Origin of the sequence: Brevibacterium sp. CCUG 69071, assembly GCF_021023135.1 — a bacterium.
Lineage (GTDB): Bacteria > Actinomycetota > Actinomycetes > Actinomycetales > Brevibacteriaceae > Brevibacterium.
In genome coordinates this window covers 112,086-164,098 of sequence record NZ_PGFV01000006.1, presented here as the reverse complement: position 1 = coordinate 164,098, position 52,013 = coordinate 112,086, and the positions used below count along the sequence as shown (strand labels likewise).

73 protein-coding genes and 1 tRNA gene (2 of these 74 cut by a window edge) are annotated in these 52,013 nt (G+C 64.3%); 10 read left to right on the top strand and 64 right to left on the bottom strand.

The features are described 5' to 3' along the window. Positions 1–371: the 5' portion of an HK97-gp10 family putative phage morphogenesis protein gene (locus tag CV023_RS16115; RefSeq protein ID WP_230747695.1), read on the bottom strand. The gene continues 1 nt to the left of window position 1, outside the view; the window shows 371 of its 372 coding nt (coding positions 1–371); its start codon is at positions 369–371; the stop codon is cut by the window's left edge — 2 of its three bases fall inside, at positions 1–2. After that, on the bottom strand, positions 371–823 hold the full coding sequence (locus CV023_RS16110) for a DUF6093 family protein (protein ID WP_230747693.1): 453 nt from the start codon (positions 821–823) through the stop codon (positions 371–373). The genes CV023_RS16115 and CV023_RS16110 overlap by 1 nt, the downstream gene beginning before the upstream one ends. A gap of 69 nt (positions 824–892) precedes the next feature. On the opposite strand from CV023_RS16110, the gene CV023_RS16105 reads away from it, so the two are divergent. Further along, entirely contained in the window at positions 893–1,699 is an 807-nt protein-coding gene (locus tag CV023_RS16105; protein WP_230747691.1) for an HNH endonuclease signature motif containing protein, read from the top strand. On the opposite strand, the gene CV023_RS16100 is transcribed toward CV023_RS16105, so the two are convergent. The 48 genes from CV023_RS16100 to CV023_RS15875 form a co-directional block, all read right to left on the bottom strand. Continuing rightward, entirely contained in the window at positions 1,681–2,061 is a 381-nt protein-coding gene (locus CV023_RS16100; protein ID WP_230747689.1) for a hypothetical protein, read from the bottom strand. The two genes, CV023_RS16105 and CV023_RS16100, sit on opposite strands and share 19 nt — an antisense overlap. A gap of 78 nt (positions 2,062–2,139) precedes the next feature. Then, complete coding sequence (locus CV023_RS16095; protein ID WP_230747687.1) at positions 2,140–3,213, bottom strand: phage major capsid protein; 1,074 nt, start codon at positions 3,211–3,213, stop codon at positions 2,140–2,142. Positions 3,214–3,228: 15 nt separating this feature from the next. Next, positions 3,229–3,564 (bottom strand): DUF2190 family protein, encoded by a 336-nt coding sequence (locus CV023_RS16090; protein WP_230747685.1) that lies wholly within the window; start codon positions 3,562–3,564, stop codon positions 3,229–3,231. Next, the gene (locus tag CV023_RS16085; protein WP_230747683.1) at positions 3,564–4,811 is read right to left on the bottom strand and encodes a hypothetical protein; all 1,248 of its coding nucleotides are present in this window, start codon (positions 4,809–4,811) and stop codon (positions 3,564–3,566) included. The genes CV023_RS16090 and CV023_RS16085 overlap by 1 nt, the downstream gene beginning before the upstream one ends. Beyond that, positions 4,808–5,818: a phage minor head protein gene (locus CV023_RS16080; RefSeq protein ID WP_230747682.1), complete on the bottom strand. Its 1,011-nt coding sequence runs from the start codon at positions 5,816–5,818 to the stop codon at positions 4,808–4,810. Before CV023_RS16080 ends, CV023_RS16085 begins: the two co-directional genes overlap by 4 nt. 63 nt (positions 5,819–5,881) lie before the next feature. Continuing rightward, positions 5,882–7,432, bottom strand: a complete 1,551-nt coding sequence (locus CV023_RS16075) for a hypothetical protein (RefSeq protein WP_230747680.1) — start codon at positions 7,430–7,432, stop codon at positions 5,882–5,884. Positions 7,433–7,447: 15 nt separating this feature from the next. Further along, positions 7,448–8,938: a phage terminase large subunit gene (gene terL, locus CV023_RS16070; protein WP_230747678.1), complete on the bottom strand. Its 1,491-nt coding sequence runs from the start codon at positions 8,936–8,938 to the stop codon at positions 7,448–7,450. A gap of 246 nt (positions 8,939–9,184) precedes the next feature. Beyond that, entirely contained in the window at positions 9,185–9,868 is a 684-nt protein-coding gene (locus CV023_RS16065; protein ID WP_230747672.1) for a hypothetical protein, read from the bottom strand. Next, on the bottom strand, positions 9,861–10,103 hold the full coding sequence (locus tag CV023_RS16060; protein ID WP_230747669.1) for a hypothetical protein: 243 nt from the start codon (positions 10,101–10,103) through the stop codon (positions 9,861–9,863). The genes CV023_RS16065 and CV023_RS16060 overlap by 8 nt, the downstream gene beginning before the upstream one ends. A 204-nt stretch (positions 10,104–10,307) precedes the next feature. Further along, complete coding sequence (locus CV023_RS16055; RefSeq protein WP_230747667.1) at positions 10,308–10,562, bottom strand: hypothetical protein; 255 nt, start codon at positions 10,560–10,562, stop codon at positions 10,308–10,310. Between the two features lie 159 nt (positions 10,563–10,721). After that, a complete protein-coding gene (locus CV023_RS16050) occupies positions 10,722–11,282 on the bottom strand; it encodes an HNH endonuclease signature motif containing protein (RefSeq protein WP_230747665.1) in 561 nt (186 codons plus the stop codon). Beyond that, a complete protein-coding gene (locus CV023_RS16045) occupies positions 11,279–11,539 on the bottom strand; it encodes a hypothetical protein (protein ID WP_230747662.1) in 261 nt (86 codons plus the stop codon). The genes CV023_RS16050 and CV023_RS16045 overlap by 4 nt, the downstream gene beginning before the upstream one ends. Continuing rightward, a complete protein-coding gene (locus CV023_RS16040; RefSeq protein ID WP_230747660.1) occupies positions 11,536–12,060 on the bottom strand; it encodes a hypothetical protein in 525 nt (174 codons plus the stop codon). Before CV023_RS16040 ends, CV023_RS16045 begins: the two co-directional genes overlap by 4 nt. A gap of 128 nt (positions 12,061–12,188) precedes the next feature. Beyond that, complete coding sequence (locus tag CV023_RS16035) at positions 12,189–12,398, bottom strand: hypothetical protein (RefSeq protein WP_230747658.1); 210 nt, start codon at positions 12,396–12,398, stop codon at positions 12,189–12,191. Between the two features lie 97 nt (positions 12,399–12,495). Then, positions 12,496–12,819 (bottom strand): hypothetical protein, encoded by a 324-nt coding sequence (locus CV023_RS16030; RefSeq protein WP_230747656.1) that lies wholly within the window; start codon positions 12,817–12,819, stop codon positions 12,496–12,498. Beyond that, positions 12,816–13,166: a hypothetical protein gene (locus CV023_RS16025; RefSeq protein WP_230747655.1), complete on the bottom strand. Its 351-nt coding sequence runs from the start codon at positions 13,164–13,166 to the stop codon at positions 12,816–12,818. The genes CV023_RS16030 and CV023_RS16025 overlap by 4 nt, the downstream gene beginning before the upstream one ends. Further along, complete coding sequence (locus tag CV023_RS16020; RefSeq protein WP_230747653.1) at positions 13,163–13,456, bottom strand: hypothetical protein; 294 nt, start codon at positions 13,454–13,456, stop codon at positions 13,163–13,165. Before CV023_RS16020 ends, CV023_RS16025 begins: the two co-directional genes overlap by 4 nt. Continuing rightward, a complete protein-coding gene (locus tag CV023_RS16015; RefSeq protein WP_230747652.1) occupies positions 13,453–13,665 on the bottom strand; it encodes a hypothetical protein in 213 nt (70 codons plus the stop codon). The genes CV023_RS16020 and CV023_RS16015 overlap by 4 nt, the downstream gene beginning before the upstream one ends. 119 nt (positions 13,666–13,784) lie before the next feature. Beyond that, a complete protein-coding gene (locus CV023_RS18875; RefSeq protein WP_269067462.1) occupies positions 13,785–13,913 on the bottom strand; it encodes a hypothetical protein in 129 nt (42 codons plus the stop codon). Between the two features lie 224 nt (positions 13,914–14,137). Continuing rightward, a complete protein-coding gene (locus CV023_RS16010) occupies positions 14,138–14,518 on the bottom strand; it encodes a hypothetical protein (protein ID WP_230747651.1) in 381 nt (126 codons plus the stop codon). A gap of 127 nt (positions 14,519–14,645) precedes the next feature. After that, on the bottom strand, positions 14,646–14,915 hold the full coding sequence (locus CV023_RS16005) for a hypothetical protein (protein WP_230747650.1): 270 nt from the start codon (positions 14,913–14,915) through the stop codon (positions 14,646–14,648). A gap of 194 nt (positions 14,916–15,109) precedes the next feature. After that, positions 15,110–15,322, bottom strand: a complete 213-nt coding sequence (locus tag CV023_RS16000) for a hypothetical protein (RefSeq protein ID WP_230747649.1) — start codon at positions 15,320–15,322, stop codon at positions 15,110–15,112. Then, positions 15,319–15,663, bottom strand: coding sequence for a hypothetical protein (locus CV023_RS15995; protein WP_230747647.1), 345 nt, complete (start codon positions 15,661–15,663; stop codon positions 15,319–15,321). The genes CV023_RS16000 and CV023_RS15995 overlap by 4 nt, the downstream gene beginning before the upstream one ends. Next, entirely contained in the window at positions 15,660–16,073 is a 414-nt protein-coding gene (locus tag CV023_RS15990) for a hypothetical protein (protein WP_230747645.1), read from the bottom strand. The genes CV023_RS15995 and CV023_RS15990 overlap by 4 nt, the downstream gene beginning before the upstream one ends. Further along, a complete protein-coding gene (locus CV023_RS15985) occupies positions 16,070–17,116 on the bottom strand; it encodes a hypothetical protein (protein ID WP_230747643.1) in 1,047 nt (348 codons plus the stop codon). The genes CV023_RS15990 and CV023_RS15985 overlap by 4 nt, the downstream gene beginning before the upstream one ends. 3 nt (positions 17,117–17,119) lie before the next feature. After that, the gene (locus tag CV023_RS15980; protein ID WP_230747641.1) at positions 17,120–17,332 is read right to left on the bottom strand and encodes a hypothetical protein; all 213 of its coding nucleotides are present in this window, start codon (positions 17,330–17,332) and stop codon (positions 17,120–17,122) included. Beyond that, complete coding sequence (locus CV023_RS15975; protein ID WP_269067461.1) at positions 17,329–17,595, bottom strand: glutaredoxin family protein; 267 nt, start codon at positions 17,593–17,595, stop codon at positions 17,329–17,331. Before CV023_RS15975 ends, CV023_RS15980 begins: the two co-directional genes overlap by 4 nt. Beyond that, the gene (locus tag CV023_RS19180; RefSeq protein ID WP_442859946.1) at positions 17,595–17,969 is read right to left on the bottom strand and encodes an HNH endonuclease; all 375 of its coding nucleotides are present in this window, start codon (positions 17,967–17,969) and stop codon (positions 17,595–17,597) included. The genes CV023_RS15975 and CV023_RS19180 overlap by 1 nt, the downstream gene beginning before the upstream one ends. A gap of 321 nt (positions 17,970–18,290) precedes the next feature. Further along, on the bottom strand, positions 18,291–18,671 hold the full coding sequence (locus tag CV023_RS15970; protein WP_230747638.1) for a hypothetical protein: 381 nt from the start codon (positions 18,669–18,671) through the stop codon (positions 18,291–18,293). Continuing rightward, positions 18,668–19,192 carry an NUMOD4 motif-containing HNH endonuclease gene (locus CV023_RS15965; protein ID WP_230747635.1) on the bottom strand — a complete coding sequence of 175 codons (525 nt, stop codon included), beginning with the start codon at positions 19,190–19,192 and terminating at the stop codon, positions 18,668–18,670. The genes CV023_RS15970 and CV023_RS15965 overlap by 4 nt, the downstream gene beginning before the upstream one ends. Beyond that, on the bottom strand, positions 19,189–19,512 hold the full coding sequence (locus CV023_RS15960; protein ID WP_230747633.1) for a hypothetical protein: 324 nt from the start codon (positions 19,510–19,512) through the stop codon (positions 19,189–19,191). The genes CV023_RS15965 and CV023_RS15960 overlap by 4 nt, the downstream gene beginning before the upstream one ends. A gap of 370 nt (positions 19,513–19,882) precedes the next feature. After that, entirely contained in the window at positions 19,883–20,065 is a 183-nt protein-coding gene (locus tag CV023_RS15955; protein WP_230747631.1) for a hypothetical protein, read from the bottom strand. After that, on the bottom strand, positions 20,062–20,436 hold the full coding sequence (locus tag CV023_RS15950; protein ID WP_230747629.1) for a WhiB family transcriptional regulator: 375 nt from the start codon (positions 20,434–20,436) through the stop codon (positions 20,062–20,064). The genes CV023_RS15955 and CV023_RS15950 overlap by 4 nt, the downstream gene beginning before the upstream one ends. Further along, entirely contained in the window at positions 20,433–21,014 is a 582-nt protein-coding gene (locus tag CV023_RS15945; protein WP_230747627.1) for an HNH endonuclease signature motif containing protein, read from the bottom strand. The genes CV023_RS15950 and CV023_RS15945 overlap by 4 nt, the downstream gene beginning before the upstream one ends. Continuing rightward, complete coding sequence (locus CV023_RS15940; RefSeq protein WP_230747625.1) at positions 20,992–21,489, bottom strand: single-stranded DNA-binding protein; 498 nt, start codon at positions 21,487–21,489, stop codon at positions 20,992–20,994. Before CV023_RS15940 ends, CV023_RS15945 begins: the two co-directional genes overlap by 23 nt. Continuing rightward, positions 21,489–22,364 (bottom strand): RecT family recombinase, encoded by an 876-nt coding sequence (locus CV023_RS15935; protein ID WP_230747623.1) that lies wholly within the window; start codon positions 22,362–22,364, stop codon positions 21,489–21,491. Before CV023_RS15935 ends, CV023_RS15940 begins: the two co-directional genes overlap by 1 nt. A gap of 2 nt (positions 22,365–22,366) precedes the next feature. Next, on the bottom strand, positions 22,367–23,395 hold the full coding sequence (locus CV023_RS15930) for a YqaJ viral recombinase family nuclease (protein WP_230747621.1): 1,029 nt from the start codon (positions 23,393–23,395) through the stop codon (positions 22,367–22,369). Then, entirely contained in the window at positions 23,392–23,559 is a 168-nt protein-coding gene (locus tag CV023_RS15925; RefSeq protein ID WP_230747612.1) for a hypothetical protein, read from the bottom strand. Before CV023_RS15925 ends, CV023_RS15930 begins: the two co-directional genes overlap by 4 nt. Then, positions 23,556–23,924 carry a hypothetical protein gene (locus tag CV023_RS15920; protein ID WP_230747611.1) on the bottom strand — a complete coding sequence of 123 codons (369 nt, stop codon included), beginning with the start codon at positions 23,922–23,924 and terminating at the stop codon, positions 23,556–23,558. Before CV023_RS15920 ends, CV023_RS15925 begins: the two co-directional genes overlap by 4 nt. Further along, positions 23,921–24,136, bottom strand: coding sequence for a hypothetical protein (locus CV023_RS15915; RefSeq protein WP_230747609.1), 216 nt, complete (start codon positions 24,134–24,136; stop codon positions 23,921–23,923). Before CV023_RS15915 ends, CV023_RS15920 begins: the two co-directional genes overlap by 4 nt. Next, complete coding sequence (locus CV023_RS15910; RefSeq protein WP_230747607.1) at positions 24,133–24,324, bottom strand: helix-turn-helix domain-containing protein; 192 nt, start codon at positions 24,322–24,324, stop codon at positions 24,133–24,135. The genes CV023_RS15915 and CV023_RS15910 overlap by 4 nt, the downstream gene beginning before the upstream one ends. Continuing rightward, positions 24,321–24,506: a hypothetical protein gene (locus tag CV023_RS15905; protein ID WP_230747606.1), complete on the bottom strand. Its 186-nt coding sequence runs from the start codon at positions 24,504–24,506 to the stop codon at positions 24,321–24,323. The genes CV023_RS15910 and CV023_RS15905 overlap by 4 nt, the downstream gene beginning before the upstream one ends. Continuing rightward, on the bottom strand, positions 24,503–24,790 hold the full coding sequence (locus tag CV023_RS15900) for a hypothetical protein (RefSeq protein ID WP_230747604.1): 288 nt from the start codon (positions 24,788–24,790) through the stop codon (positions 24,503–24,505). The genes CV023_RS15905 and CV023_RS15900 overlap by 4 nt, the downstream gene beginning before the upstream one ends. Next, positions 24,777–25,163: a hypothetical protein gene (locus CV023_RS15895; RefSeq protein ID WP_230747603.1), complete on the bottom strand. Its 387-nt coding sequence runs from the start codon at positions 25,161–25,163 to the stop codon at positions 24,777–24,779. Before CV023_RS15895 ends, CV023_RS15900 begins: the two co-directional genes overlap by 14 nt. Beyond that, complete coding sequence (locus tag CV023_RS15890) at positions 25,160–25,444, bottom strand: hypothetical protein (RefSeq protein ID WP_230747601.1); 285 nt, start codon at positions 25,442–25,444, stop codon at positions 25,160–25,162. The genes CV023_RS15895 and CV023_RS15890 overlap by 4 nt, the downstream gene beginning before the upstream one ends. Beyond that, positions 25,441–25,827 (bottom strand): hypothetical protein, encoded by a 387-nt coding sequence (locus CV023_RS15885; RefSeq protein WP_230747599.1) that lies wholly within the window; start codon positions 25,825–25,827, stop codon positions 25,441–25,443. Before CV023_RS15885 ends, CV023_RS15890 begins: the two co-directional genes overlap by 4 nt. After that, on the bottom strand, positions 25,824–26,618 hold the full coding sequence (locus tag CV023_RS15880) for a Rha family transcriptional regulator (protein WP_230747594.1): 795 nt from the start codon (positions 26,616–26,618) through the stop codon (positions 25,824–25,826). Before CV023_RS15880 ends, CV023_RS15885 begins: the two co-directional genes overlap by 4 nt. A gap of 78 nt (positions 26,619–26,696) precedes the next feature. Continuing rightward, positions 26,697–26,999: a helix-turn-helix transcriptional regulator gene (locus CV023_RS15875; RefSeq protein WP_230747591.1), complete on the bottom strand. Its 303-nt coding sequence runs from the start codon at positions 26,997–26,999 to the stop codon at positions 26,697–26,699. A 116-nt stretch (positions 27,000–27,115) separates the two neighbouring features. Between CV023_RS15875 and CV023_RS15870 the strand changes: the two genes are divergently transcribed. From CV023_RS15870 to CV023_RS15850, 5 genes are all read left to right on the top strand, one after another. Then, positions 27,116–27,721: a hypothetical protein gene (locus CV023_RS15870; RefSeq protein ID WP_230747589.1), complete on the top strand. Its 606-nt coding sequence runs from the start codon at positions 27,116–27,118 to the stop codon at positions 27,719–27,721. 20 nt (positions 27,722–27,741) lie between these two features. Next, entirely contained in the window at positions 27,742–28,050 is a 309-nt protein-coding gene (locus tag CV023_RS15865) for a hypothetical protein (protein ID WP_230747586.1), read from the top strand. 148 nt (positions 28,051–28,198) lie between these two features. After that, positions 28,199–28,495 carry an ImmA/IrrE family metallo-endopeptidase gene (locus CV023_RS15860; RefSeq protein ID WP_230747585.1) on the top strand — a complete coding sequence of 99 codons (297 nt, stop codon included), beginning with the start codon at positions 28,199–28,201 and terminating at the stop codon, positions 28,493–28,495. Next, on the top strand, positions 28,488–28,700 hold the full coding sequence (locus CV023_RS15855) for a DUF3263 domain-containing protein (protein ID WP_230747583.1): 213 nt from the start codon (positions 28,488–28,490) through the stop codon (positions 28,698–28,700). The genes CV023_RS15860 and CV023_RS15855 overlap by 8 nt, the downstream gene beginning before the upstream one ends. Before the next feature lie 6 nt (positions 28,701–28,706). Further along, positions 28,707–29,891, top strand: a complete 1,185-nt coding sequence (locus CV023_RS15850) for a site-specific integrase (RefSeq protein WP_230747582.1) — start codon at positions 28,707–28,709, stop codon at positions 29,889–29,891. A gap of 77 nt (positions 29,892–29,968) precedes the next feature. Here CV023_RS15850 and CV023_RS15845 read toward each other — a convergent pair. Next, positions 29,969–30,041: transfer RNA gene (locus CV023_RS15845), tRNA-Thr, on the bottom strand. A 180-nt stretch (positions 30,042–30,221) separates the two neighbouring features. On the opposite strand from CV023_RS15845, the gene CV023_RS15840 reads away from it, so the two are divergent. Beyond that, positions 30,222–31,328 (top strand): M20/M25/M40 family metallo-hydrolase, encoded by a 1,107-nt coding sequence (locus CV023_RS15840; RefSeq protein ID WP_230747578.1) that lies wholly within the window; start codon positions 30,222–30,224, stop codon positions 31,326–31,328. An 18-nt stretch (positions 31,329–31,346) separates the two neighbouring features. Here CV023_RS15840 and CV023_RS15835 read toward each other — a convergent pair whose 3' ends face one another. Beyond that, a complete protein-coding gene (locus tag CV023_RS15835) occupies positions 31,347–32,504 on the bottom strand; it encodes a DNA polymerase III subunit delta' (RefSeq protein ID WP_230747576.1) in 1,158 nt (385 codons plus the stop codon). Between the two features lies 1 nt (position 32,505). After that, a complete protein-coding gene (gene tmk, locus CV023_RS15830; protein WP_230747574.1) occupies positions 32,506–35,316 on the bottom strand; it encodes a dTMP kinase in 2,811 nt (936 codons plus the stop codon). A 115-nt stretch (positions 35,317–35,431) separates the two neighbouring features. Between tmk and CV023_RS15825 the strand changes: the two genes are divergently transcribed. Further along, positions 35,432–36,166 (top strand): lipoate--protein ligase family protein, encoded by a 735-nt coding sequence (locus CV023_RS15825; protein ID WP_230747573.1) that lies wholly within the window; start codon positions 35,432–35,434, stop codon positions 36,164–36,166. 30 nt (positions 36,167–36,196) lie between these two features. Further along, positions 36,197–36,718, top strand: coding sequence for a GNAT family N-acetyltransferase (locus CV023_RS15820; RefSeq protein WP_230747571.1), 522 nt, complete (start codon positions 36,197–36,199; stop codon positions 36,716–36,718). 214 nt (positions 36,719–36,932) lie between these two features. Here CV023_RS15820 and topA read toward each other — a convergent pair whose 3' ends face one another. Together topA and CV023_RS15810 are read right to left on the bottom strand one after the other, a co-directional pair. Then, positions 36,933–39,755 carry a type I DNA topoisomerase gene (gene topA, locus CV023_RS15815; protein WP_230747570.1) on the bottom strand — a complete coding sequence of 941 codons (2,823 nt, stop codon included), beginning with the start codon at positions 39,753–39,755 and terminating at the stop codon, positions 36,933–36,935. Positions 39,756–39,984: 229 nt separating this feature from the next. Continuing rightward, a complete protein-coding gene (locus CV023_RS15810; protein WP_230747561.1) occupies positions 39,985–41,640 on the bottom strand; it encodes a methyltransferase in 1,656 nt (551 codons plus the stop codon). A 35-nt stretch (positions 41,641–41,675) separates the two neighbouring features. Here CV023_RS15810 and CV023_RS15805 point away from each other — a divergent pair, with 35 nt between their 5' ends. Next, entirely contained in the window at positions 41,676–43,952 is a 2,277-nt protein-coding gene (locus tag CV023_RS15805; protein ID WP_230747559.1) for a DEAD/DEAH box helicase, read from the top strand. Positions 43,953–44,029: 77 nt separating this feature from the next. Here CV023_RS15805 and CV023_RS15800 read toward each other — a convergent pair whose 3' ends face one another. The 9 genes from CV023_RS15800 to CV023_RS15760 form a co-directional block, all read right to left on the bottom strand. Beyond that, complete coding sequence (locus CV023_RS15800) at positions 44,030–44,347, bottom strand: Rv3654c family TadE-like protein (RefSeq protein WP_230747556.1); 318 nt, start codon at positions 44,345–44,347, stop codon at positions 44,030–44,032. After that, the gene (locus tag CV023_RS15795; protein ID WP_230747551.1) at positions 44,344–44,772 is read right to left on the bottom strand and encodes a TadE family protein; all 429 of its coding nucleotides are present in this window, start codon (positions 44,770–44,772) and stop codon (positions 44,344–44,346) included. Before CV023_RS15795 ends, CV023_RS15800 begins: the two co-directional genes overlap by 4 nt. Beyond that, the gene (locus CV023_RS15790) at positions 44,732–44,998 is read right to left on the bottom strand and encodes a DUF4244 domain-containing protein (protein ID WP_230747550.1); all 267 of its coding nucleotides are present in this window, start codon (positions 44,996–44,998) and stop codon (positions 44,732–44,734) included. The genes CV023_RS15795 and CV023_RS15790 overlap by 41 nt, the downstream gene beginning before the upstream one ends. A 221-nt stretch (positions 44,999–45,219) precedes the next feature. Continuing rightward, on the bottom strand, positions 45,220–45,822 hold the full coding sequence (locus CV023_RS15785; RefSeq protein WP_230747549.1) for a GNAT family N-acetyltransferase: 603 nt from the start codon (positions 45,820–45,822) through the stop codon (positions 45,220–45,222). A 136-nt stretch (positions 45,823–45,958) separates the two neighbouring features. Then, on the bottom strand, positions 45,959–46,633 hold the full coding sequence (locus CV023_RS15780) for a type II secretion system F family protein (RefSeq protein WP_230747548.1): 675 nt from the start codon (positions 46,631–46,633) through the stop codon (positions 45,959–45,961). Next, on the bottom strand, positions 46,597–47,289 hold the full coding sequence (locus tag CV023_RS15775) for a type II secretion system F family protein (RefSeq protein ID WP_230747543.1): 693 nt from the start codon (positions 47,287–47,289) through the stop codon (positions 46,597–46,599). Before CV023_RS15775 ends, CV023_RS15780 begins: the two co-directional genes overlap by 37 nt. Continuing rightward, on the bottom strand, positions 47,289–48,458 hold the full coding sequence (locus CV023_RS15770) for a TadA family conjugal transfer-associated ATPase (RefSeq protein ID WP_230747539.1): 1,170 nt from the start codon (positions 48,456–48,458) through the stop codon (positions 47,289–47,291). The genes CV023_RS15775 and CV023_RS15770 overlap by 1 nt, the downstream gene beginning before the upstream one ends. Continuing rightward, positions 48,455–49,462 (bottom strand): septum site-determining protein Ssd, encoded by a 1,008-nt coding sequence (gene ssd / locus CV023_RS15765; RefSeq protein WP_230747531.1) that lies wholly within the window; start codon positions 49,460–49,462, stop codon positions 48,455–48,457. Before ssd ends, CV023_RS15770 begins: the two co-directional genes overlap by 4 nt. 238 nt (positions 49,463–49,700) lie before the next feature. Next, positions 49,701–52,013, bottom strand: partial view of a hypothetical protein gene (locus CV023_RS15760; protein WP_230747746.1) — the 3' portion only. The gene runs 291 nt beyond the window's last position; 2,313 of the gene's 2,604 nt are visible here — the last part of the coding sequence; its start codon lies off the right edge, out of view; the stop codon is at positions 49,701–49,703.

Sequence of the window (52,013 nt, the reverse complement as noted above, 5' to 3'; positions counted from 1 at the left end):
CACCCCTTCCACGTGCCATCGACAATGTCACCGAGGGCCTTCTCGAAGGCTGGAATCCTGCGATCGAACGCGGGCCCAAGGAACGGGCGGGGCGGCATTTTCGATGTGCCCCACTCGTTGTAGCCGGCGTATTCGACCGTGGGTCCGATCTCCGCTGAGGATTCTCCGGGCCGATGGTTGACGTCGTAGCCGATGGAGTTGATGAGGTTGCCGGTGTCGATCACGCCCTTGTCGAATGCGATCTTCTTGGCATCTCCGGAAATGTCGGCCGCCGTCTTCTCGACGACGACCCGTCCACCTCGGTTGGCGTTCGCGCCCATCTTCGTGAGGTCGTTGCCGAACTTGCGGAGCTCGCTGGCGTCGAGTCCCATCAGGCGGCCCTCGATTCCCGTGCGTTCACGTCCTGGCACAGGTAGTCACGCGTCCAGTTCGTCGTCCCGGTTTCGATGGTGATGACCTGGAATTCGCGACCGTTCAGTGCCGGGTCGTCGGGGTTGTCGAGAACCTCGATCGTGTCCCCGTAGTGCAACCACGTGGAAGCGATCGGCACTGAGATCCGGTGCGTGGCCAGCACCTCGACCCCGTCAGCGACCGTGACCGGTCTGGTTGATTGGGTGAGGAACTGTGCCGAACACGGCGCGTGCTCCCACTTCGTGTCCTCGCCCCCTGCACTCTGACCACCGCCGGGAGTCCAGTCGCCGGGCTGTCCGGCCGTGTACGCGGCACAGTCACCGGTGAGGAATCCGTATGCGGTAGGGCGATGGTGAGCTGACCAGCCCTTCGGGAGGACTTTCAGCTTGCCGCGGGCGGGGAGGGGGCTCATATCAGAAACACCTCCAACACCGCATGTCGGCCCTTACAACTCTTTGACGGATTTTGTGAAGCTTCAGGCATGACTGACAACCTCTGTTCTTTTGACGGGTGCGAAAAGAAAACGATCGCTCGCGGATACTGCACGAAGCACTATCAACGCTGGAGCAAGTACGGAGACCCGAGCATCACGAAACCTCGCGTCCGAGATGCCTGCTCCATAGACGACTGCGACGGCCCGGCGGTCGGGCACGGTTACTGCACAAAGCACTACCAGCGGTTCAAGAAGTTCGGTGACCCACACAAGGTCATTGACCGATCCGCCGGCACTTGCTCATTCGAAGACTGCGACCGCAAGCACTACGCGAAGGGCTTCTGCGCAAGCCATTGGAAACAAATCAACCGCGGTGAAGAAGTCCATAAGTTCAGCGATCAGGCGATCCCGTTCGAGGAGCTGCTGTGGAGTCGAGTCGATAGGACCGACACCTGCTGGCTCTGGACCGGACCGCTCAGTGATCAGAACTACGGGCTCTTCAACAAGGACCGCAAGACCTGGTATGCGCACCGATACTTCTATACGAGGTTCAAGGGCGAGATCCCCGAAGGACTCGAAATTGACCACATCTGCTGGGTCACTAACTGCGTCAACCCAGATCACCTGCGGCTGGCTGACAGGACTCAGCAGAATGAGTATCGGCAGGGGCCGCAGAAAGCCTCTCGAACCGGAGTGAGAAACGTTCACATTCGGAAAGGCAATCGCTTCAAGAAGTACCACGTCGAAGTCGGCCACGGAGGACGATCGTATAGCGGTGGAACCTACTACACGATCGAAGTCGCGGCTATCGCCGCAGCTTCTCTGCGGAAGAGACTTCACAGCCGCCCATCGTAGCGACGCTCTTCCCCCTCGGCGAGAGGGTTTGCGTCCAGAGAGAACGCCATAAAGTATGGCTCCTCGTCCAACAGATCCTCCTCCTCCTTGGCGCGTTGCCGTAATGATGCTGCATGCTTTCGGAGGGCGTCGGCAGTTTTACTGCCGTCAACACTTCTATCTTGAGTAGTGATGACCTTGGAGATCAGAGCCTCGGATGAGGCGATGACGTCGATCGCGTCGGCCGCTGCCCGCTTGATCGACCCGTCGGCGATCGTTAGGAACCCGTTGAGCTGGTCACCATCGAAGATCTGGTTTTCGCCAGTATCGAGATCGCCGATCAATAGGCGCACTTTTTGCGCCGGTTCGTTGTAATCGACCATCACAACTCCCTTGGTTGTGCCGTTCCCCGCCCCGCACGATGGTGGTCAGTGCGGAGCGGGGACCGTGCCCGGGATGGGTCAGGAACCGTTCGAGGCGTAGACGCCTTCGGTGAAGCCGGCGTCGATACCGACAACGGAACGACCGCGGTACCAAATGGTGTCGTCGTTGAACGAACCGTCCTCGATGGAGACTTCGCCACCGCCGACGGACTGGCCCTGGTCGCGCTTCACGCGGATGTCGACGTCCGGGTGGCCGGCGAGCTTCGTGCGAATGATCGACGGCAGGTCCGAGGACTTGCCCTGCACGAGCGCCCATCCGTCTGCGTGGGCGGCGCCGAGGCGGTTGGCGACGGTGCGGGACTCGAGCGGGGTGACGATCGACCGGTAGGGGTTGTCGACCTCCGTCTCGGTGACCTTGGACCCGTTGGTGACCTTGGTGACGATCCGCGCCGCGGTGAGGATGCGAGCAACCTCAGCGCGAAGCGCCGGACCGTGCACGAGGACAAGGTCCGAGGTTTCCACGAGCTCTCCGCGGTGGTTCTCGCGCAGGGCGAGAGCCTTGATTGCGGCGTCGAGGTTCTCCGGGGTGAACGGCTTGTCATCGACGGTCCCGAAGAATCCGGGAGCCCAACCAGTGGTGTCGACGAGGGTGTCGGCGACAACATTGTTCTGGGTCTTGCGCGCACCGTTTCCGAGGGAGCGAGGGAAGTCGGCCATGTCGGAGAACCGACGGGCCAGACGCAGCTCCCAGGTGAGACCATACGAGCGGCCCCACTTGCCGGCGCCGTGCTCGATTTCGGTCTCGCTGAGGGTCGCGCCCTTGTACTCTTCACCCTCGTTGACACGCTCGAAAGCGTCCGCACCCCACAGGTCGACGAGCTTGCGTCGCACGAAGCTGTCGACAGTGGTGTCGGTGACGATCGACTCGAACTCGAGCGGCGTGTCCTTGTAGGCCTTCAGTGCCTGCTTCTCGAACGCATCACCGAGCAGGATCGGGAAGTCCGACGTGGAGAATGCCTCGACGAGGACAGCCTGGGCGAGCGGGGATGCTCCGGTGCGGCCGCGAGCGAAAAGCTGCGCGGATTCGAAGACCTTCTCGTCACGGCTGGGTGCCCGACGGAAGCCTTCCTTCATGAGGTCAATGGTTTCCATAGTGGTGTGCTCCTATCAGGCGGTAGCGCCGGGGATCATGCCCAGCGGTGCGACTTCGGCGGGTCCGGTGCCGGTCGCCTTGGCGACGTTGGCCGCACCCCAGGGGGTGGCTCCGGCGGTGGCGGTGAGGGTGCCGTTTCCGGCGAGGTACACGGCCTGTCCGACGGTGAGTGCTCCGGTGACGGGGATGTCGTAGGAGCCGTCGAGCCAGATGGTGACCTTCTCGCCTTCGGCCGCGTCGGCGACGACTACGCCTCGGTAGACTCCGATGGCTGCGGGGTCACCGGACTTGTAGTCCTTGTCCGCGGGGAGGGCGATGTGCTTGTTCTCGGTGTAGCGCTGGTTCTTCATCAGGCGGCTCCTTCCAGGGCGTTGATGATGTCCTCGGCGGTGCGCTTGGGGGCGCCCGACTCGTTGACGTTGGTGGTGGTGTCCACCGGTGCGGATTCGCCGAGGCCGCGCACTTGGCCGTTGCCGTGGCCGAGCTGGTGGAGTTCGTCGGCGGCTTCCTTGGCGTCCTTGATGAGCTGGTCCTGGTCCTTGTCGGACTCGGCGAGCTGGTCGATGAGGCGGTTCTTCATGCCGGGGGCGTTGAGGTTCTCGAACGCTTCCTCGACGATGCCGGCGACTTCGGTGCGGCGGGCTTCCTTCGCCTTGGCCTTCTTGAGCTCAGCGATCTCAGCCTTAGCGGCCGCGAGTTCGCGCTTGAGGCGTTCGACTTCGGTCTCGCCCGAGTTGCCGCCACCTCCGCCGCTGCCGTTCTTGTTCTTCGAGTCGGCTTCGTCGACCCGGTTGGTGTTCTCGGTGTCAGCCATGGTGGCTGCCTCCTTCGGATTGGTTTCCTGGTTTCCATTCCCAACCGGGGCTGGGGTGGTCTTGGGGACGTACACGGTGGTCGGCACGACTTCAGTGGGTTCGCCTTCGAGGGCGATAGTGATGCCGTTGCGCGTGTACTTCTGCTCGAACGTGGTGAGCACGTCGGATGGGCCTTCGGTGCTGAACCAGACGGTGCTGTCATCGTGGTCGCGCACGTACATCCACATGTCGCGGTTGCCGATTGTGTCGCGCACCGCCTTCTGGAGGAGGTCGCGTGTCTCGTCGTTGATGCCTTCGCGCAGGCGGGCAGATTCGAGGACTTCCATCACCCTCCCGCCCCGCCCGGCGCGAGTAACGAAATCGACGCTGCGGGCTTCGGTGAGCTTGGTGACGACGCGCTGGCCATTGGCCTCGCTGACTTCACCCGATGCGCGGATGCTCACGCCGATGTCCTCGGCCATGTCGGCAACGATCGACTTCCAGTGCGAGTAGATCTTCGCCTCGGCGATCAGTCCGCCCGATTCGTCGTCCCAGTGGGCGTCTTCGGCGAGTACGCCGACGAGGTTGTGGAGGTCGCCCTCGGGTCGGTTCCAGTCCTCGGCTTCGGTGGCGTGATTCCAGAACATCTGCGTGCCCTTCGCGAACACGCGATCACGACCGGCAGCTTCGATGGTCTCTTTCGGGTAGACCCCACTTGACCCAGCTCCGGGTGTAATGATGCCGATCTTGGCGCGCCCTCCCGCCTTGGGGGTGAGGGTTGCGGTCTCCTTGAGGATTGTCATGGATTCTTCGCCGCCTTTCGGAGGTCTGCGAGTGGGGTTGCCTGGTAGCTGGGCCGCCAGTCGGGGTTGTCGACGCGGCGGGCCATGTCGGCGATGCTGATTTGCCCGTCCTGGAGCATCCGGTACCGGTCGGGGCCGAGGGCTGCGACAGCGTCGTGGGGGTTCTGATCGATCCAGTCCTCTGTGGTCTGGAACAGGTCAGGTGGTTCCTCGACGTCGGGGAAGCCGAGTTCGGCCCACGTCTTTGTCTTCGGCGTGAACGTGCACCTTCCGCAAACGTGATCCTCGGGGCCGACAGCATCTTTCGGGTACTCGGTGCCATGGCGCGCTAGGCAACTGGGGCACGTGCGTGACGACAGTTGCGCAGTCCAGATCTGGGCCACCACAGCCGGGTTCGCCGCGTTCTGGGCGGCATTCGCGGCGCGATGGCTGTCGAGGATCTCGGTCCTGGCGATACGGAGAGCGCGGGTGAGACCGCCAGTGAACGCCCCGCGGGACCGCCTCAGCATCTCCCTGGCGGCCCTGTCTGGGTGCCAACCACTCGGCACGGCCCTGATGAGCGAGGACCGCACAGCATCCAACGCCTCCGGCGCAAGTGGTGCGGATGAGGCCACAATGCCGGTCATCGTGCGCTCGATGATCTGCTCGAGTGCCGGCTGGTCGACACGCGTGAACGACGGGAGCAGCTTCGAGTCGACGGGCGGCATCTGGGACGCCGCGACACCGGTGGTGAGATCCGCGGTCCGTTCGACGACTTCCCGCACACTGTCCTCGAGCAACGGGCCCAGTTCGGCGGCGAGCTCACGGAGTTTCACCGCGGTCATCGCCAAAGCCCGTTGCGTGCGGGCCAGGTTGGTGATCTGGGCGGGCGTGAGGGGTTCGCCTGCGGCTTTCCGGGCGAGGATGACGGCGATCGTGTCCTGCCACTCCTGAGCGACTTCCTGCCACGCTTGCGCCCAACGTGCGGTGAGTGCGCGCGTGGAAGCGTCGACGTAGTCGTCGACCATGGCCCGCAGTTCGGAGGCCCGACGTAGCGTCAACTCTGTGATTGCCACGCCGGACCACCTCCGTTACTGGTTGAGAACCGCTGCGGGATCCTCGCCACGGTTGTACGCATCCACGGCCGCATCCCCGGCGGTGACGTTCGGGTCGATGAAGTTGCCGTTGTCGTCCGTGAACTGTTCGAGGATTTCGTCCACGTCCCTGACCCCCAGTGCACGGAGCAGGAGACGCATGGTCTCGAGCGGCGGGAGCTTCTGGGTGGCGTCGGCGTCAACGATGGCCTTGACCATGACGTCGATGGGTGTGTCGTCGAGTTCCGGCCAGGTGAACGTAATCGTTCGGTCATCGGGGTTACCGAGCGACACTTCCTGGCGGCCCGTGTACGGGTCAGCCTTCACACCACCCTTGAGCGGCCCTCGCGGTGCCAGGACGGCCTGGTCGATGACGTGGTTGAGGATCGCCCGGTATGTTTCCGTCCACACGTCCCGGCGGCCCTGCATCACCAGCCGCGTCGGTTGGTTCAGGGTCTCAGCGACGGCACGCGCACCCGTCTGCCCGGGATCGGAGGTCAGAGTCGTGACCGGGATACCGAATGCGGTCGCGACCATGGTGGCCAGGGGGCGTCCGGACTCGGCGTCGATCGTGGCCCCGGTCTTCGGGACCGCTTCGAGTTGCGTGTTCGGGTCGAAGGCGACAACTCCCCCAGCCTCGTTGAGGCTGTTGAGCTGGGATCGCATCTGCTGGGCGCCGGATTTCTTGCCCGACATCTTCCACGCGATACGTGAGAGTGCTTTCGTCAGCTTCGCCCAGTCGTCAAGGAACCCGGTGTACCCGCGAGCCCAGGGAAGGGCGGCGTATGCGTCACCGATGCCGTACTTGCCGATAGTGTTCACGGACGTGTGCTGGACGGCGGCGGACCAGTCGACGGGGTTGCCGTCGATGACGGGGAACTTCCGGGTCGGGTTGTAGCCGAGAGCCGGATACCAGGTGGTTTTCTGCCGGGTCGTGACCTTCGCGGTGCGTTCACCGATCGTGGTCTCGACGTAGTCGCGGCGGTAGAACCACGGTTCCGAGGCATCCTCAGGGTTGGTGAAGATGTCCGTGACCTCGAGGGGGTCGAGTGTGCGAACGCGAACGAACCCGGTGTCGGGTGCGGTGAACAGGATTGCGTACATGTTGCCGTCGGTGGACAGCTGCCGTTCGAGGATTTCGTGCGCCTGGTGGCCTGTGAACGCGGCACGGTTCCCCGGATCATCGAGGAACGCCTGGACGACGGTGTTGACGTCCTGGGTGCCGGTCTCTTTGCCGTCCGCGGCTACGACTCCGATACCGCCATTCCCGTGCACGTATCCGGTGCGAACAGCGATACCGCGGGCGATGAGCGGGTTGCCGATCGCCATGACTCGGCATGCTTGCGCGGCTTGCTTGCGCCCCTCTGGGCTGAGGTCGCGTGCTGTTTGGTCGCTGAGGTTCTGCCAGCCAGCGTCTTCGGAGAACATGCGGGACAGTTGCTCGTAGGATTCTTCGAGGCGGAACGACAGTGTGTCGACTTCGCCCTTAAGCCGGTTCACTTCCGGGTCAGCGGACTCTTGGAGGCCGAGCCAGTTGCGAATACCCATGGAGCCTCCGTTCGGTTAGAAGTAGCTGATCGGGATTGCGTCGTCAGCGAATTCCTCGGCGACGAGTTCTGATTCGTCGATGAGGTCATGCAGCAGCAGGTAGGAGACGGCCTGGGAGAGACCGTCGATCGTGTCATCGTTCGCGGAGTTCGGGAACGCTTTCGCCTCCCCCAGGAGCTCTGCCACGTTCGGTTGCAGGGCCGCGTCGGGGAGGATCACATTCTTGGCGAACGTGAAGGGGCTGATCGCGTTGGCGCGGGCCAGCTTCGACCCCTCTGGTTCGATGGGAATCATGCCGGGCACAGACTTCGATAGGTGCGAGATGACCGCAGATCCGTTGGCCTTGTCCTCGATGAGTTTCGCGGCTGCCTGGGGCCATTTTGCGGTCATGGCTTTCACGGCTTCGACGGTGGCGTTGAAGTTCAACCGGTCGCGGATCTGATCGAGGAGGTAGGCGTTGATACCCACGCGCAACCACACTTGACCGACGACGAAGTCCGAGCTCTTCGTGTCCTTGAACGCCATGTCCCAGGACTGGATGAGCTCGTATCCGTTCTCACGTAGGCCGGGGATAATCCGGGAACCGTCTGGGCGTTCGACCCACATGGGTTGCGAGTAGCGTGCCCAGTCTTCCTCTGGTGGGAACACTCCCCCGCTGTCCGGTGTGGGCCGGCCTTGGTAGAGGGCGGCGAAGGTGCGTGGCCCGGACTCGCGTTCACGCTTCGCCCACTGGGCTTGCGTCCGCCCTCGGGCGGAGATCATGTACTCCCCGGGTTCGCGGCCGAGAATGTCGGCCTCGCCCTTCTCAGGGCGGTGGTCGGCGCGGGCGGGAATGTTGAGGAAGTGCCAGTCGGAGTCTTCTTGGGCGATGAGTCTGCCGGCGAGGTCGTCGTCGTGCCAGCGTGTGAGGATGACGACTACGGAGGTGCCGGGGGCGAGACGGGCGACGACGACGTCGGTGTACCAGTCCCAGACGTTGTCTCTGTAGGTCTGTGAGTCGGCTTCTTTACGGTCTTTGATGGGGTCGTCGATGATGACGAGGTCTGCGGGTTGTCCTGAGCCGGATCCGCCGACTGAGGTGGAGTAGACTCCGCCGGTGTGGTCTTGGAGGCGCCAGTCTGAGACGGCACTGTTGCCGTCGGCGATCTCGAGGTCGAGTTCGGGGTGGCTGGCGATGGCGTTGCGGATGGCGCGGCCGTTGCGTTCGGCGAGGCGCTGCGAGTAGGAAGCGGAGAAGATGCGGGTGTCTTGGTTTTGGGTGAGCGCCCAGATGGGGAAGTCTTTGGCTGCCCGGGTCGACTTGCCTTCCTGAGGCGGCATGGAGATGATCAGGCGAGCATCGGGGGTGTTGTAGCAGTCGATGAGCGCCTGGTCTATGAGGTCGAGCGCCGGGGTTTGGATGGTGCCTGGGGTGATGACTCGGGCGATGTCGAGTGGTGATTCCCATGTGGTGGTGGTTTGCGCTTCGAGTTTGTCTGCGAGCGCCGTCATCCAGTCTATGGACACGACGCACCTCCATGAAGTTGACCCGGTTTTGAGACGAGTACCGGGAACTCGAACCACGGCAAGGTAGCGAGCCCGGTGCTGTGGTTGGTTTAGTGCCCCTCGGAGCCGGCAGAATGCGTCTACGACGAGGGGCGGGGAACGCATTCCGCGGGTAGAAAAGTGACGAAACACCCCGGGAACGCGAAAAGTGGACCGGTCTCTGGGGAGAGAACGAATCCACTATTTCACAGAGTAGCGGGACAATAATCAGGACACAAGTGTCAGGGCGCGTGTCGCGAATCTTTCCACGACCTCCCCGACATTGAAGCCCTCGGGGTACTTCGTGAGCTTTCCCCGTTTGGCGGTCTTGCGGATCGTGTCGGCGGGTACGTCCATGTTGAAGATCTCGCGCAGGACGGCGGACACGTTGGGGGCGGCGAGTGTCCGGTCCATGGTCTGGCCTTTGAGTTCTTCGCGCAGCGTATGGGCGAGGTGCACGGTACCGTCGGGCAGGCGCACGGTGGTCTCCCACGGCCAGGCGTAGATGGGTGCGCCGGCGAAGATGGTGACGAGGCGGCGTTCGTCTTTGCTGGCGTAGGGGCGGCGGAGGGCTTTGACGCATTCCTGGATCTCGGTGGTGAAGTCGTCGAGGGCGGCATGCTCCGCGAGCCATTCGGCTTGGGTGTAGATCCAGCCGGCGAGGGAGTAGCTGTTGTCGTCGCAGTCGATGACGACCTCGCGCTCTTCGCCGATCATGAGTGCCCAGGAGACGAGCTTCTGTTTCAGGTCGAGCTTGGCGTCGAGGATGCTCACTGGCATGGGTGGTTTGGATGCGCCGGTGCTGCCGCCGGTGTCGCCTTTGGGTGAGGGCGGGTGCTCGGAGATGGTGAGGGCGTCGTGAACGGAATCCATGAGGTTCCGGATCTGCTGGGCTGGGGCTGGGTCAGACATGTGACCCCCTGAGCGCGGTGTCGATGCCTTCGATCTTCCCGTTGAAGAAAGCAACCTTGCGACTGGAGTAGTGGTAGAGGATGACCGCGACCGTGGCGATCGGAGCGAGCACCAGATGGAAGGCGAGCAGGCTGGTCCATCCGTTGTGGACTTGCATGCCGAGGGAGAACCATTGCTGGGCGACGATGAGTGTCATGATCGCGGCGAACGCCGGGTGGTGGATGAACTTAGACATTGGAGCCTCTTTCGATGTAGTCGCGGCTGCTCCACACGTTGCCGCAGCAGTGGCAGTGAAAGCCGACAGGGATTTGCTCGAGTCCGTCTGATGCGAGGACGGGTTCACGATGCTCGTGGAGGCACATGATGACCACTCGTGGTTCGGGGTCCATGAGTGCCTTCTCTTCGAGGGTTTCGTGGGGGCAGTCTTCGTGGCCTGGCCTCATGAGCGTGCGCTTCTCGTGACGCGTGGCCTCCATTGGGATGCGCAGTCGAGAGTGAGCTTCTGGCGGTCGAGGGTGTCGATGTGGACGCAGAGGCGATCCTGGTCTGAGAATCGTGCGGCCTGTCCTGGCCAGAGCTGGTATTCGTCGGCGAGGCTCCATCGTGAGGTGAATATCCTGTCGACGGTGACGTTCGAGTAGATGCGTCGTTCGTCGAGGATGTCAACGGCTGTGCCCAGTGTGCTGAGTGGCATGGTGTCGATTGGCAGCCACGGGTTCTCGGTCATTGTGAAACCTCCACATGGCAGTCGCACCCGCAGTCGGTGGGCACGTCGTCTATGTCATCCCATGCCTGCAGGTCGCACTTCTGGTGGTTGGCACCGCCTCGGCAGTCGGGGGACATCCACTTGGCATCATCCATTGGCTCGGACCAGTCGCCCATCAGCTTCATTCCTTCCCATGAACACCATCTGCCTTCTCAGATTTTCTTCCTGCGTCACTGCTTCGATGTGATCAGGGTTGAAGCAGATGCGGTTTCGGCATAGATGATCTACTTGATACCCCTCAGGGATCGGCCCCTTGTAGGCTTCATGAGACAGTCGGTGCACGTAATCAGAACCCCCGTATCGCCCGTACCCAGTTGACGCGACTGTGCCAGTCCATTCCCAGCAGCCCGAAGCGGAGATTGCGCGTCCGCTTTCCAGGACTTCTCGCATTGTCGGCGGCTCCGGAAGATCAAACGAGCCAAACGCTTTCAATCGCTGGTAGTGCTTCCCGCAGAGCTTCTTGATCTTGTATGCAGACAGGCTCTCGCATCCGTCTACGCGACACTGAATGTCGGGGAGTGGCCCTCTGCTCCTGTAATCCACAATCTCCTCGCCATCAGCCTTGGCCTCTGCAAGGTGTTTCCAGCAGTAGTCGCGGCTCCGGTATGCGAGAGTGCACCCGTCAACCCTGCACTTCTTCTTGCTCATGGTTTCCCTGCTTTCTGCATGTCATCAACGAGTTGCTCATAAGTGCTTGCGATGAGTTCGGCGGCGGTCACCCAGGACATGGCCCCGGTCGCGGCCGTGTTCTCCGCTTGTGTGATGCCCTCCTGGTAGATGGACTCCGCGTGACCCTTCACGGTCAGTCCCGGGGGTGTGGACCCGACCACGCCATGTTCGAGGGCGAGGAGGCCTGCTGCGCGTCGGATGCGTTCACGTTGGGCTTGGACTTGCTGGATGGTCATTTGCCGCCTCCTGCGAGGTTGCGGAGGATGCGCGGGATCTCGGTGGCCGCGGTCTGCATCTGGTCCGGTGTGGCTCTGATCGCGGTGAGGAGTGAGGTGAGGACGGTTTCGAACTGGGCGCCCGTCTGCTCGGCCAGCTTGACCTGGCGCTCGTCGACGCCGGCCTTCAGCGTTTCGGCGGCGTACCGGGCGAGCTGGTCCTGAGCCTTGTGCAGGAGCGTGTACACGATGTGCTGACGGGCCTCTTCGGTGCGTTCGAACAGTGAGCCGACTTCGGGGTGGTCCTTGCCGACCACCTTGGTCTCACCCCACCAGAGGTCTCCATCGGTCTCGAGCAGCTCCACCTGGTGCCTGAGCCACTCCACCTCACCCGCCTTGGAGGCGACGAGATCCAGGAGTGCCTGCGCGGGGTCGAGGTTCTCGTGCGGGGTGCCCAACCTGCGGGCGACGCGGGCGAGCTTCTCTTGCTCGAGGTTGCGTTCGGCGGCTTTCTTCGCGGACTTCGTGGAGGATCCGTGCATGCGGCAATGGCTGGTGCCCCGTACTGGCGGGTTCTGGCACTGGTTGCCGGAGCGTCGGGATTTGGCCCAGCATTTCTTCGGATCCCACCCTGTGCGGTCGATGTTCTTGTTCGGCCCGTTGCTTCCCATTACAGGCCGCTGACTTCGGTGGTGACGTGGATGGTGGCACCGTTGGGGACGACGTGTTCGTGGTCGTTGATGGTCAGGGTGCTGGTGTCGGTGCCTTTGTTGAGGATGATGGTGTGGAGGGTGCCGCGTGCGCAGCGTCCGAGGTGCGCCAGTGTCGGGAGTGTGACGGTTTTCCCGAGGTGTTCGGCCGTGAGGTTCCTGATGATCATGCGCCCAGCTTGCTCTGGGCTGTCAAAGAGTTTCTAGGGCCGACACGCGGTGAAACGAAAGTTTATTGAACGATGTTCATTAGCCAGGCGAGAGACTTCACTGGTGCGGCAATGAACCAGTCAATCGGGTGCTGTCGAGGGCGACGGGTGCGGGTGGGACGGGTCGACCAGTAGCGGAACCATCGGCGCTCCCACGGCCCCACTGCCCCTCCTTGGGTACACGCACCAGGCTCGGAGGATTGCGCTGGAACATGAGGATGTGTGGCGTGAACAGCACACCCTGATTCTTCGAACCCATCGGGTCGTACTGGTGGCCGACGATAGCCCACACGTCCGGGTTGACGGTTCGCTCGATGAGAGTTCCGTCGTCGAGTTTCACAATGCTCCCCGGCGGCAGGGACAAGAACTCTTCGACGGTCACTCCCTCACCTTCCACGCTCGCCCATCTGGGTGGATGATGTGCTCGCCGGGGCGCGGGATTAGCCGCGGGTCTTGTATGACGCCACCGGCACGGAAGTTGACCAGTTCTGGCCCGCCCTCCCCAATCGGCTTGTACTCGGGCAGCGGTCCCGCGATGAACTGCATGAGCCCCATACCCCGCTGTTCGCTGGTCTTGATGTACCGTCCGCTGTTGAGCAGCCATTGTCGGTGGGTGATCCCCCACCAGTGGCGGTTGCGGTTCGAGCCGTAGCGTTCGAGGCCGTAACGGAACGAGTCTGCGAACAAGTTCCCCGTGGCCATCATCTGCCGGCTTGGTGAGTACGTCATGATTCCTCCCCAGTCAGTGCGGTGATCGCGGCACGGGCGTCAGCTCGGTAGTTCTGCCGAATACCCTCAGCCACGTTGTCCCATTTCGCTGCAGCTGGGCCGTCTCCCATGTCGCGTGCGAAAAGTCCCCGAGCCACCCTCTCGACCGCCTCTTTGGTGCGGAGCTGCTCCCGCTGCCATTTCGCACCCTTCCTGAACATGATGAGCCGTGGGTAATTCTCTTCGGCGGGCAGATGCTCGTACGTGTGGTGCGCTCCGGCGTAGTCCTCAGCCTTCTCGTCCCAGTTCATTGCTTCTCCCATTTCCCGACGACGCGTTCTTCTGGCCCGTTGCCGCAGTCATTGCAGTTGTCTGCGACCTCCACAGTCAGCCCGAGGTCATCAATGATTGCCTGGGCCATGGCCGCGGCCTCCTCGCTGGCCATGACAACGCCGCTTTCACTGGCCCCGGAACGAATGGTGTCCCTGATCCTGTCCCGCATCTCTTCCCTGTCACTCATGCCCGATCACCATCCATCCGCAGTCGCATTGTTTCCCGTTCTTTCGTGTCCAGCATTCGTTGGCGTCGTGGTCGTTGATTGTGTGCCCGCAAGTGGTGCAGGTGCGGTCGTAGATGCTTTCAGTCACCGTTGGCCTCCTGAACGAGCTTGTACTTGCGCAGGAAGTTCGGTAGTTCCGTGTAGGCCAATCGCTTGCCCTGGTGCGACACGTAGGGTCGAAGCGAGTGCCTGTCTGGAATGGCGATCACGGTCGTCTCCTGGCCGTCCGACAGCCGTCGCCATATCTGCCCTGGTTTCGGATCATTCCTATTCACCGTCGATCACTCCCTCCTCTGGTTCCGCCCGCGTGGTGTGGCAGTACTCGTACTGACCGTCCTGGAACGCCGCACCCTCGGGCCGGTGAACCCATCGAGGGCTCCATGAGTTCCGATAACCCGATTCCACGACCCGTACACCGCAGTTCCTACATCTCTCAGCCACCGTCGATCACCCCATCCAACGCACGAACAGTCGGGCAGGGGTAGGTTGTCGTTACTTCGTATGGGATCGAGCATCCTTTGCAGTAAGGTGTCCCGTCGAAGTCGAGATTGAGCACATGCAGTTCGAGTACCGCTTCGATCATTGAGAGCGCGGTGGGGACGGTGACGTTGTGGGCGTCCACGATGGCGGTCGCGTCATCCCAGGCTGGTTGCACATAGGCGATAGCGCCCCCGTCATTCTTCGGGTATACGACCAGTGAGTCATCCGGTCCCGCCTGCGCTGGTCCGTCGATACCCCACGGTCCTTCTGTTGCCGCCGCGTGGATTGCGCGGTGTTCGTCGATCCATGCCTTGATCGGGTTGTCACTGGTCATCGCCAACCCTCCTCTCGGTGTTGTCGAACCCACGGTGGTTCGTAGTCTCTGATCTCGTCACGGTATGACTGCGAGTAGCCCAGTGGTGCCTGGCATATCTCGCACGATCCGGACGCGCAGCACTCACTCATGCTTCCTCCTCGATCCGGTTTGCCCTGCCGGTGAGCCATCCTTGAGCGGCGGCGGTGGCGAGATTGTCGTTCTCGTCTGATCCAGGAATGACCACCAGCGATATAGCCTCTGCCGCTTCCCTCAGCGCATCCGCTTTGATCTTCGCGATCCCGCGCTCAGCGTCGGCCTTGGCCTCGTCGTAGTCCTCGCCAGCGCGCTCGTCCATGACCAAGGCGTAGCAGTCGCGCAGCTCCACCTCGTCGGGCGTGTACGGTTCAGTGCTCATCGTGCTTCCTCCTTCGTCGCACCCGGGTAGGGAATGTTTTCGTCCAACCAGCGCAACGCGGCGTTGACGCCGGCAGTGAAGCTTCCCGCCCCGTGCTCGTCTCTGAGGACTGACCCGAACACGATCTGCGTGTGGTGGTCCCTGTAGCAATCAGCTTTCATAATTCGATCGTGTCCTTTTCTGTCAAAGAGTTGCTACGCCGACTCGCCGTGCTTGTCGGCTTGTTTGGTGCCGTGTTTTTGCAGGGGGTTGTCGTTTCCTGAACGGTGTTCAGGGGGTGCGTGGGAGGCTTTGTGTGCCTCGTAGAGCGCCTTTCGTGTCGCCCAGGCCTCCATGTGTGGTTCGAGGGCTACGGCGGCGCATATGGCCCCGGGGATGAGCAGCGCGGTGATGATGAGCGGGATCATGACCTCACCGCCAATGCACGAGCAGCGTCCATAGCCTCGGGTAGAGTGTCGTATGGAGCTTCGACCAGGCGTCGCGCTTTGGTCACGGTGAACAACCCCGCGTACGCAAGCACCTTGGGTGTCGGATGATTCGAGCAGCGGTAGAGCCCCTCGCACACGTCCCGATGCATGTCGCGTTCGATCAACAGGCGCATCTGGGTTGGCGTGTTGATGTGGCAGGTCCCGTCGCCAAGGGGGTGCATCCATTCGACCGTGCCGTGATAGTAGTTATGTTTCGCCCACTCCCTCCCTCGCCTGTCCGTGTATCGCCCGGTTGTGAGGATTTCGTCGACGGTGCTCATGCTGCGCCCCTGAGTTCGTGGAGGCCGCGGCGGTAGGTCGTCCAGGGCGTGTTTCCGCGTCGGTAGTCTTCGTACTGCTCGGCGGTGAGTTCACCGGAGGCGATGGCCTTCGAGAGTGCCTTCGTCGCAGTGAGTTCGGCGGCAGTGTCGGTCATGTCGGCGCGCGACGGGACGATGGTCTCGACCTTGGCCAGGCGTGCACGGCGTTCGGCTTTGATGATGCGCACGATGTGGGCGGGCATGAGGTAGTCGGTGGATTCGTGGAAGTGCTTCTTGGCCGCGTGTTTCGCTTCGTGCAGGGTGTACGGGGTGAGGAGGTCGTACCAGGCGGCGGAGACTTCTTCGGAGGTGTTGCGGTTGTCGTAGGCGCTGATGAGGGCGAGGAGTTCGCCGGCTTCGCTGAGTCTCATAGCAGTTCTCCTTGGATGGTGTTGTCTTGTTCTTCTTCCATGCGGCGCAGGTTCTCGATGACGGTCCGGTTGTGGTCCATGCGTTCCTGCGCTCGGTTGCGGGGCTTCTCCCGCTGGGCTGGTCGTTCGGCTTCGGAGCGGATCTTCGCGACGAGTTGTGGGAACTTTTCGCGCAGCTTCGAGGCTGAGAGGATGTTGGCTTTCCAGAACTGGTCGTTCTGGGACCAGCGGACGACGTAGGCGATCTGTTCTTCGGTGGCGTTGTCGCGGTCGAGGAGGAGTCGCATGGCGTCGTGGTTGGTCTTGTTGCGTTTGGGTGGTCGGTTGCCGTTGCGTTCGATCTCAAGGTCCAGGAGGTCGAGGAGTCCATCAACGTCGTCTCGGGGTTCGGGGTCCGGCTCGTCGGGGGTCGCTTGCGATCCCGGACTAGAAGATGTTTCTGGTGAGGTTTCTGGTTCTGTTGAGGTTTCTGGTTCTGGTTCTGTTGAGTGTGAAAAACGATTCATGCCTTGCCTAGGGGCTTGGGAAGGGTCTTGGTAAGCCCCTTCGGTAGGGGCTTCAAAGTCCTCTTCGATACCCCTTATCAAGCCCCTTACGAAGTCCCTTGTTGAGCGTCCGGTGTTCTTATTCACCGAGTCCGAGAGCTTCGAGGTGTCGATCTTCAGCAGCTCCCCCCGGCATACGGATTTGAGTCTCCCGGACAGTACCGAGCGCACAGCCGAGTCGATGCCCTTCATGCCATTCGGGGACCGCCAGGCCTCGTCGTGACGCACATACGACCTCACGAGCACCTCCTGCGTCACCCGGTCGACAACGATGAACCGCGCACCCTCGAGGGCCGCGATGTCGTCGGTGATGGCGTCCAGGGACTGGTCTGCGACCTGCATTGACCAGCGGCGCTCAGCGAGCGTCACGACACCGCACATGGACACGTCTGGCTGGGACAGGAGCTGGAAGTAGAGTCGCTGCGCGGTCGCGCCCAGGCCCTTAAAGTCATCGTCGGCCCAGATGCGGGTGATGATCTTCGCGTAGTCACGTGCCACTGCCTACCCCCTCCCTGGTCGTGGTGGGAGCAGCCCGAGCATCGCGAGCACATCAGGCAGATCAGCAGCCGGCACAAACTCTTCGGCCACCCGCTTGGCTTTGCGTTTGATCGCGGGCGTGGCTTCTGAGTACCCGCCGTTCATGGTGTTCTGGGCGTCGAACGAGATGCCGGAGCCGGGACGGATGGCGCCTTCGAGTCGTGCGGTGGTTCTCATGCTGCTGCTCCTGTCTTGGTGGCTTCGATGTATTTCTCGAGGCGCTGGGGTTGCAGTCCCGACCAGTGCTCCACGTGCTCGTCTGGGAAGACCGCGAACACGACGGGTGCGGAACTGTGCCCGAGTTCGCGGGTGACAAATCGGTAGGCGTCGAGGTCGGAGGAGAGGTCGACGTGCGTGTAGACGATGCCGTCGCGTTCAAGGATGTGCTTCGTCATACGGCACTGGGTGCAGAATTCTGTGCTGTATACCGTGATTGCCATTAGATGTGCCTCCAAGTCTTTCGCCTGACGATCTGCCAGACGGTTGATCTACTGATGCTGAATTTCATTGCGATCTCGCGGTAGTTGAGATCGTCAGAGATGCTGCGGATCTCGAGCACTTGCGCCTCGGTTAATTTCGCCCGCCCTCCGCTTTCACCCCTTGCGCTTCTCCCTCGGATGAAACGATCGTTGGTGTTGTCTACACCGGTCCCGACCTCGAGGTGAAGGGGATTCACACACGGCGGGTTATCGCACTTGTGCCGAACTACTAACCCGTCCGGTATCGGCCCTACGTGCAGTTCATATGAGGCTCTATGTGCACGTCTGTGCCGATTGCCGAACGAGAACAGCCCGTAGCCGTCACGGTCGGTCATTTCAGTCCACTCGATGCAATCGTTCGTTTCGGTCACGGTGATGTACTCGGCGAATCGAGCTGCGAGATCGTTTCCCCGACGCTTTTGAACTTCGCAGGGATTGCCGTTGTTGAGCCAGCGGTCATAGTGCAAAGTGCACCACCCTCGGGCGTATTGCCCCCTCGCGCAACCATCGATAGTGCATTGCGAGTCAATGACTCTCGGACGCCGGTATTCAGGGTCTCCGTGCCGACTCCATCGGATGTAGTGCTTGTTGCACAAACTCCGGGAAAGGACCGGACTATCGCAGTCGAGAATCGAGCAAGTCTGCATGGTGTCCTCCTAAAATGGAACGGTCTGGTCGTGGAAGATCAGGTGGATGCGGCGCCAGCCCTTCTCGGTGACGCGGGGACCGCGGCGGTATGTGGTGCTGGTGATGAAGTCGCTGTTGTCATCCGCGATTGCGCCGGCGTCGACGATGCCGTCGATGAGGCACTTCACGGTCGGTTCAGCGTTCGGCGGGTCCGCTCTTCCACCGGTGCGCAGGCCGACTTCGACGATGAGCATCGCGGGCGTCGGGACGATGAGGCCGGCCTGGCGTGCGAGCATCATGCCGCGGTTGCGCAGGGCCCGCTTCCGTTGCCGTTCCGGCCGCCAGTGCATGCGGTCGTTCGAGGACAGATATTCCATATCGGGAACATCGACGATAAGTTCTGCGGTCACTTCGCGGCCTCCTCGGATCGACGGATGCGACCTTCTCTCACTGCTGTCCTGCGGCATTCTTTGCATCCTCTATTCCCGTTGGGTTTGATGTAGGTGTTGATGACGTCGAAGGCGTGGCCCCTGATGCACTCCGACATCTTTGATCCGACACTTCTGCCATTCCGGGCCTGGTCGATCATGTTTTCTTGACGGGTGCCCCATCGGAGATTTTCGGCCCGGTTGTCCGTCTTGATGTCGTTCCGGTGACACGCCTCGCGAAGTGGAGGGCATGGACCCGCGAAGGCCTCGAGAACGAGGCGCTGCACGTAGTGGTTGCGATTGACCCCATCCTTGAACAGCATCACTTGCAGATACCCGTCCGGCTTGAGGGCAGGCTTCCGAGGTCGAGACTTGCGTCGCCTGCCAAGTGAATCCTTGCGCTCAACGGTCCTGAGATTGCCAATCGATGAGACCTCATACAGGCCCTCGTAGCCCACGACTGGCAGCCATCTTTCAGGGACGTCGACGATGAGCTCTGTCATGCCGCGGCTCCCATCCGTCGTGGCGCCCAGCACTGCGCAACGAACGCCCGGCCCTCGGGAGTTTTCGCATATTCTGCGACCTCTGCCCACGTGATCGCGCCGGGCCGAGTCACTGGTTTATCGGGCAGCCCGGCAGCGTGGGTGAGGATGCGCAGCGCGGTCGGACCCTTCACGCGCCGTCCGTCGCCGGCCTTGCGGATGCGGTAGAACGACTCGCACGAGACACCTGCCGCCCGGTATGCGTCAGCGACCGTCGGATAGTGGTCGAGGATCTTAGCCAGTGCGGGCCGGATATCACCGACCGTGTAAATGGGGGTCATGAGTTTCTCCATTCGTCGCCACCCCATGCCTCAGTGGCTCTGGCGGCGTCCTTTTCGTATTGCTGTTGCAGACACTCCTGCGTGCAAGGCTTCTTCTTGCCCTGGTGCTTCATGCACCGGTGGGCCTCACGGCGCTGGGCCGGATCAAGGCTTCGCAGTGAGGTCAATGCGTGGATTCGCGAGAGCGCCCGAGAAGTGCAAGTGCCGTCCATGCGACCGTGGTTTACCCTGTCCATGGGGTTCCGGGATGACACCAGCGCCCCGCAGTGATCGCATTCGCCGTCAATCTCCGCCGGAGACCATGCCGGCGCCTTCGCTCCCTCGAGCTCGGCAAGTTCATCGAAGATGCTGAGCTGCCCCTCGACCAAACTCATCCTGTGACCTCGAGCTCTCGTGGTTGCCTGGCCGCGATTTTCTGCACGGCCACGGTTCGGGCTTCTTCGGCGGTGCATTCGGTGGCGATCTTCCACCGCCCGTCATCGACGACGACGTACACGCCCCAATCCCCGGGCCCGTCCTTGACGATGTGCAGGTGTGCGGGTCGCGATCTCATGCCGCCCGCCTTTCTCGTCGGTAGTCCCGGTGGTAGGTGCGCAGGTGCTCCACCTGGTCGTCTTCGCAGTGTTTGGCGCGGGTGACGATCGGTGACCCGCAGTCCGGGCAGATCCGGTTCGGTTGCAGTCGGGCGCGCTGCTCGGGTGTGAGACCGCCACGGATCCCGAACCTCATATCCACCGGGGTTTGTGCTTCTTCCTCGAGGGAGGTTCGTGCGCAAATTGCCCTCAGTGGACACTCCCAACAGAGCGCCACAGCCTGGGCGACCCGGGTGCGGTCGGTGGCGAAGAACATGCCATCCGCCACCTCCGCACCCACCTGAGCGCAGATCGCACCCTCCCAGTCCTCGCCGTAACGATCGTCGCTCATGCTGCTGCTCCCAATTCACGACGCTCAGACGCCAGGAGTAAGACTTCCGGTATCGGCTCGCCCGGGTGGCGTGTGCGCCAGTTGTTGCGGGCCTGGTGGAGCTTCCTGCAGCCGGCGCACCGCTTCCCGCTCCGCAGGTTTCCCGCCTTGTCCTTGCGGTGTGGATCCTCAGCGAGCATCGAATTCGGGTGGCCGTTTGCGCATTCACCGAGCTTCCAGTTCGCCCCATGTGTGCGGCGTCCGTTCTCGAAATTCTCGAGTAACCGAAGGTGTGCAGGATTCACGCACCGCTTCTCACGACAGAGATGATCGAGTGTCATCCCGATCGGCACTGGGCCATTGAACTTTTCCCAGACAGCCCTGTGCGCGAGAACCATGCCGCGCCCATCGGCCTTGCTTTGCCACCCAACCTGGGCGTAACCGTGGCTAGCGGTCGAGTAGGTGCTGATCCAGCAACCGTTCATGGATCGAACGATCTTCTCGTGAGCCCGGTCCATCACGCGCTGAGGAATGACGCCGCGGTTCCAGTTGTCGGTAGAGTCGGCTCCGGTTCGACTAAAACGGCGGTTCCGAGCCATCGCCCCCACCTCCTTGCGATGGGTTCTGCCCCCAGCCACTAGACTGCTGGGTCTGCTGCTGGTTGCCCCAACCGCCTTGCTGGGACTGGTGGCCGCCAAAGTTGCCGCCACTGGACTGCTGGCCGACGCCTCCGCCCTGCTGCCGCTTCGGGTAGACGCGGATCCCGTCGCCGTTGACCTTCGCGGACAGAGACTGCCCGTTCTGCCCGTCATACGATGCGAGTTCGGTGATGGTGCCAGACACGGTCACCTGCGAACCCTTCTCGGGATTCAACGCGCTCACGAGGTCAGCGTGTTCGCCCCAGAACGTGACGTCGTAGGCCGTGGATGACAGCTGCTCGTATGAGCCGTCGTCGTTTTTCTTCGACCTGCCGGCGCGGATCGTGAGGTTCGCGACGTGCTTGCCGCTGTTGGTGGTGTTGAACCGCGGGTCGGCGACGATTCCGCCTTCGATGGTTACTCGTGCATCTGCCATCAGGCTGCCTCTCCCTGGATCTCGCCGTTTTCGTCGACGAGGACCCCATCGACCACTTCCTCTTCCGTCGTGTTTTCCGCGGTCGTGAGGGCGGTGCCGGCGGCCTGGAAGGTGGACTTCAGTTCGTCGGTGAGTTCACCCGCAGTCGCGCACGCCTTCCAGAGGTTCCGCACGTCCTGGGCGGTGGCGCAGTCGTCGAGTTCGGCCTCCCAGTTCCGACCGGACGGTTCCGGTGACGGCGCGGATTGCACCTGCTGCTGAGGTCGTCGCGTGGTGCGAGCCTGCTGGGGCGCACGGTTCGCGGCCTGCTGGTTGTTGTCGGCCTGAGCCATTTCGTCGGACGTGTAGAGTCCGCTGAGGTCTTCCGGGAACGCCTTGCGGATCGCCAGAGCCTCCGCGCACTTCGCGATCATCCTGGCCGGCATCTTTTGCCACATCGGACCGGTGGCCGTGTACTCGGACGTGAGTGCGACGGTCGTGAACTTTGAGCCGTTGCGCTCGACGATGACCTTCGCTGCGGCGGGCGGTCCCTGCTGGAGCCACACATCGACCCACTGGCCATCTGCTCCGCACCAGTACGTCTCCGAGATGCCCCAGGTGCCACGAGTCCGCGTGGTCACTCGGTCAGCGATCTTGTAGAAGCCGTCGATGCCGGTCTGGATGGTCGGCTTACCTTTGCGGGTGATCATGTAGATCTCGCGCTTGAACGGGTCGAGTCCGGACTTCTGAGCCTGGTGGAAGAACACCGCCAGATCGCCCTGCGAGTTCGTTGCCACGCCGAGCTGCTGTAGCGCGGCCATCTGCTGGTCGGTCCAGAACTGCTGGTCCTGGTGGACGGCGAGGGTGGATCCGCTGTGCTGGATTTCGTTGCTCATGGTCATGCTGCCTTTTCTGTGATGAGGGTGAACCGTCGTGCCGGCTCCCCTTGGGTGGTGAATTCGTTCTTGATCTGGTCGAGGTTCTGTTTCGTAGCCTCGACGCCCCTGTCGGCGGCGAGCTTCTCGATGACCGCGGCCTGATTGAAGGTGCGGCGGCCAGCGACGTTCGACCATTTGGCTATCGGCCTGCCGTTGAGGGTCAGGAACTCCTTGTCGCCGATCGCGGCCTTGAGCTTCTTCTCCGCGTCGGCCTTCGCAGTCTTGATCTCCGTCTCCTGTTCCTTGACAGCGATCAGCACGTCGAGGGCTTCCTCAACTTCGGGGTCGATGACCTCGACAGCGGACTCCGGGTCGACCACCTGCGGGTAGCGGCTCGACAGTTCCGAGGCGGTTGCGGTGTCGAGCTCCACGGGCGGCGGAGTCTTCGACTCGACGTACTGCCAGAACTCCCAGGTCTTCACGAAGAGCACATGTGCCCAGTCCTCGTCATACTCGAGCTCGAGGATGATGGGCTTCCGGTCAACGAGGGCGATGATGTATCCCTTGTGGCGGCCGGTGACGAGCATGTACCAGGTGAGCTGGGCCGCATGGGATTCGGGGATGATGCCGGCGAGGTAGTTCTTCCCGTTGTCGGTGAAGCTGCTCGTGGTTTTGATCTCGAGGATTCCGCCGTCGGCTGTGAGGCGGTCGGGGTTCGCTAGCGCCCAGGTGTTGGCTTTCTCCTGGTAGGTGCCGCACCTGCGTGTTTCGATGCCGGTGTCGGCGGTGAAACGGCGGGAAAGCATGTCTTCGGATTCGTTGCCGAACCAGAAGATGTCCTTGTCGCCCTCGACTGGAGGTTCGTCGCTGGTCTTGTCCTGCCAGATGGTGAAGGGGCTGGTGCCTTCGTATCGGGCGCCTCCCGCGACGACGGCAACGTCGGACCCTCCACAGCCCAACGTGCGGGTGATCAGCCAGTCTTTGCGGTCGGCGTCGACGGCGAGGATGAGTTTCGCGTTCGGGACGCGGTAGTCGGGTTTCGTGGTCATTTCTGTGTCCTTTTCTTGGGTGCGAGGCTCATGAGGAGCCCGCCGATGATGAGGGTGGGTGCGCCGAAGATGAAGCCGCCGTTGACGGTTCCGGCCGAGGCGCTGATGAGGGCGAGGCCCGCGAGGGCGATGACGAGTCCGAGGAGGAAACGAGTGAGGTTCATTCGCCGTCACCGCCGTACATCGACTCGTCCCAGGCTTCGGCGAAGTCATCGTGGTAGCGAAGCGCCTCCTTGACTTCCTGCTCGGTCACCTGTCCGTCGAGAATGAGGTCGTCCATCTTGGAGCAGAAATCGTAGGTCGCAGACTCGATCGCGTATCCCACTTCTCGCTCAATCCGCTCCTCTCGGGTGGGGTTAGTGACTTGGCCGCGGTGACGACGCCTGGTCCCGTGGACGTCCCTCGGGGCGTTCTTAGAGGACTCTTCGAGGTGGGCGTACATGTCACTCTTGGCCTCGAATACTGCTTCGCAGTCCTTGCAGTTCCCGTAGGGCTCGTTCGTCCTCGGGTTAAGGCGATCGCGTCTCATGCCGCACCTCGATCAAGTCGGAAAGCAGCGCCCTTGTCTTTCGCGTCTCGCATCTCCACGAGCGCGTCCTCGAGGTCGTTGAGGAACTGCTCCTCAGTGCCGGCGGGGAGGGTGATGTCCACGGACTTGCCGTTGACGGTGCGGACTTCGACGTGGACGAAGCTGTCGGTGCAGTAGTTCGCGGTGATCGTTCCTACGTGGATGAGCATCATGCTGCTTTCCTTTCCTGTTTCGCGATCCAGGCTTTGACCTCGGCGGGGTGGTAGCGCCAGATACCGCCGAGTGGATGCGCGGGGAGACCGTCACGTTTGCGGAGCGTGTTCACGTGCTTGGGTGTGCACTTGAGCTTCTCGGCGACTTCCGCGGCGGTGAAGTACTCGGTGAGATCGATGCCCTTCATTGCTTGTCCTCCGGGAGTAGGGACCACGGGAAGTTGGTGACGTGGTCGTTGGTGACGGTGGTGGATTGGCGGTGGTGGTTCCGGTCCGTCGTGTACTGGAAAGCGCCGGTGACGATGAGAGTCGCGAGACCCACAACGACGAGCGCGGTGGCCGTGAGGAGGAACTTGCCCTGGCGAGTCATGAGTCGGACCTCTCTTCGATCGGTGCGACGAGATGATTGCGAGTCCAGTGCGTTTTCCAGCGCCAGTCGCCGACGAGCTCAACGTGGTCGAGATGCCTCAGCTGCTTCGGATAGTCAGGCGACCTATTGCCCCGGAAGATGACTGCCGCATGCGTGAACGCTCGATCCCGTGAGTACCGCTTGTAGATCAACTTCCCGTCAAGGCTCACGAGGTACCAGTTGCCTCTGCGCCACGCCCTTACGTCACTGGCTGTGAAGTGGTCCGTCTCGTCATCGGTTGTCACGGAAGTTCACCTCGATCGACGGGTATCGGCCCTGTGCGTTGGAGACGAAGCCGTCCACGAGGCTGTCTGAGATGATGCCGATGGACTCCTGCAGCGCCTTCCGCACTTCCTCGCGGATCTGCGTCTCGGCCTTCTTGATCTCTTCGGCCACGACCTGCTTCGCCTGCTCCTGCACGGTCGTCTGCACGAGGTGCGTGATGAGCGGCTTCTCCTCGCGGCTGTATCCGGTTGTGCTGACCTTGGTGTTCAGGGCGGCGTGGACGAAGTTCTTCATCGTGTCGCCGCTGTTGATCGCTTCGAGCACTGCCGCTTCGACACGGCTATTGACTGCGCTGGTGATGGTGCTGTTGATGTCTTCGTTGATGTTGCTCATGATGCGTCCTTTTCTTCGTGCTTGTGGTTGTAGGTGGCGATAGCGTCGCCGGAGATCTCGAGAGGGAAGTCGTCATCGCCTTCGTGCTTGTTCAGCCACTTGGCGTCGCGGTCGCCCATGGTGGCCACGGTGGAGAGCCCTTCGTTGCGGTTGTCGAGAGCCTGATCCAGCCGATAGCACTCTGGGCACTCTTTGAGGTGGTCAATGATGATCGAGTTGACTGTTCGACCCTCAAGGCAGATACCGGCCCCGCAGTCGAAGGCAACGAGTGTCGTGGTCATGCCGCACCGCCTGTTGGCAGCGGCTTGAACACGCGTCGGGTGGACTGAACCAGGTGAGTCATCCCGTTCTCGTCTTTCATGGGGACCGTGCACGGTTCGTCGCTGTAGACGGGCGATCCGTCCGAGTAAATCCGCGCCGCTTCGTAGGTGTTCGAGTGCGGGTAGGCCTCGGTGCCCTCGATGATCGGTGGCGCGAGACGGTAGGTGACCTGCGATTGCAGTGCCTTGTGCATCGACTCTTTGATGTTGTCGAGCATCGCGATCAGGTCCTCGTCTTCGTCGATATCGAATGCGATGATGAACTGCTCGGTGATGTAGTCGAGCTGGTCAATGCCCGGAAGGCAGACGGATTTGAGCGCGTCGAGTGGGGTTGGTGTGGTCATGCTGCGTCACCGCCATCGAACATCGCCGGTTCGGTGAGGCCGAGCTTGACCGCGAGGTCTTCGGAGTGGAAGCGCAGAAGGTACATGGTCGTTCGGACCTGCCCGTTGTGGTGCCGGGGGGCATCGTGGTGAGGCCGAACCACGAACCAGTCGGAGAACAGTTTCCCCTGACGCGGGCGCCATTCATGGACGTCGATCATCTGTTGCTTGGACTTCGACCAGCGGCGACCGAGAAGGCGGCGAACGGCTATCCCCTTGGTGCGGAGAAGTTCACGTACCTTCGGGCCGGTCGACCCCCAGTCGGTCGCGAACATGTCGATCGTCATCACGTCGTCCATCTCGGCGACGAACTTCTCGTGATACCGGACCTTCGGGGCGTCGAGCTCGATCTGCATCTTCGCCGCCTCGATTTCCTTCTCGGCGTCGAGAACCATCTGCGCGAGAGCAGCGCGGGACGGGAGAGCTACGACGTTCGACTTCGTTGCCTCGGCGAAGGCTTTCACGAGACTGGCCTTGAACGCAACAACCTTCTCCGTGTTCCGGGTGAGCGTGAGAAGGAATGAAGACTGTTCATCGGTGAGGCGAGCGAACCGCACCTGCGAGCCGTTGTACCCAGGTCGGAACTCAAATCCGACCTGCCCGAACTCGGATTCCATCACCTCACGGTGAGTTTCAATGAGCTTGAGCGTCGCCTGATGACTGACTCCGGCGTGCTCGGCCACGATCTCTGACGTAGTGAACGGAACGCCATCGACGATCTGGACGAGGCTGGTATTCTGGTTGTTAGACATTTGGTGCTACTCCTTTGTCATTGCCCTCAGCACTCCACTGCTGGGGGCTTTCTCTTTGTCCTGTTGCATGTCGGCCTCCTAAGCGGCCCGCAGTGTTCCTGCTGGATAGCTCGGGGCGCACTCTGCTCGCGTCACAGTACACAGTTCGAAGAAAAAAATTTGCTCGGGTTTCACGTTGAGGGCCTTTGCGATCTTCATGGCCGTCTTGGACGTGCACGTGGTTCGCCGGGTCGCTGGATTGTCGGTCATGAGGTTCCCGATGGTTCCGACGCTCACGCCTGCATCCTTCGCCAATTGACGGTAGCTTTCGTACCCGCGCATGTCGTAGACGAGCTTCAGATTCCCCTGCTGCACCCGCACCTCTGGCTGCTTACTCTGCATTTTCACCTCCCTGCTTGCTGTGTTCTACACACTACACATTTGAACGCTGTTGTTCAAGCCCATTCCGAAAGTTTCTATACGCCGCCTAGTTCTAGCGAATTACACCGTTGTTATTTGTGAACACACCGTTCACGGCTAGGCTTGTTTTCGCCCTGTATCTAGCCGAAGGTGTTGCCATGACCGCATTGTCCGATCTCCTGAATCGACTCAACACACAGGAATGGTCCACTCGGGAGATTGAACGGCGTAGCGAGAAGGCCGGGATGAAGGTGAGCAACGGGGCCGTGGGGAAGTATCTCAACGGCACACACCCGTCCGAACCTTCCGACCGAGTCCTTCGGGCATTCGCCGCGGTCTTCGGAACCGATGTGAACAAGATCCGCAAAGCAGCCGGCCAAGCGCCGACTGCCGACCGGTTCGAGCTCCCACCGGAAGCAGACACCCTGAGCCTTGACGAGCGGCGAGCGATCACCGAACTCGTCAGGGTGATGGCTAGACAGAAGAAAGCAGGTGACGGCGATGTCGAAGCCACCCCCATGAGTGAAGCCGGCGGGAAGCCGGCAGAAGAGGACGGGCCGACGGCGGACGAATTGGAAGATGCCGACCGTCGGCAACGCGACGCAGACGAAACCCCGCTCGCCGAGATCCTCGGACTAGCGGCCGACGCCGGCGAATCGGACGCCGAGCGACGCGCAAGAGAAGACACATCGCCAGATCACTGAACTACAGATAGGATTCGCCCATGGAAATCATCATCTTCCTCCTCATCCTGGGCGTCATCTTCTTCATCGGCCTACCCATACTTGCCGCGTTCATCGGCTTCGGCATGTTCACGTCCGGAGAAAACCAGCGAAAGAAGGACGAGTCGAACGCTGACGCCATCCTCGATCGAGTTTTCGATGGCTCCCCGACAGTAGTTCATACGCCAAGGGACTCGAAGCTCGGTTACGACGTCCTGGTGAAAGGCGCAGCGGCTCGCGGGTACAAGCTCTCCCACTCGGAGGGCCATGAGATAGCCAGGACTCACGTGTTCGACAGGATCGACGACTAAGCGTGTCGTGTCCGTGGGTCTGACTATGGTCAGATCCATGACACATCATCCTTGGCGCGATCTTCGTTCGCGTGAGAACGTCACACTGTCGTGGCGTGACCTACCGCCAGGAATGCGTGGAGCCACAGACGGCAGCTCTGCGATCTGGATGGAACCCGACCTACTCCAAGTCGAACGCCGGTGCACGCTCGCTCACGAGCTCGCGCACATCGATCTCGGCCACACGGAGAAGACCACAGTGGCGGAAGAGAACGCTGCACGCCGGTACGCGGCCCAGAAGCTCATCGACTGGGATGCCCTGGTCGATGCGTTCCGGTGGGCCCACAACGCCCACGAGGCCGCAGACGAACTGTGGGTGACACCCGAAGTCCTGGAGGACCGTCTGCGGTTCCTCCACCCCAACGAGCGGGCCCTGCTCGCACTGATCGGAGCAGCCCGTGGATGACCTCGGCAGGCAAGTCCTCGACCTCGAACGCAAGTACCCGAAGTACGGGGGCACTAAGGACCATGCGATACGCGAACGGTTCGGGTTCTCCGCCACCACCTACTTCCAGATCCTCAACCGGCTCCTCGACGATCCAGAAGCAGCATGGATGGAACCGGTGATCATCAACCGTCTGCGGAGGATCCGCGATCGCAGAGAGAAGTGACGACCAATGGCACGCATACCCATCCCCGTGGGCGCATGGGGCAACATCAGCATCTCCGGCAAACGCGGGAACTATAGAGCCACGGCACGCTTCCGCCTCGCGAACGGCAAGACCGTCCCGCGGTTCCGCACCGGACAGACGAAGGAGGCCGCACGCAACGCGCTCCTCGAACACCTCACGGAGATGCGAGAGCAGACGATCGGTGGTGAAGTCTCCGGCTCTATGACCGTCGGATCCTTCGCCGACGACTGGTTCACCCGCTGGCGCGAATCATCGAACCCGCCAGCATCGACGGTGCGCACATACCGGGCATCGGTGAAGTGGATCCGCGCCGAGCTCGGGATGCTCAGGCTCACCGAATGCACGACGGGCCGCCTTGAAAAGGGTGTGGGTCGCATCAGTGACGCTCACGGGCAGACGACGGCGAAACAGTCCCGTTCCGTGCTGCGCAGGATCTTCGCAGACGCCGTCCGCCTCGACGCCCTGACCACGAATCCCGCCCTCGGGATCTCCACGGTGAAGGAGCAACCGCAGGAGGTGCGCGCCATGACTGCCAAGGAAGTCCAGCGCCTCCGCACCGCGGCCCGAACATGGGAGGCGACGCCCGTGACCGCGAACAAACCCGTCCGCCGCGAGATCGCCGACAGCATCGACGTCATGCTCGGAACCGGTGTGCGCATCGGTGAGCTCCTCGGCATCCGCTGGGACGACGTCGACCTCGAAGCCACTCCCCCGACAGTCTCCGTCATGGGCACCGTGACACTGGGCGCAGATGGTGGTGGCATGCAGTACCAGCCGGCGCCGAAGTCGGAGACCTCGAAGCGTGTCCTCTACCTGCCGTCGATTGCGGTCGAGGCTCTGCGCCGTCAGTTTGAGGCCCGGGAGTTCCGGGCTGAGACGGAAGCGGGAGCGGTGTTCGCATCCGAGACTGGGACATGGCGTGACCCGTCGAATTACCGTGCACATTTCCGGCAGGTGCGGAAGATCGCGAAGCTCGACTGGGTGACACCGAAGACGATCCGCAAGACCGTGGCGACGACGATCTACACGGCAGACGGGCTGGACAATGCGTCCCAGCAGCTCGGGCATTCCGAGGTTGGGGTGACGGCGAAGCACTACGTGCAGAGGCTCAACATCGGTCCCACTGGGGTTGTGGGTGTGCTCGATGAGTGGTTGCAAAGCGCATCGTAACCGCATTATCACCGGGTGCCGGGCATGAAAAAATCCCCTCCCCCAGACTGTTTAGCCTGGTGAGAGGGGAGTTGCCGAGCCGCCTGCGGGAATCGAACCCGCGACCTATTCATTACGAGTGAATCGCTCTGCCGACTGAGCTAAGGCGGCAACCGACCTAACTTTAGCCAACTTCTGCACCGGTGGTCAAAACGATGAGAGGACCCCCACACCGTCCCCGCGGGGACGTCGAGCGACTCGTCCCGATCACGACCAGTTAGTCTTGACGGGACAGGTTTTCCGCAACTGAAAAGGGTGACGTACGTGGTCGAGTTCGACTCGAATGACTTCATGAGTGATTTCCGAGCGCTCATCGAATGTGAGTCTTTCTCCCACGACCCTTCAGCTCTGGCCCGCAGCGCCCAACTCGTCTCCCGCATCGGCACCGGACTGCTCGGGGCGGCACCCCAGATCATCGAAACCGACTCGCACCGGCACGTGCTCTGGCGCTTCGGCACCGGCCCCCGGGAGGTCGTGCTGGTCGGCCACCATGACACCGTCTGGCCGAGCGGTACGCTCTCCGAATTCCCCTACTCCGTCCACGACGGAATCGTGCGCGGCCCCGGAGCAGACGACATGAAGGGCGGTCTGCTCATCGCCCTCTACGCCATGGCTCAGCTGCGCAACGAGCGCGGCAACCTCGACGGCATCAGCATCCTCATCACCGCCGACGAAGAACTCGGCTCCCCCGGCTCGCGGACGATCATCGAGGACGAAGCGCGAGGTGCCACAGCGGCCCTGGTCTTCGAGAGCGGCGCACCGGACGGCGCGGTCAAGATCGCCCGCAAGGGTGTCGCCATCTATTCGCTCGAGGTCACAGGTCTGGCCTCGCACGCCGGAGTCGAGCCCGAGAAGGGAATCAACGCCACGATCGAGGTCGCTAACCAGGTGGTGGCCATCGCCGCCCTGCACGATCCCTCAGTGGGTACCTCGGTCGTCCCCACGGTCATGCACAGCGGATCGACGACGAACACCGTTCCGGCCAAGGCGGTCGTGGGCATCGACTCCCGTGCCGCCGCGGTGGCCGAACAGGAACGCATCGACGGGGCCCTCCGCGCCCTGCAGCCGACGGTCGCCGGTGCGAAGATCGAACTCAAGGGCGGGATCAACCGCGCGCCTTTGGAAGAGAAGATGGCGATGGGACTCTACGCCCGGGCGCAACGACTGAGCGGAGAACTAGGCCATCCTCCGCTGCGCTCGGTCGCCGTGGGCGGCGGTTCGGACGGGAACTTCACCGCCGGCGTCGGGACCCCGACCTTGGACGGACTGGGCACAGTCGGCGGCGGCTCCCACGCCCGCACCGAGCACGCCCAGCAGATCTGGATCCCTCGCCGGGTCGAACTCACCGCCGCACTCGTCGGCGAACTCCTCGACGAAGACCGAGTCGCAGAAGCCTGAGACTTAAGAGCCTGAGACTCAGAGCGCTTCGCTGCGGTCCTCCTGCAGCCAGGGATTCGACAGCAGCACAAATGCCGATTCGACGATGAGGACCGGCGACATGTTCGTCTGCAGCCGTCGCCTGGCCTCGGTGATGGCATCGATGCGCAGAAGCGTCGTATCCGCTCCGTCGCGATTTCCCTGCTCGGCGATGAGATCATCCTCTCCGGCGTTGATCCACCCCTCGCGCATTCCCAGCTGATACATGAGGATGTCGCGGTAGAGGCTCATCAGCTCAAGGAAGATGCGGTCGAGCTCATCATTGCGGGCCCGCACCGAACGACGCTTCTGCTCTTCCTCGAGCTTCCTGATCTGCGCCCGTGCCGATGGCGGGACCGTCTTCTCCCCCTCGATGCCCAGGGTCGTCATCAGCTCGCTGCGTTCGGCGGCATTGCGGGCCTCGACCCGCGACTTCGCCGTCTCGGCCGCCTCATCGACGATGCGACCGGCCAGACGAATCGTCGCCCCCACCGAGGTGAGCTTGCCGGGAATGGCAAGAATCGCTTTGCGCTCAGCTCCGGCCGATTCGTTCAGGGCCAGGTACTTGGCCCGACCGATATGGTTCTGTGCGACCGCGGCGGCCCACCGCGCTTTGTCCTCACCGACACTGTCGCGCTCCATCAGCAGCTGCGCCACGGCATCCCGAGACGGAATGCGCAGACGCACCGGTCGACACCGTGACCGGATCGTCGTGAGCACGTCGATCGGACTCGGGGCACACAGTAGCCACACCGTCGCCGGAGGCGGCTCCTCGATGGCCTTGAGCAGAACGTTGGCCGTGCGCTCCATCATCCGATCGGCGTCTTCGATGATGACGACCCGCCAAGCGGAGTTGACCGGGGCGGACTGCGCCTTGGACACGAGCTCGCGGACCTCATCTATCGAGATCACCGACTTCTGGGTCGACATGATCGTCAGGGACTCATGATGACCGGCCAGCACCCGCGCGGTCACCTCGGTGTTCTCCTCTCCCCCGGCGATCAGCGCGGCCGCGAAGGCACGAGCCGCGTTCGATCGTCCTGACCCGGGAGGACCGGTGAACAGCCATGCATGGGTCATCGCCGCCGGTGAGCGCAGCGCGTATTCGAGCTGCGTGACCACATCATACTGACCGACGAGTTCGTCGAAGACACTCACCTCAGGAATCCTCCGGGTTGGTGAAGCGACGGTTGTTGCGCTCGCGCTGGCGGCGGAGTCGCTCCCGCGCCTGACGTTCGATCTCCGCCTGCGCATGCAGCCGCTCACGGCTCATCGCCCGAGCACTGAGTGCGGGCAGCACCGTGGTCTCTGCATCATCATCCGAACTGTGGTCGACCTGCTTGACCACACGTGTTTCGGCTTCCTCTGCAGAACGTGTGTCGATGACGTTCGTGGGAACGCTGTCATCGTCATCGTCGTCCCCTGCTGCAGGTGCGCTCGGCGTGAACCGCTGTGCGGGCAGGACCGTTGTCGCGGCGTCTTCATCCGAGGAATCTTCCCGCGCAGAGCTCGAATCGGCTCGGACATCCGAGTCGCTCCGATCCGCATCGTCGACAGCGGCGGCCGGCAGGTCCGAATCCACCGGGTCTGCCTCGGCGTCACCGGCGGGGAAGGCCGGACTCTCATTAGCCTCAGGGTCGCGCAGGTCGGCGCCGAGGTCGACGCGTTCGATCGGGAAATGCTCGGAATCCGCGACCTCTTCGTCGGAGACGGCTCCTGGCCGGAAGCGGTCGCCGGTGACGGGGACGAACCGGGTGCCGGGTTCGGGGGGCGTGTCGTCGTCTTCGTCCGCAGGTGAAGTCCATTCATCGGCGGTCGAACCGTGACCGGATCCGGCTTCAGAGTCGCCTTCGGCTCCACGCGCGGCGACTGAGTCGGACTCGGACTCCTCTGCCGCCTCGGCGCTGTCGTCGGACGCCGACTCGGAAGCGGATGTGGGAGCCGCCTCGGTGTCGGAGGTCTTCTCGGCAGGCGGTGCAACTGTTGCCGCACCGGCACCGGCGGCCACGGCACCGGCCGCCGCACCCGAGCGTGTGCTCAACTCATCGGGCAGGCGGGCGTGGATCGCGGTGAGGATCTCCGCGGTCAGTTCATCGGGACTGACCGAGGCGTCGAGGACGACATAGCGGTCGGGTTCCTTGTGGGCGCGTGTCAGATAGGTCTGTCGCACGCGCTGGTGGAACTGCTGGTTCTCCTCGTCGAGGTAGTTGCTTTCTGCGCGTTTGCCCATCCGCTCGGCAGCGACCTCCGGGTCGATGTCGAGGACAATGGTCAGGTGCGGGACGAGGCCCTGCGTGGCCCACCTGCTCAGGGCCAGGATCGTCTTCGGATCGAAGTTGCGGCCGGCAGCCTGGTAGGCCACCGTCGAATCGATGTAGCGGTCGGTGACGACGATGTTCCCGGCATCGAGGCTCGGGTCGACCAACGAGGTCACATGGTGGGCCCGGTCAGCGGCGAAGAGCAGCGCCTCGGTGCGGGCACTGGGCTTCTCCGAGTCGAAGAGCACAGAACGGATCTGTCGACCCAGCTCGGTCCCGCCGGGCTCACGGGTGGCCTCGACATTGTGGCCTTCGTCGGCCAGGGCGCGGGAGATCCGCTTGATCTGGGTGCTCTTACCCGATCCGTCCCCGCCTTCGATGGCGATGAAGAAACCGGCGCCGAGGCGCTCGGCGGAGGTCCCTAGGCCACCGGCGGAGCTCTCGGCGTTGCTCGGCGGACGGAATCCGTGGACGATATCGACCGAGAGTCCCTGCAGTTTGTGCGGGTCGAAGACGAAGAGGCCGATGATGCCGGCGATGAGAGCGGCCACGCCGATGATGATGAAGGCGACATCGCTGGGGGCGAGCAGCCAATCGGCGGTCGAAGCCACATCGACGACTCCGCCGAGGTCGAGCGCATTGATGATCAGAGCCAGCCCCGCGCCGGCCACTGCGCCGATCCGACGTGAGAAGTCATAGGGCTGCGATCGCACGCCGATTCCGACGAGGAAGGCGATGGCGGCCGAGAGCACGACCTTGCCGGAGAGTTCGTTGATGGCTCCGGTGGCGACGAGCAGGACACCGGAGACGAGCAGCGCGAAGGTCGACACGCGTGGCCTCGACATGCCGGGTGCGAAGGTCGGCCCCATCTCGAAGCCGATCGCCCAGCCGATCAGGCAGCAGGCGATGATGAGCGCATACCCTGCCTGCCCGAAGTTGTGTTCGACAGCGGTGGGTTGAGCCAACATGAACGTCGTGCCGAGGACGGCGAACAGGGCGATGCACACCCACGGGTTGGCGATGCTCGCAGCCGGTCGGGCGACGCGGGCCTTGAGGGAGGGGAAGGAGCCTGTCGTCGCGGTTTCGGCGTGGAGCGCGCGTTCGGGGGTGAGGAATACGATGACGGCGCCGACGGCCATGCCGATGCCAACCAGCAGGCTCACCCAGCCCAATGCCCGGGTTCCGGCGGCGGCTCCGCCGAGGATCTGGAAGACGCAGGAGAGGAAGACGAGCACGGTCGCCGGGATTCCGACTCGGCGCCAGGGCTTCTCGTTCGTGAATGGGCTGATGCTCATGAGCAGGCCCACCACTCCCCCGAGGAACAGTGCGGCGACCCAGGTCAGCCAGGCGCTCGGGGCGAGGCTGAGGACGATGAGCAGGGCGGCCTCGATGACCGCGGCCACGCTCAGCGCCGTCTTGCGGATCGCCGGCGCCTTGGTCGCGAAGACCTTGCTGGGAATGAAGAGTCCGGTGCAGGAGAGTACGAAGACGATGAGCAGAGACAGGCTTCCCTGCTGGTTGTCGAATCCGCCCGCGCCGAGCGATTCGGCCGTGGCGGTGAAGGCTCGTCCGCCGACGGTGGCGAAGAATCCGCTCGTGCCAGCCACGATGTAGCTGATCGCAACGAGGGCGATGAGGGCGCCCCACGCTGCGGTCTCGGTGACCAGCCGGCCAGGGGCTCCGGGAAGTCGATGTCCTGTAGTCGTCAACATGCTCACGTCCCTACACTATCTGTACCGACTGACATATCTCTTGGAACCCGGTCCGATCTCCTGCAACCGATCCCGATCCTCTACTCTTGTGTGCGTGCACAGTGAGAATACGGCCATGACGAGCGTCGCCGCCGAGGGCTTGGATCCGCTCGAGGAGCTCGCCTTTGCCCGGGTCCTGCTCGATTCGGTCAAGACCGGGGCGCGCGGGGCGACCCTGCGGATCTACCGGCCCGCTCCGACCTTGGCCTTCGGAGCTCGGGATCGGTTCCTGCCCGGCTTCCCCACCGCGATCGAAGCGGCCCGGGACCACGGTTTCACGCCTGCTCTGCGCAGCCTCGGCGGGCGAGCTGCCGCCTACCATCGGGGGTCACTGGTCATCGACCACATCGAACCCAGTGATTCCTTCATCACGAACACGACCGCCCGATTCTCCGCCTTCGGTGACGACTATGTCGAGGTGCTGCGGTCGATCGGCATCGACGCTCGCCTCGGCGAGATTCCCGGCGAATACTGCCCCGGCGAGCACAGCGTCAACGTCGCCGGACGGATCAAGGCCATCGGAACCGCGCAGCGCGTGGTCTCGGGCGCGTGGCTGTTCTCTTCCTCCATCATCGTCGAGGACCCGGATCCGATCCGGGCCGTTCTCACCGACGTCGAAGCGGCGCTCGGCGTCGATTGGGACCCGGCGACGGGAGGGTCGATCAGTGAGGTTCATCCCGAGGTCAGGACCGATGCCGTCGCCGAGGCGTTCGCCGCCTACTATGCGAACGCCCACCCGCTCGCGCCGGAGTCCCCGAATCCCGCGGAGCTCGCGGCCGTACCGGACTATGTGGACAAGCACCGGCTCTGAAGAGCCGGAGACAACGAGGAAGGCAGACACATGAGCGTGACCGTACGTGAAGCGACCCGGGAGGATCTGCCCGCCATCCTCCGCCTCGTCCACGGGCTGGCCGAATACGAGAAGGAACCCGAGGCTGTCGAGGCCACCGAAGATGACTTCGCGGCCGTGATGTTCCCTGCCGATGGGCATCCGAACACCTACGGTCACGTCGCCGAGGCGGAGGGTGCGATCATCGGCATCGCCATCTGGTTCCATTCGTTCTCCACCTGGACGGGGAAGAACGGGATCTGGCTCGAAGATCTCTTCGTCGACCCGGAGCACCGAGGCGGCGGTGCCGGCAAGGCGCTGCTCGGCCGGCTGGCGCAGCTGTGCCGGGACCGAGGCTACACCCGACTCGAATGGTGCGTGCTCAAGTGGAACACTCCCTCGATCGGGTTCTACGAGTCACTGGGCGCGAAGGCCCAGGACGAATGGGAGACCTACCGCCTCGACGGGGATGCTCTTGAGGAGTTCGCGCGGACTTCCGCTGGGGCGGCCGGAGCTGATTCGGGCGAGGTCTGAGCTCAGGCCTCGAGCTTGCCTCTGCTCACTCAGGAGGGCGAGCTCGTGGGTCCCGCTGCGGGCGCGCTGCCGGGTTATCAACGCGCTGCCCGGGCGCCCGTGCGCTGCCGAGCCACGCGAGCCACGGAGGCGCTGCCGAGTTGCGGACGATCCGTGATGGATTCAACGCTGTGAAACATCACGAATCGTCCGCAAGTCGACGAGGCGAGCCGACTCAGGGAGTCTTCGGCTTCGCCGTGCTCGTCTTCTTGGCGGCAGTGGTCTTCGACGCTGCCGTCTTCTTCGCCGCAGTCGACTTGCTGGCCGTCGACTTCGCCGTGGTCGTCTTCTTCGCCGCAGTGGTCTTCGCCGCCGTCGACTTCTTCGCAGGAGCCTTCTTGGCCGGGCCCTTCTTCTTGGCCGGGCCCTTCTTCTTCGCCGGTCCCTTCGCGCGCTTCTCGGCCAGCAGCGTGGCCGCACGTTCCAGGGTCACAGCCTCGACGGAGTCGTCCTTGCGCAGGGTCGCGTTCGTCTCCCCGTCGGTGACGTAGGGGCCGAAGCGACCGTCCTTGACGACGACCGGCTTCTTCGTCTCCGGGTCCTCGCCGAGCTCCTTCAACGGGGCCGCGGCACGACGTCCGCCACGCTGCTTGGGCTCAGCGTAGATCTTCAGCGCCTCGTCGAGGGTGATGTTGAAGATCTGCTCCTCTTCGGTCAGCGACCGCGAATCCGTGCCCTTCTTCAGGTACGGTCCGTAGCGGCCGTTCTGAGCGGTGATGTCGGTGCCTTCGTCGTCCTGTCCGACGACGCGCGGGAGACTGAGCAGGCGCAGCGCGGTCTCCAGGTCGATAGTCTCGAGATTCATGGACTTGAACAGGGAACCGGTGCGCGGTTTCAGTTTCTTCGCTCCGCGCTTCGGCTTCTCCTCGGGCTCTGGCAGCACCTCGGTGACGTAGGGCCCGAAGCGGCCGTTCTTCGCCACGATCGCATGACCGGTCTCGGGATCGGTCCCCAGCTCGCGGTCCTCGCCGCCCTGGGTCTCGATGAGTTCGGCGGCCTTCTCGGCGGTCAGTTCGTCAGGGGCCAGGTCCTCGGGCACCGAGACCCGCTTGGGATCCTCGCCCTCGACCTGCGACGCCACCTCGAGGTAGGGCCCATAGCGACCGACGCGCAGAGCCACGTCCTCGCTGATCTGCACCGTGTTGACCGCACGGGCGTCGATGTCGCCGAGATCGTCGACGACCTCCTTGAGCCCCTCACGGTCCTGTCCCTGGTCGCCGAAGTAGAAGCGGGCCAGCCAGGCGTTGCGGTCCTCTTCGCCCATAGCGATGCGGTCGAGTTCGGTCTCGAGATCCGCGGTGAACGCATAGTCGACGAGTCCGGTGAAGTGCTCTTCGAGGAGTCTGACCACGGAGAACGCCAACCAGCTCGGAACCAGAGCGTTGCCGCGGGTGGTCACGTAGCCGCGATCCTGGATGACCGAGATCGTGGCCGCATACGTCGAGGGACGGCCGATGCCGAGCTCCTCGAGCTGCTTGACCAGGCTGGCCTCTGTGAAGCGCGGCGGCGGTGCGGTGGTGTGGCCGTCGGCTTCCGCCTTGACCACGGACAGAGCCTGTCCCTCTTCGACCTGCGGCAGCCGCGACTCCCCGGACTTCGTGTCGTAGCGGGAGGCGTCGGTGCCCTCTTCGTAGGCGGCGAGGAATCCGCGGAAGGTGATGACGGTGCCGCTGGCGCTGAAGCCGGCGTCGTGTCCGCCGTCGAGTTCGGCGCGGACCTTGATCGTCGCGGTCTTTCCCTTGGCGTCGGCCATCTGGCTGGCCACGGTGCGCTTCCAGATCAAGTCGTAGAGGCGGAACTCCTCACCGCCGAGCTGCTTGGACACTTGCGCCGGAGTGCGGAAGGAGTCACCGGCGGGACGGATCGCCTCGTGGGCCTCCTGCGCGGACTTCTGCTTGCTCGAGTACTGACGCGGCGACTGCGGCACGAATTCGGGACCGTAGAGTTCGGTCACCTGTTTGCGGGCGGCAGCGATCGCCTGCCCGGACAGCGCCGAGGAGTCGGTACGCATATAGGTGATGTAGCCGTGTTCGTAGAGCGACTGCGCCGTGCGCATGGCCTGGCGTGCGCTCATGCGCAGCTTGCGGCCGGCCTCCTGCTGCAGGGTCGAGGTGGTGAACGGGGCCGCTGGTCGGCGGGAGTAGGGCTTCGACTCGACCGAGGTGACGCTCAGCGAATCCTTCGCCGACCCGTTGAGCTCCGTGGCCAGTGCTTCGGCCCGGGCCTGATCGACGACCGTCGCCGAGGCGTTCTTCAGCTGGCCCTTGTCGTTGAAGTCCCGTCCGGTGGCCACGCGAGCCCCGTCGAGGGTGGAGAGATTCGCAGCGAAGGGATTCGTGCCGTCGGGCAGACCCAGATCGATATCGAGGTCCCAGTAGTCGGCGGGGACGAAGGCCATGCGTTCCCGCTCGCGTTCGACGACGAGTCGAGTCGCCACCGACTGCACACGACCGGCCGAGAGCCCGGCCCGGATCTTGCGCCACAGCACCGGTGAGATCTCGTAGCCGTAGAGGCGGTCGAGGATGCGTCGGGTCTCCTGTGCATCGACGAGAGCCTCGTCGATGTCACGGGTGTTCTCCAATGCGCGTTCGATCGCCTCGGGGGTGATCTCGTGGAAGACCATGCGCTTGACGGGGATCTTCGGCTTGAGCACCTCGAGCAGGTGCCAGGCGATGGCCTCTCCCTCGCGGTCCTCATCCGTTGCGAGATAGAGCTCGTCGGCGTCCTTGAGGAGTCGCTTGAGTTCGGTGACCTTCTTCTTCTTGCCCGGGTCGACCCGATAGTAGGGGTCGAAGCCGTTGTCGACATCGACGGCGAACTTGCCGTAGGGCCCCTTCTTCATATCGGCGGGCAGTTCCGAAGGGGTCGGGAGGTCGCGGATATGTCCGACCGAGGCCTCGACGTCATAACCGTCGCCGAGGTATCCCACGATCGTTCGCGCCTTCGTCGGAGACTCGACGATGACGAGACGACGGGGCTTCTTCTCGGTTGTGGTCACGCTTTCACATTCCTCTCGGGGCACAGGGTGATCGATGATAGGGACGATCCGGCCCAATGTAACACTGTTGATCTTGCTCGCCGTGCATCGGGCTTCAGCGGCCCGACCTCGGGGTCAACGGTTTTCGATCCTATCGCTATTCCCCCACGGTCCTTGTGATCGCTGCCCCACGGTCCTTGTGACCGACCCCCGCTTCGGCCCCGTCACCGGCACCCGGAACACGTGCTCATCAGGGCGCCGGCGACTCCGTGGCCGGCAGCAGCACACCTTCGGCCACCAGCGCTCTGACCTGGGCAATCAGCTGGTCTTCGAGGGCCACCGGGTCGACGTCGAGCAGCTGCGCCAAGGCGTTGGCGGTCTGCCGCAGCGTCAGGCTCCCATCGGCGACCGAGACGAACCCGGCCAGCGCCGTATCGAGGTCGAAGACCTGTCCGAAGCCGATGCCCTGTTCCAGGGTGATGGAGGTGGGTTCGGATTCGCCGGGCACATGGTGGCGGTGTTCGACGAGATCCGGTGAGCGGGTGAACGCGGTGTCCGCGATCTCGCCCGCCTCGGCGGTGGCCAGCCAGCTGCGCAGGGCGAAGACCGTGGAGAGGAATTCGCCGAGTCCGTGGGGATTGTTCGCCGCCGCCGAGGTGGTCCGCACCCGGGCGCGCAGCCCCTCGGTCCGATCTGTGGCGGGGCTTGCCGGGGCGGGAGGGGCAATCGTTGGCACATCGTTATCTGCCCGGGACATGAGCACGTACCCGAAGACGATCTGGGCGACGTCGCGGGATGCGAAGTCGTCGAGCCAGGCGGCGGTGGCCCGGTTCCAGTCCTCACCGGCTCGCGGCACTCCCCCGTCGCGGATCCAGGTTTCGGCGTAGGCGACCGGGTCGAGGGTCTCCCGTTCGATGACGAGAACGGAGGTCTCCGGGTCCGTGACCCAGGCTTCGGGACCCTCATCGCTCGCCGAGGTGGTCTCCCAGTTGCCGAGGCAGACGCTGCGTCCGCCCGGTGCCAGAACCTCGGGGATCGCGGCGAACAGGGAGCGGACGAGGCGGTCCCCGCTCATGCCTGCGTCCCGGTATTCGAAGGTGACCTCCGAGGTGCGCGGGGTGATCACGAAGGGCGGGTTGGACACGAGCAGGTCGACCTTCTCATCCAGGGGTTCGAGCATCGACCCGTGCCGGAAGTCGATCGTGGTAATGCCGTTGAGACGGGCGGAGAGTTCGGCCAGGTGCAGGGCGCGGTGCGAGATGTCGGTGGCGATGACTCTGTTCGCATGCCGGGCCAGCAGCAGGGCCTGGATTCCGCAGCCGGTGCCGATGTCGGCGGCGAGCTCGACCCGTTCGCGCGGGGTGATGGACACCAGGGTGCGACCGGCCCCGCCGAGGCCGAGCACGAAGTCCCCGCCGAGGATGCCGGGCTCGACGAGCGTCCCGTGGTCGCTGACGAGATAGAGGTTCGCATCCCCGGGACGGAAGCCTCGGGGCACCCCTACCGGCAGCTCGAAAGGGACGAGGGCGAAGGGGGCGAGCGCCTTGTCCGGTGTGGTGTCATCGTCACAGCCGTGGCCGACGATGAGCCCCGCCGCGACGGCAATGTCATAGGCCTCCTCACCGAGGGCATCCCGGATGAGCCTGCCCTCGACCTCGCGGTGGAAGTGGAAGAGGAGGGCGAGGACGGCGAGCCTGCGGTCGAACTCCGAGGCTGCTTCCGCGGCTGCTTCCGAGTCCAGAGTGGTCAGGCAGACGTGGATGGCCGGGGCCGCATTGTTGCGGACCAGGGCATCGGAGACGGCGGACCCCCAGAACTGTCGGAGCCGGGGTTCGGTGTAGCCGGCCCGGTAGAGGGTGTCGGCCAGGATCGTCTCGCGGGGAATCGTCTCACTGTGTTCGGTCACAGAAGAATCCTAACGACTGCGCAATAATTAGGGCCATGACCTCTTCTGCCCTCCTCGACATCGTCACCGGTTTCGGTGTCCGGGATGAGCGGCTCGTCCACGTCCGGGACATTCCGCAGCGATTCGAACGCGACGCCGAGTGGCCGGACTGGATCGACGAAGAGCTCAAGCACGCCTGCCATGCGATCGGCGTCGATCAGCTGTGGGAGCATCAGCTCGAGGCCGCACAGGCCGCCCGGGACGGGTCCGATGTGGTCATCGCGACGCCGACCGCCTCGGGGAAGTCCCTGGGGTTCTGGCTGCCGGTGCTCGAATCGATCCAGGCCACCCGTGACAAGCTGCGCACCTCCTCGGCGATCTACATCGCCCCGACGAAGGCGCTGGCCGCCGATCAGCTGAGCAAGCTCGAGCGGCTCATCGTCCGCGGGGTCCGCCCGGCCGCCTATGACGGGGACACCTCGCAGGCGTCGAAGGATTGGGCCAGGCGGCATGCGAACATCGTGTTCACCAACCCGGACATGCTCCACCGGGGGATCCTGCCGCAGCATCAGCGCTTCGCCCGGATGTTCAAATCCCTGCGCTACATCGTCATCGACGAGGCCCACCGGTATCGGGGCGTCTTCGGATCGCACGTGGCGCTGATCCTGCGCAGGCTGCTGCGCATCGCCGCCCACTACGGGGCGCACCCCGTGGTCATCGGGGCTTCGGCGACGATGGCCGAACCCGCCGCGGCCTTCGCCAAACTCACCGGCCGTGAGGTCCACGCCGTGGCAGAGGATTCTTCCCCGCGCGCCGCGGGCAGCTTCGCACTGTGGGAACCGCCGGTCTCTCCCGGCGGTGATCGGCGCAGCGGCCTGGTCGAGGCCGCCGATGTCATCACCGACGCCATGTGTGCCGGGTATCGCTCGATCACGTTCATCGCCTCCCGTCGCGGCACCGAGGCACTCGCATCGACCGTGCGCGAGCAGGTCGGACAGGTCGACGATTCGCTGGTCGACAAGGTCGCCGCCTATCGGGGCGGGTACCTCGCCGAGGAGCGCCGCCTGTTGGAGACAGCCCTGCGTTCGGGTCGCCTGCTGGCAGTGGCCTCGACGAATGCGCTCGAGCTGGGCATCGACATCTCCGGGCTCGATCTCGTCATCATCTCCGGGTGGCCGGGCACTCTGGCCTCCCTGTGGCAGCAGGCAGGGCGGGCAGGTCGGGCCGGGCAGCGTTGGATGGCGGTGTTCATCGCCCGTGACGATCCCCTCGACACCTATGTCGTCCACCATCCCGAGGTCATCTTCGATTCTCCGGTCGATGCCGGGGTCATCCACCCGGGCAATCCGCATGTGCTCTCCGGTCAGCTGTGCGCTGCCGCCGCCGAGGTGCCGTTGCGGGAGGCCGACCTCGTGCACTTCCCACCGGAGTCCGCCTCGGTCATCACCGACCTCGTCGAGCGCAAGCTGTTACGTGCCCGCCCGACCGGATGGTTCTGGGCCAAGGACGAACCCGCCACGGATCTCTCCGACATCCGCGGCAGCGGCGGCGGTCAGTTCCGCCTCGTCGAGGCCAGCACCGGCACTCTGCTGGGTACGGTCGACGAATCGGGGGCGCACACCGGCGCCCATCCCGGTGCGGTGTATACCCATCAGGGCACCGATTTCACGGTCCTCGACCTCGACCTTGAGGAGCGAATCGCTCTGATCGCACGCTCCGAGGTCGATTACACGACGCAGCCGCGCTCGGCCACGGAGATCGAGATCGTCTCCACCGACGCTCAGCGAGTCCTGCCGTCGGGGGTGAGCGTGTGCAGCGGCACCGTCGACGTCAAGGATCAGGTCGTCGCCTACCGGATGCGGGCGAAGCGCGGTGGGGCGATCATCGCCGAGCACGAACTCGACCTGCCGGAGCGGACCCTGCAGACGAAGGCCGTGTGGTGGACGATCCCGCAGACCCTGCTCGACGAGGCCGAGATCGTCGCGGCCGATCTGCCCGGTGCCGTCCATGCCGCCGAACATGCCTCGATCGGTCTGCTGCCGCTCTTCGCCGGCTGCGACCGGTGGGACATCGGCGGAGTGTCGACGGCGCTGCACGCCGACACGGGCCTGGCCACGGTCTTCGTCTACGACGGTCTGGCCGGCGGGGCCGGTTTCGCCGAACGCGGCAGCACGGTCATCGAGGACTGGCTGGCCGCGACCCGGGATGCGATCGCCGCCTGCGAATGCATCGACGGCTGCCCCTCCTGTGTGCAGTCGCCGAAGTGCGGCAACGGCAATGAGCCCCTGGAGAAGGACGCCGCCCTGCGACTGCTACGCGGAGTCCTCGGCTGAGCGGGACCCTCGCTTGAGCGGAGCATTCGCTCGAGAGGATTCCTCGGCTGAGGAGCCTCGCGTCAGGGCTGAAGCGTTCACTTGCCGGCGACGGCCTTCTCCTTGACCTTCGGCAACGGGCCGGGGATGTCGACGGCGACCTCGACGTACGCGCTCTGCTCGCTCATCGAGGCCCGACAGTCGACCACCGAGCCGCCGTTCTTCTTCGCCACCTCCTTCGCAATGTCACAGGGTTCTCCCGCGGCGAGCCCGCGGACGGCATCGGCGGCGGCCAGTGCCGCCAGATCCGCTGCGCTCTGGGCTCTGCTGTGGGCGACGAAGGCCTGCCCGAGGCTGCCGATGGCGGTGACGAGCACCAGGACCATCGAAGCGAGTCCGACGACGATGTTCGTCATTGTCCGTCCCCTCGCTGTCCTTCCATCCGGGCGGTCGCGTTCGCTTCGACCGTGTCGATGAAGATGATCGCGGCGGGCAGTCGGATGGTCACCGTCACGGTGGAGTACCCGCCGTCGGCGCGGACTCTGACCTTCGCGGCGTCTCCCGCATGCTTCTGCGCCTCATCGACGACGGCGGCCTGCGGTTCTCCGCGCGCGACCTCACGGGCGGCCGAACGAGCGGCGTCGAAGGCCCTCAGCTGGGAGAAGCCGACGGCGGCGGCTCCCGTGAGCATGATGACGAGGAGCACGATGGCAGGCATGACCACGGCGAATTCCGCTGTGGCCGTCCCCGCGTCCGCATCGCGCGCCTCGGCCCGCCCGCGAGAGCGCCGACCGTCCATGTCAGGATCCGCCCCCAAGGCCGAGAGCGGTCTGGATGACACCGGTGACGAGTTCCTTGATCGGACCCGATTTCAGGATGACGACCAGGAGGGCTGCGAATCCGCAGGCCGCCAATGTGGTGATCGCGTATTCGGCCGTGGTCGCTCCGGCGTCCGGGCCCCAGAACTCGTCTCTGTCATCGAACCCCATGCCGGGTGGTGCCGCGCAGTCGGGTGGGAGTTCATCGTTCTCCGGCGGTGGCAGCGGTGTGCTCGTGGTCTCGCTCATGTTCTCCTCCTGGTGGAAGTCCGTGCTCGCGATCTGCGAACGGACCTTCAGCCTGGAGGGCAGGCACCGAGGGTGTCGAGGGCTCGAGACGAGCCTGTGGAAACGGGGTCACCGTCCACAGGTCGCCGGCACGCGAGTGAGAGTCCTGTCCACAGCCTCGAGCACGTCAGTGAGGATCAGAGCGCACGACTCTGACGATCGCAGAGCGCAGCGGTGACGCTTCAGCTCCGGCCGGCCCAGTCTTCCTTGAGGATGGCCATGATCACCTGGTCGTGGCGGCGTCCGTTGAAGAACACGGCCTCACGACGCCTGCCTTCCTCGACGAATCCGGCCTTCGTATAGGAGGCGATGCCGCGAGTGTTGAAGGCCCAGGTCTGGAGTTCGATGCGATTGAGACCGAGCTGGAGGAATCCGTACTTGATCGCCAGTCGCACGGCATCGGAACCGTAGCCGCGGCCATGGAATTCGGGTCCGAGGACGATCGCCAGGGTCGCGGACTGGTTGATGGGATCGCGTTCGAACAGGGTCACATGGCCGACGAACTCCTCGGTTTCGATGAGTTCGATGCTGAACCCGACCGATTCGCTGGTCTTGTTCGCGCTCCACAGCGAGAACTGTTCGGAGACCCCTCCTTCGGGGCGCGGCAGGACCGTGTGATTCTGGAGCACCACGATCGAAGGGTCGAACCACCATTGCTCGAGGTAGGGCAGGTCATCCTGGCGCAGCGGACGCATCCTCACGGAGCGACCCGTGAAGAGATTCTCGGCGTAGTCTTCGGCTTGTTCGACGTTGGACAGTTGGTTGAAGGGTGTTACCTGTGCCATAGAACGACCCTACCAATCCCTCCTGAACGCCCGTTCAAAATTCGAGCGACCCGGCCTCTCGTCGCCCGGTCGTCCACAGCCCCAGGTGCGAAGTCGGATGGCCTCAGCTGCGCAGTCGGACAGAGGGGACCCCGACTCAGAAGAACACGGTCGTGAGGTCGGAGAGCAGGGAGATGATGACGGGCACCACCGAGAGCAGCAGGAACGCCGGGAGGATGCACACGCCCAAGGGAACCACGAGTCTGACTCCCAGGGCAGCGGCCGCCTCCTGTCGGCGCCGGCGGGAGGAGTCGCGCAGCTCCTTGGCCACCGATTCGATCAGCGGTGCCGGACCGACTCCGGTGTGTTCGGAGAATTCGAAGACTTCGAGCACCGGTGCAAGTCGATCGTCGGCGGACAGCCGTTGACCGCCGATCGTCATCGCCCGCCCGATCCGCTGCAGTCCGGAGCGGTCATCGGTCGCCTCGGCGCTCAGGTGCAGCGCCACCGGGATCGGCAGGCCCGAAGTCAGGCAGATCGCCACGAGATCGAGGTCGAAAGCCAGCTGATCATCGGCGACCGCGCCCTCGGTTCGAGCGAGGTCGCCCGCCCCGCCCGACACTGTGGACCTGCCGACGTCGGCAGTCCCGCCAGCGACCGACGCGACCGATCCGCCCGCTGGCCTGCCAGGCCCCGCTGCCCCGAGCAGTCGCTGCAGCCGGCCGGATGTCGACCCCGACCACAGCAGCACCCCGGCCGCCACGAAGACTCCCACCAGCAGACCGATCATCACCGTCACCGCTCGGCGCTTCGCATCATCGCCGTCATCCACCAGCGGCCGAGGATGTAGAGCAGCAGTCCGAGACCGACGCTCAGCTGACCGGGCAGTCCCGCGATCAGCTCGGCGGGTCGGACGCCGATGAGCAGTCCGAGTCCGACGCCGATGAGCGGCAGCCAGCTGAGCACCCGCACCGTGGACCTGGGCCCCGCCATCGCGATCCGCCTCTCCCGGTCGGCGTCGAGAGCGTCCCGTTGGGCCGCGGCATAGCGGAGGATCATGTCGGCCGCGGGCGCCCCCGAACGTTCGGACACGGTCCACACCGCCGCCATGCCCGCCATCACCTCGGCGGCGGCCGGCGGCAGAGCGGAACTGCGGGTGACGATGGCCCGCCCAGGCTCCTCCCCCAGCGAGATCGCCCGTGAGATCGGACCCAGATCCTCGTTCTGCCGGCTCAGGGTCGCCATCACCGCCTGCGGAGTCATGCCCACCTTGAGCAGATGTGCGGCGTTCTCGACGGTGCCGATGGCCCACAGCTTCTCCTGTTCGGGATCCTGCCGTCGGGCGCGCCCACGACGGCCACCGCCCCCGACGCCGACGTCATTTCCGCCGCCTGCCGCCGGCAGCAGCTCGCGCAGCCTGCGGGTGGGATCGAGCGGGGCACTGAGAATGATGCTCACGGCCAGGAGCACGGCGAGGACGGTGAGCATCAGGCGGCCTTCTGTTCGAGCACGGCCTCGAACCGGGCGAGAGCACGGCGGTTGAAGGTGCCCTCCGCTTGGGGTGAGGCACGTCCCCACACCGGTTCCATCACCACACCCTCGGCGCTGACCCTGGTCGGGATCGCCAATTCGGTGATCCCTCGATCGGGCCCGACCCGACGGAGGTGGATGACGAGGTCGATGGCGGTTGAGAACTGGGAGAACACCGCCTGCGGGCTCATATTCGCCAGTGCACCGAGGGCCGCCACCCGGCTCGGCACCGCATCGGCGGTGTTCGCGTGGATCGTCGCGCATCCGCCCTCATGCCCGGTGTTGAGCGCCGTGAGCATGTCACGGACCTCGGCACCGCGGCACTCCCCGACGACGAGGCGGTCGGGCCGCATCCGCAGGGCGTTGCGCACCAGGTCGGTCAGCGTCACTTCGCCGCCGCCCTCGACATTGGCCTGGCGGGCCGCGAGCTGGACGATATGGGAGTGGGCGACGATGAGCTCCCTGGAGTCCTCGACGATGACGAGGCGCTGACCGGATTCGACGAGACCGAGCAGGGCACCGAGAAGAACGGTCTTCCCCGTACCGGTCCCACCCGAGATGAGGATGTTCGCCCGCGAGCACACCGCCTCGGTGAGGATCTCGCCGAGTTCGCCGGGGATGAAGCCATCGTCCTGCAGCTGGGCGAAGCTGAAGCCGGAGCGTTTGGGCACGCGGAAGGAGATCGAGGTGTGGTCCCCGGAGATCGGCGGGACGATCGCGTTCATCCGCACCCCGTCGGGGAGGCGGACATCGACGAAGGGACTCGAATCGTCGAGCCTGCGACCGCCGAGCGCCGCCAAACGCACGGCCAGGGACCGCACCTCCTCCTCGGAGCCCAGGGACAGGTCGAGCAGCTCGGGACCCGAGCCGGTGTCGGCGAAGATCTCCCGCGGCCCGTTGACGAAGACGTCGGTGGTGTCCGGGACCTCGAGCACGGACTGCAGGGGTCCCGCCCCGGACAGCTGCGCGGACAGCCTGGTCACAAGCTCGAGGAGGGCGCTGGAGCCGAGCACCCGTCCGGTCCGGCGGACCGCCTCGGCGACGGCGGCCGTGGTCACCGGCCCGGGATCGTCCAGCAGGGTCTTACGGACCTCGGCGACGAGGGAGGCATCGAGCCATTCGCTCATTCCACCCACTCCCCGAGCAGGCGGTCGACGAGTCTGCCCAGGCGGGCACCGCCGGGGATGCCCTCACCACGGTCGACGGCGGCCGAGAGTCCCCGATCGTCGCGGATGCTGCCGGCGAGACTCAGACCGATGGAATCGGCGAGCAGCTCGGCATCGAGGCCCCCGGCACCGGTGTCGCGGACGACGAGTCGGACGTCGGGATGGGATTGGGACAGACGTTTGGCGACTTGGGAGGCGGCGACGGCCGAGCGGACCCGGCCCGGGGAGACGAGGAGCACGTGGTGGCAGCGGCGCGTCCACTGCGGTGGGGCGTGGCGGGGCAGGTCGACGATGACGAGTTCGAAGGCCTGCCCGGCTGCGGCGAGGAAGTCGTCGAAGACGTCCGGGTCGAGATCGAGGGTGTCATCTCGTCCCCAGGACAGGATCGCGAGGCCTTCGTGACGGGGCAGAGCCTGAGCCAGGGTCGAGGGGCGCAGCTGTCCGCGAGAGGCGCTGAGGTCGGCCCAGCGCGGGCCGGGCACCTGTTCGGCCCCGAGGACGAGGTCGAGCCCTCCGCCCAGCGGGTCGGCGTCGACGAGGACCGTGTCGACATCGGGTCCGGCACGTCTGGCCAGGGCACAGGAGAGGACCGAGGCTCCGGCTCCCCCGCATCCGGCGACGACCCCGACGGTGACACCGGGAGCGGTCGGCGGTTCGATGGCTGCGATCATCCGCCCGCTCAGCCATTCCGCGGCAGAGGGCAGCACCGCCAGCTGATCCGCGCCGAGGTGGGCCGCCCGTTTCCAGGCCGATCCCTGTTCGTCGCCGTCGAGGACGACGAGGATGCGGTCGGCATGGTCCGTGGCCGGGGCCTCGCGCACGTCCTCGCCGAGGAGGATGAGCGAGGCCGATTGCCAGCCGCCGGAGTCCGGGGGCAGCACCGTGAGTGTGACTCCGATGCTTTCGGCGACTCGGGCGCATTCTTCGGTGATCGCACCGAGGTCGGTGATGAGGGCTACCTGCATGCTCACAGCGTGCCCCGCACGCAGTGGTCGCAACAGGGACGAACGGGTGCCTGTGGATGGGATGCGCAAAGGGCGCCTCCTGTGAGTTCGAGTCACAGGAGACGCCCTTCGACGTCGATGCCGCTGTCTTTCCTGCTCAGCGGCCCTGGTGTGCCGTTGCGGCGGCCTCAGCCCGAGCATTCGGGTTCATGCCGGCCGACCTGCATCCACAGGCGCAGAGCGAGAGTCGGCTGCGGTCTCAGCCGCGCTGGATTCCGTCGATGTTGCGCAGGAGTCCTTCGCGTCCCTCGGAGTCGCGGACCTTGAACCAGGAGCCGTTGTCCTCGAGGCTGAGGTACCAGTCCCCCGGGTAGATCGTGAACACCGGCATTCCGGTGGTCGGATCCACGGCTTCGCGGGGTTCGGGAACGGCGAACCAGAAGGCCTGGATAATCGGGCGACCGCCGTCCTCCCGCTCGCCGTCGGATCCCTCAGAGTCCGCACCGCGGTTGCCCTGATCGTCACCGGAGACATTCCTCACCGGTTCCGCATCGACTGCCGTCTGCTTCATTGTCTCCTGATCCGAGACCTCGGGCTGTGCGGAGCCCTCAGGCTGCTGTGCGGAACCTTCAGGCTGCTGCGCGCGGTCGGTCTGTGCTGAACGCGCGGACTGCTCGGCAGACTCGGAACGGTCCGACCGGGAGTCCGCGCCGTTTCCGTACCGTCCGACGGGAACATACTGCGTCGGCTCCGAGCTCTCAGGCACGGTGTCCCCGTTCGCATCGGCGCGCTCCTGAGCGACCGACCGCGCCTCACCCGATTCGGCTTCGGCCGGGCTGCTGACGACGGTGGCTTCGGTCGAGCGGACGTTGTCGTTCGGCCCGCGTCCGTCCGCATCGGTGGTCTCGGATTTCTCACCGTTGGCTGCGGCCTCGGAGCTGTCTGCCCCGGCCTCGGAGCGCTCGCCGCCGGTCGCGGTGACCTCGGGCTCGGGCGCATTGACCTTCGAGGCCAGCGAGCTGTGCTCGCCCGAGGTGACAGCGCTGCTCCCAGCGGGCTCCTCACCGCGGTCGTTCGACCGTGCGTCTCGATCATCGGCTGCGGCGCCCGGCTGCGATGTCGTTGCGTCGTCGGGGGCGGCATGCCGACCCCGGTGACGCTCGGCCTCGGAGTCGGACGCGGGCGAATCAGAGGCGGAGACGCTCGAGTCGGAGACAGGTGCATCGGAATCCGAGTCCGCCGAGGCGGCACCGGCGATCACGGCTCCGGCACCGAGAGCCCCGACACCGGCGGCCGCGCCGGCCCCAGCACTTGGGCGCTCGGAATTCGCAGCCGAATCGTCACCGGATCGGGAGTCCGCGGCTGCGGATGACTCGGGGCTCGCCTCGGCGGAGGTCGAGGTCACCGAGGAGTCGGCGGCAGACGCGGGATCGGATGCCGACGGTGCGGCCTGTGCACTGTGTGCGCCGAAGCCGAAGGTCTGAGTCGGCTCGCTCTGCGTGTGCTTCGGATCCTGGGGGTCCGAGGCTCCGAGGTAGGTCTGACCCGACCCGGTGCTCTGGACCGGCTGGTCACCCCCGACTCCCTGTCCGGTCTCGGCCGGAGGTGCGAAGGAGCTCGACGAGGATTCCCTGCGCTGCTCAGGCGGGGCGTAGGGGTTCTCGGCTGCGGTCTCGACCGGCTGCTCGGCCTGTCCCGGTTGGCCGGGCTGCTGACCGAACTGACCGTGTTCCTGACCGAATGGGCCGGGCTGGTTCTGACCGTCCGGCTGAGCAAACTGCTCGGATCCCCCCGGCTGACCGTGGGTTCCGGGCTGGTCCTGTCCGCCGAACTGACCTGGCCCACCAGCCTGGCCGGGCTGACCGGGCTGAGCGAAACCGGGCTGCCCCTGCTGACCGGGCCCCTGCTGTCCGGTTCCCTGCTGACCGTGACCCTGCGGTCCGGGTCCGGACTGCGGTGCGCCGGAAGGTCCGCCGAAGCCGGGGGTGTCCCCGGGCATGTGCGCCACCGGCGCCGGGTGCGGCGAACGCTGGGCAACGACGCGGGCCTTCGGATGCGAGGGACTCTCCTCACGGATGGAAAATTCCTTCGCGAAGAAGGGAAGCATCGTGAACACTCCGGCGAAGAACGCGATCAGGGAGGCGAAGAAGGCGAGGTAGGCACCGACGTGCCAGAAGACGGCAGCGGTGAGCAGATCGATGAAGGCATAGGTGAATGCCGCTGCGGAGACGACCGAGATGAACTGGTCGAGGCTGAGCGAACCGACGCGCAGACGACCATTGCCGAGCTTGTTGACGAGCACAGCCGCCGAGATGAGCAGGATCCCCAGCACGGTGAAGACCAGCGAACCCATGTCACCGACGTTCCAGTGCCACAGCGTGTACGTCTCGAAGCTGTATTTCCGGAAGGGCACGAACAGAGCGATGAACGCGAGCAGTCCCGCGAAGAGGATGAACAGGTCGCGCAGCGTCAGCGGTCCGAGCAGACCCGGTCCCGTGCGGGGGCGCTTCTGCGGCGCCGCACCGAACTGGCCGGGAGCAGAACCGTAGGGACCTGGAGCGGAACCATAGGG

Bases quoted from the DNA above. Each gene is read 5' to 3' on its own strand.
- CV023_RS16110 (WP_230747693.1), bottom strand. From the start codon at position 823: ATGAGCCCCCTCCCCGCCCGCGGCAAGCTGAAAGTCCTCCCGAAGGGC.
- CV023_RS16105 (WP_230747691.1), top strand. From the start codon at position 893: ATGACTGACAACCTCTGTTCTTTTGACGGGTGCGAAAAGAAAACGATC.
- CV023_RS16100 (WP_230747689.1), bottom strand. From the start codon at position 2,061: ATGGTCGATTACAACGAACCGGCGCAAAAAGTGCGCCTATTGATCGGC.
- CV023_RS16095 (WP_230747687.1), bottom strand. From the start codon at position 3,213: ATGGAAACCATTGACCTCATGAAGGAAGGCTTCCGTCGGGCACCCAGC.
- CV023_RS16090 (WP_230747685.1), bottom strand. From the start codon at position 3,564: ATGAAGAACCAGCGCTACACCGAGAACAAGCACATCGCCCTCCCCGCG.
- CV023_RS16085 (WP_230747683.1), bottom strand. From the start codon at position 4,811: ATGACAATCCTCAAGGAGACCGCAACCCTCACCCCCAAGGCGGGAGGG.
- CV023_RS16080 (WP_230747682.1), bottom strand. From the start codon at position 5,818: ATGGTCGACGACTACGTCGACGCTTCCACGCGCGCACTCACCGCACGT.
- CV023_RS16075 (WP_230747680.1), bottom strand. From the start codon at position 7,432: ATGGGTATTCGCAACTGGCTCGGCCTCCAAGAGTCCGCTGACCCGGAA.
- CV023_RS16065 (WP_230747672.1), bottom strand. From the start codon at position 9,868: ATGTCTGACCCAGCCCCAGCCCAGCAGATCCGGAACCTCATGGATTCC.
- CV023_RS16060 (WP_230747669.1), bottom strand. From the start codon at position 10,103: ATGTCTAAGTTCATCCACCACCCGGCGTTCGCCGCGATCATGACACTC.
- CV023_RS16055 (WP_230747667.1), bottom strand. From the start codon at position 10,562: ATGCCACTCAGCACACTGGGCACAGCCGTTGACATCCTCGACGAACGA.
- CV023_RS16050 (WP_230747665.1), bottom strand. From the start codon at position 11,282: ATGAGCAAGAAGAAGTGCAGGGTTGACGGGTGCACTCTCGCATACCGG.
- CV023_RS16045 (WP_230747662.1), bottom strand. From the start codon at position 11,539: ATGACCATCCAGCAAGTCCAAGCCCAACGTGAACGCATCCGACGCGCA.
- CV023_RS16040 (WP_230747660.1), bottom strand. From the start codon at position 12,060: ATGCACGGATCCTCCACGAAGTCCGCGAAGAAAGCCGCCGAACGCAAC.
- CV023_RS16035 (WP_230747658.1), bottom strand. From the start codon at position 12,398: ATGATCATCAGGAACCTCACGGCCGAACACCTCGGGAAAACCGTCACA.
- CV023_RS16025 (WP_230747655.1), bottom strand. From the start codon at position 13,166: ATGACGTACTCACCAAGCCGGCAGATGATGGCCACGGGGAACTTGTTC.
- CV023_RS16020 (WP_230747653.1), bottom strand. From the start codon at position 13,456: ATGAACTGGGACGAGAAGGCTGAGGACTACGCCGGAGCGCACCACACG.
- CV023_RS16015 (WP_230747652.1), bottom strand. From the start codon at position 13,665: ATGAGTGACAGGGAAGAGATGCGGGACAGGATCAGGGACACCATTCGT.
- CV023_RS16010 (WP_230747651.1), bottom strand. From the start codon at position 14,518: ATGACCAGTGACAACCCGATCAAGGCATGGATCGACGAACACCGCGCA.
- CV023_RS16005 (WP_230747650.1), bottom strand. From the start codon at position 14,915: ATGAGCACTGAACCGTACACGCCCGACGAGGTGGAGCTGCGCGACTGC.
- CV023_RS16000 (WP_230747649.1), bottom strand. From the start codon at position 15,322: ATGATCCCGCTCATCATCACCGCGCTGCTCATCCCCGGGGCCATATGC.
- CV023_RS15995 (WP_230747647.1), bottom strand. From the start codon at position 15,663: ATGAGCACCGTCGACGAAATCCTCACAACCGGGCGATACACGGACAGG.
- CV023_RS15990 (WP_230747645.1), bottom strand. From the start codon at position 16,073: ATGAGACTCAGCGAAGCCGGCGAACTCCTCGCCCTCATCAGCGCCTAC.
- CV023_RS15980 (WP_230747641.1), bottom strand. From the start codon at position 17,332: ATGAGAACCACCGCACGACTCGAAGGCGCCATCCGTCCCGGCTCCGGC.
- CV023_RS15975 (WP_269067461.1), bottom strand. From the start codon at position 17,595: ATGGCAATCACGGTATACAGCACAGAATTCTGCACCCAGTGCCGTATG.
- CV023_RS19180 (WP_442859946.1), bottom strand. From the start codon at position 17,969: ATGACCGACCGTGACGGCTACGGGCTGTTCTCGTTCGGCAATCGGCAC.
- CV023_RS15965 (WP_230747635.1), bottom strand. From the start codon at position 19,192: ATGACAGAGCTCATCGTCGACGTCCCTGAAAGATGGCTGCCAGTCGTG.
- CV023_RS15960 (WP_230747633.1), bottom strand. From the start codon at position 19,512: ATGACCCCCATTTACACGGTCGGTGATATCCGGCCCGCACTGGCTAAG.
- CV023_RS15955 (WP_230747631.1), bottom strand. From the start codon at position 20,065: ATGAGATCGCGACCCGCACACCTGCACATCGTCAAGGACGGGCCCGGG.
- CV023_RS15950 (WP_230747629.1), bottom strand. From the start codon at position 20,436: ATGAGCGACGATCGTTACGGCGAGGACTGGGAGGGTGCGATCTGCGCT.
- CV023_RS15945 (WP_230747627.1), bottom strand. From the start codon at position 21,014: ATGGCTCGGAACCGCCGTTTTAGTCGAACCGGAGCCGACTCTACCGAC.
- CV023_RS15940 (WP_230747625.1), bottom strand. From the start codon at position 21,489: ATGGCAGATGCACGAGTAACCATCGAAGGCGGAATCGTCGCCGACCCG.
- CV023_RS15935 (WP_230747623.1), bottom strand. From the start codon at position 22,364: ATGAGCAACGAAATCCAGCACAGCGGATCCACCCTCGCCGTCCACCAG.
- CV023_RS15930 (WP_230747621.1), bottom strand. From the start codon at position 23,395: ATGACCACGAAACCCGACTACCGCGTCCCGAACGCGAAACTCATCCTC.
- CV023_RS15925 (WP_230747612.1), bottom strand. From the start codon at position 23,559: ATGAACCTCACTCGTTTCCTCCTCGGACTCGTCATCGCCCTCGCGGGC.
- CV023_RS15920 (WP_230747611.1), bottom strand. From the start codon at position 23,924: ATGAGACGCGATCGCCTTAACCCGAGGACGAACGAGCCCTACGGGAAC.
- CV023_RS15915 (WP_230747609.1), bottom strand. From the start codon at position 24,136: ATGATGCTCATCCACGTAGGAACGATCACCGCGAACTACTGCACCGAC.
- CV023_RS15910 (WP_230747607.1), bottom strand. From the start codon at position 24,324: ATGAAGGGCATCGATCTCACCGAGTACTTCACCGCCGCGGAAGTCGCC.
- CV023_RS15905 (WP_230747606.1), bottom strand. From the start codon at position 24,506: ATGACTCGCCAGGGCAAGTTCCTCCTCACGGCCACCGCGCTCGTCGTT.
- CV023_RS15895 (WP_230747603.1), bottom strand. From the start codon at position 25,163: ATGAGCAACATCAACGAAGACATCAACAGCACCATCACCAGCGCAGTC.
- CV023_RS15890 (WP_230747601.1), bottom strand. From the start codon at position 25,444: ATGACCACGACACTCGTTGCCTTCGACTGCGGGGCCGGTATCTGCCTT.
- CV023_RS15885 (WP_230747599.1), bottom strand. From the start codon at position 25,827: ATGACCACACCAACCCCACTCGACGCGCTCAAATCCGTCTGCCTTCCG.
- CV023_RS15880 (WP_230747594.1), bottom strand. From the start codon at position 26,618: ATGTCTAACAACCAGAATACCAGCCTCGTCCAGATCGTCGATGGCGTT.
- CV023_RS15875 (WP_230747591.1), bottom strand. From the start codon at position 26,999: ATGCAGAGTAAGCAGCCAGAGGTGCGGGTGCAGCAGGGGAATCTGAAG.
- CV023_RS15865 (WP_230747586.1), top strand. From the start codon at position 27,742: ATGGAAATCATCATCTTCCTCCTCATCCTGGGCGTCATCTTCTTCATC.
- CV023_RS15860 (WP_230747585.1), top strand. From the start codon at position 28,199: ATGGAACCCGACCTACTCCAAGTCGAACGCCGGTGCACGCTCGCTCAC.
- CV023_RS15850 (WP_230747582.1), top strand. From the start codon at position 28,707: ATGGCACGCATACCCATCCCCGTGGGCGCATGGGGCAACATCAGCATC.
- CV023_RS15840 (WP_230747578.1), top strand. From the start codon at position 30,222: ATGAGTGATTTCCGAGCGCTCATCGAATGTGAGTCTTTCTCCCACGAC.
- tmk (WP_230747574.1), bottom strand. From the start codon at position 35,316: ATGTTGACGACTACAGGACATCGACTTCCCGGAGCCCCTGGCCGGCTG.
- CV023_RS15825 (WP_230747573.1), top strand. From the start codon at position 35,432: ATGACGAGCGTCGCCGCCGAGGGCTTGGATCCGCTCGAGGAGCTCGCC.
- CV023_RS15820 (WP_230747571.1), top strand. From the start codon at position 36,197: ATGAGCGTGACCGTACGTGAAGCGACCCGGGAGGATCTGCCCGCCATC.
- CV023_RS15805 (WP_230747559.1), top strand. From the start codon at position 41,676: ATGACCTCTTCTGCCCTCCTCGACATCGTCACCGGTTTCGGTGTCCGG.
- CV023_RS15800 (WP_230747556.1), bottom strand. From the start codon at position 44,347: ATGACGAACATCGTCGTCGGACTCGCTTCGATGGTCCTGGTGCTCGTC.
- CV023_RS15790 (WP_230747550.1), bottom strand. From the start codon at position 44,998: ATGAGCGAGACCACGAGCACACCGCTGCCACCGCCGGAGAACGATGAA.
- CV023_RS15785 (WP_230747549.1), bottom strand. From the start codon at position 45,822: ATGGCACAGGTAACACCCTTCAACCAACTGTCCAACGTCGAACAAGCC.
- CV023_RS15775 (WP_230747543.1), bottom strand. From the start codon at position 47,289: ATGCTCACCGTCCTCGCCGTGCTCCTGGCCGTGAGCATCATTCTCAGT.
- CV023_RS15770 (WP_230747539.1), bottom strand. From the start codon at position 48,458: ATGAGCGAATGGCTCGATGCCTCCCTCGTCGCCGAGGTCCGTAAGACC.
- ssd (WP_230747531.1), bottom strand. From the start codon at position 49,462: ATGCAGGTAGCCCTCATCACCGACCTCGGTGCGATCACCGAAGAATGC.